51 protein-coding genes, 1 pseudogene and 1 other annotated feature (2 of these 53 cut by a window edge) are annotated in these 57,671 nt (G+C 42.8%); of the genes and pseudogenes, 28 read left to right on the forward strand and 24 right to left on the reverse strand.

Annotation, left to right across the window (positions count from 1 at the left end; translation table 11 throughout):
• Positions 1-991, reverse strand: the 5' portion of a protein-coding gene (locus tag LDO51_RS15905; RefSeq protein WP_225575354.1) for an ATP-dependent nuclease. 968 nt of this gene lie to the left of the window's left edge; 991 of the gene's 1,959 nt are visible here — the first part of the coding sequence; it begins with the start codon at positions 989-991; the stop codon falls past the left edge of the window.
• 640 nt (positions 992-1,631) lie between these two features.
• Between LDO51_RS15905 and LDO51_RS15910 the strand changes: the two genes are divergently transcribed.
• The 4 genes from LDO51_RS15910 (at position 1,632) to LDO51_RS15925 (ending at position 5,951) form a co-directional block, all read left to right on the forward strand.
• A complete protein-coding gene (locus LDO51_RS15910) occupies positions 1,632-2,753 on the forward strand; it encodes a cupin domain-containing protein (RefSeq protein WP_225575355.1) in 1,122 nt (373 codons plus the stop codon).
• Positions 2,754-2,991: 238 nt separating this feature from the next.
• A complete protein-coding gene (locus LDO51_RS15915) occupies positions 2,992-4,623 on the forward strand; it encodes a DUF4139 domain-containing protein (protein WP_225575356.1) in 1,632 nt (543 codons plus the stop codon).
• Positions 4,624-4,742: 119 nt separating this feature from the next.
• The gene (gene ydfG, locus LDO51_RS15920) at positions 4,743-5,489 is read left to right on the forward strand and encodes a bifunctional NADP-dependent 3-hydroxy acid dehydrogenase/3-hydroxypropionate dehydrogenase YdfG (RefSeq protein ID WP_225575357.1); all 747 of its coding nucleotides are present in this window, start codon (positions 4,743-4,745) and stop codon (positions 5,487-5,489) included.
• 90 nt (positions 5,490-5,579) lie between these two features.
• A complete protein-coding gene (locus LDO51_RS15925) occupies positions 5,580-5,951 on the forward strand; it encodes a DUF1283 family protein (RefSeq protein WP_006659792.1) in 372 nt (123 codons plus the stop codon).
• 82 nt (positions 5,952-6,033) lie between these two features.
• Here LDO51_RS15925 and bioD read toward each other — a convergent pair whose 3' ends face one another.
• The 3 genes from bioD to LDO51_RS15940 form a co-directional block, all read right to left on the reverse strand.
• The gene (gene bioD, locus LDO51_RS15930) at positions 6,034-6,711 is read right to left on the reverse strand and encodes a dethiobiotin synthase (protein WP_225575358.1); all 678 of its coding nucleotides are present in this window, start codon (positions 6,709-6,711) and stop codon (positions 6,034-6,036) included.
• A gap of 141 nt (positions 6,712-6,852) precedes the next feature.
• Complete coding sequence (locus LDO51_RS15935) at positions 6,853-8,064, reverse strand: ROK family protein (protein WP_225575359.1); 1,212 nt, start codon at positions 8,062-8,064, stop codon at positions 6,853-6,855.
• A 136-nt stretch (positions 8,065-8,200) separates the two neighbouring features.
• Positions 8,201-9,106 (reverse strand): LysR family transcriptional regulator, encoded by a 906-nt coding sequence (locus LDO51_RS15940; RefSeq protein ID WP_225575360.1) that lies wholly within the window; start codon positions 9,104-9,106, stop codon positions 8,201-8,203.
• A gap of 111 nt (positions 9,107-9,217) precedes the next feature.
• Here LDO51_RS15940 and LDO51_RS15945 point away from each other — a divergent pair, with 111 nt between their 5' ends.
• The 3 genes from LDO51_RS15945 to tus all read left to right on the forward strand — a co-directional run bounded on the left by LDO51_RS15945 (position 9,218) and on the right by tus (position 12,226).
• On the forward strand, positions 9,218-10,480 hold the full coding sequence (locus tag LDO51_RS15945) for an MFS transporter (RefSeq protein ID WP_225575361.1): 1,263 nt from the start codon (positions 9,218-9,220) through the stop codon (positions 10,478-10,480).
• Positions 10,481-10,594: 114 nt separating this feature from the next.
• Positions 10,595-11,167, forward strand: a complete 573-nt coding sequence (locus tag LDO51_RS15950) for a lytic polysaccharide monooxygenase (RefSeq protein ID WP_225575362.1) — start codon at positions 10,595-10,597, stop codon at positions 11,165-11,167.
• A 153-nt stretch (positions 11,168-11,320) separates the two neighbouring features.
• Complete coding sequence (gene tus, locus LDO51_RS15955) at positions 11,321-12,226, forward strand: DNA replication terminus site-binding protein (RefSeq protein WP_225575363.1); 906 nt, start codon at positions 11,321-11,323, stop codon at positions 12,224-12,226.
• A gap of 59 nt (positions 12,227-12,285) precedes the next feature.
• On the opposite strand, the gene fumC is transcribed toward tus, so the two are convergent.
• A complete protein-coding gene (gene fumC, locus LDO51_RS15960; RefSeq protein WP_036947899.1) occupies positions 12,286-13,683 on the reverse strand; it encodes a class II fumarate hydratase in 1,398 nt (465 codons plus the stop codon).
• 178 nt (positions 13,684-13,861) lie between these two features.
• Between fumC and manA the strand changes: the two genes are divergently transcribed.
• The 3 genes from manA to add all read left to right on the forward strand — a co-directional run bounded on the left by manA (position 13,862) and on the right by add (position 17,938).
• Complete coding sequence (gene manA, locus LDO51_RS15965) at positions 13,862-15,037, forward strand: mannose-6-phosphate isomerase (protein WP_225577292.1); 1,176 nt, start codon at positions 13,862-13,864, stop codon at positions 15,035-15,037.
• Positions 15,038-15,146: 109 nt separating this feature from the next.
• Positions 15,147-16,787: a YdgA family protein gene (locus LDO51_RS15970; protein WP_225575364.1), complete on the forward strand. Its 1,641-nt coding sequence runs from the start codon at positions 15,147-15,149 to the stop codon at positions 16,785-16,787.
• A 149-nt stretch (positions 16,788-16,936) separates the two neighbouring features.
• Complete coding sequence (gene add / locus LDO51_RS15975; protein ID WP_225575365.1) at positions 16,937-17,938, forward strand: adenosine deaminase; 1,002 nt, start codon at positions 16,937-16,939, stop codon at positions 17,936-17,938.
• Positions 17,939-18,122: 184 nt separating this feature from the next.
• Here the strand turns inward: add and LDO51_RS15980 are convergent, their stop codons facing one another.
• Both LDO51_RS15980 and LDO51_RS15985 read right to left on the reverse strand, forming a co-directional pair.
• The gene (locus LDO51_RS15980) at positions 18,123-19,100 is read right to left on the reverse strand and encodes a bile acid:sodium symporter family protein (RefSeq protein ID WP_225575366.1); all 978 of its coding nucleotides are present in this window, start codon (positions 19,098-19,100) and stop codon (positions 18,123-18,125) included.
• Positions 19,101-19,320: 220 nt separating this feature from the next.
• Positions 19,321-20,364: an oxidoreductase gene (locus tag LDO51_RS15985; protein ID WP_225575367.1), complete on the reverse strand. Its 1,044-nt coding sequence runs from the start codon at positions 20,362-20,364 to the stop codon at positions 19,321-19,323.
• Between the two features lie 129 nt (positions 20,365-20,493).
• Here LDO51_RS15985 and LDO51_RS15990 point away from each other — a divergent pair, with 129 nt between their 5' ends.
• The 10 genes from LDO51_RS15990 to osmB all read left to right on the forward strand — a co-directional run bounded on the left by LDO51_RS15990 (position 20,494) and on the right by osmB (position 30,349).
• Positions 20,494-20,934, forward strand: a complete 441-nt coding sequence (locus LDO51_RS15990) for a DUF2569 domain-containing protein (RefSeq protein ID WP_225575368.1) — start codon at positions 20,494-20,496, stop codon at positions 20,932-20,934.
• An 87-nt stretch (positions 20,935-21,021) separates the two neighbouring features.
• On the forward strand, positions 21,022-21,603 hold the full coding sequence (rsxA, locus tag LDO51_RS15995) for an electron transport complex subunit RsxA (RefSeq protein WP_036952315.1): 582 nt from the start codon (positions 21,022-21,024) through the stop codon (positions 21,601-21,603).
• Complete coding sequence (rsxB, locus tag LDO51_RS16000) at positions 21,603-22,205, forward strand: electron transport complex subunit RsxB (RefSeq protein WP_225575369.1); 603 nt, start codon at positions 21,603-21,605, stop codon at positions 22,203-22,205. The genes rsxA and rsxB overlap by 1 nt, the downstream gene beginning before the upstream one ends.
• Complete coding sequence (gene rsxC, locus LDO51_RS16005) at positions 22,198-24,741, forward strand: electron transport complex subunit RsxC (protein WP_225575370.1); 2,544 nt, start codon at positions 22,198-22,200, stop codon at positions 24,739-24,741. The genes rsxB and rsxC overlap by 8 nt, the downstream gene beginning before the upstream one ends.
• 11 nt (positions 24,742-24,752) lie before the next feature.
• Positions 24,753-25,832 (forward strand): electron transport complex subunit RsxD, encoded by a 1,080-nt coding sequence (rsxD, locus tag LDO51_RS16010; protein WP_225575371.1) that lies wholly within the window; start codon positions 24,753-24,755, stop codon positions 25,830-25,832.
• 9 nt (positions 25,833-25,841) lie between these two features.
• A complete protein-coding gene (gene rsxG / locus LDO51_RS16015; protein ID WP_225575372.1) occupies positions 25,842-26,471 on the forward strand; it encodes an electron transport complex subunit RsxG in 630 nt (209 codons plus the stop codon).
• The gene (locus LDO51_RS16020) at positions 26,471-27,187 is read left to right on the forward strand and encodes an electron transport complex subunit E (protein ID WP_225575373.1); all 717 of its coding nucleotides are present in this window, start codon (positions 26,471-26,473) and stop codon (positions 27,185-27,187) included. The genes rsxG and LDO51_RS16020 overlap by 1 nt, the downstream gene beginning before the upstream one ends.
• A 19-nt stretch (positions 27,188-27,206) precedes the next feature.
• Entirely contained in the window at positions 27,207-27,848 is a 642-nt protein-coding gene (gene nth / locus LDO51_RS16025) for an endonuclease III (RefSeq protein ID WP_225575374.1), read from the forward strand.
• 121 nt (positions 27,849-27,969) lie between these two features.
• Positions 27,970-29,913 (forward strand): exoribonuclease II, encoded by a 1,944-nt coding sequence (locus LDO51_RS16030; protein ID WP_225575375.1) that lies wholly within the window; start codon positions 27,970-27,972, stop codon positions 29,911-29,913.
• A 229-nt stretch (positions 29,914-30,142) separates the two neighbouring features.
• Positions 30,143-30,349, forward strand: a complete 207-nt coding sequence (gene osmB / locus LDO51_RS16035) for an osmotically-inducible lipoprotein OsmB (protein WP_006659769.1) — start codon at positions 30,143-30,145, stop codon at positions 30,347-30,349.
• Between the two features lie 80 nt (positions 30,350-30,429).
• Here osmB and yciH read toward each other — a convergent pair whose 3' ends face one another.
• From yciH to LDO51_RS16060, 5 genes are all read right to left on the reverse strand, one after another.
• Positions 30,430-30,756, reverse strand: coding sequence for a stress response translation initiation inhibitor YciH (gene yciH / locus LDO51_RS16040; protein ID WP_225575376.1), 327 nt, complete (start codon positions 30,754-30,756; stop codon positions 30,430-30,432).
• Positions 30,753-31,490: an orotidine-5'-phosphate decarboxylase gene (pyrF, locus tag LDO51_RS16045; protein WP_225575377.1), complete on the reverse strand. Its 738-nt coding sequence runs from the start codon at positions 31,488-31,490 to the stop codon at positions 30,753-30,755. The genes yciH and pyrF overlap by 4 nt, the downstream gene beginning before the upstream one ends.
• 45 nt (positions 31,491-31,535) lie before the next feature.
• Complete coding sequence (gene lapB / locus LDO51_RS16050; RefSeq protein WP_225575378.1) at positions 31,536-32,708, reverse strand: lipopolysaccharide assembly protein LapB; 1,173 nt, start codon at positions 32,706-32,708, stop codon at positions 31,536-31,538.
• A 6-nt stretch (positions 32,709-32,714) separates the two neighbouring features.
• Positions 32,715-33,032, reverse strand: coding sequence for a LapA family protein (locus tag LDO51_RS16055; RefSeq protein ID WP_224057645.1), 318 nt, complete (start codon positions 33,030-33,032; stop codon positions 32,715-32,717).
• A 154-nt stretch (positions 33,033-33,186) separates the two neighbouring features.
• Positions 33,187-33,897: a phosphatase PAP2 family protein gene (locus LDO51_RS16060; RefSeq protein WP_225575379.1), complete on the reverse strand. Its 711-nt coding sequence runs from the start codon at positions 33,895-33,897 to the stop codon at positions 33,187-33,189.
• Positions 33,898-34,110: 213 nt separating this feature from the next.
• Between LDO51_RS16060 and ribA the strand changes: the two genes are divergently transcribed.
• On the forward strand, positions 34,111-34,707 hold the full coding sequence (ribA, locus tag LDO51_RS16065) for a GTP cyclohydrolase II (RefSeq protein WP_225577293.1): 597 nt from the start codon (positions 34,111-34,113) through the stop codon (positions 34,705-34,707).
• 248 nt (positions 34,708-34,955) lie between these two features.
• Positions 34,956-35,933, forward strand: coding sequence for a porphobilinogen synthase (hemB, locus tag LDO51_RS16070; protein ID WP_225575380.1), 978 nt, complete (start codon positions 34,956-34,958; stop codon positions 35,931-35,933).
• Between the two features lie 94 nt (positions 35,934-36,027).
• Here the strand turns inward: hemB and LDO51_RS16075 are convergent, their stop codons facing one another.
• The 3 genes from LDO51_RS16075 to cysB all read right to left on the reverse strand — a co-directional run bounded on the left by LDO51_RS16075 (position 36,028) and on the right by cysB (position 40,429).
• Entirely contained in the window at positions 36,028-36,477 is a 450-nt protein-coding gene (locus LDO51_RS16075; RefSeq protein WP_225575381.1) for a hypothetical protein, read from the reverse strand.
• Between the two features lie 186 nt (positions 36,478-36,663).
• Complete coding sequence (acnA, locus tag LDO51_RS16080) at positions 36,664-39,336, reverse strand: aconitate hydratase AcnA (protein WP_225575382.1); 2,673 nt, start codon at positions 39,334-39,336, stop codon at positions 36,664-36,666.
• 118 nt (positions 39,337-39,454) lie between these two features.
• Positions 39,455-40,429, reverse strand: a complete 975-nt coding sequence (cysB, locus tag LDO51_RS16085; protein WP_225575383.1) for an HTH-type transcriptional regulator CysB — start codon at positions 40,427-40,429, stop codon at positions 39,455-39,457.
• A 289-nt stretch (positions 40,430-40,718) separates the two neighbouring features.
• Here cysB and LDO51_RS16090 point away from each other — a divergent pair, with 289 nt between their 5' ends.
• Entirely contained in the window at positions 40,719-42,752 is a 2,034-nt protein-coding gene (locus tag LDO51_RS16090) for a M13 family metallopeptidase (RefSeq protein ID WP_225575384.1), read from the forward strand.
• 69 nt (positions 42,753-42,821) lie between these two features.
• Here the strand turns inward: LDO51_RS16090 and LDO51_RS19805 are convergent, their stop codons facing one another.
• The 4 genes from LDO51_RS19805 to topA all read right to left on the reverse strand — a co-directional run bounded on the left by LDO51_RS19805 (position 42,822) and on the right by topA (position 47,527).
• Positions 42,822-42,968: a hypothetical protein gene (locus LDO51_RS19805; protein WP_225575385.1), complete on the reverse strand. Its 147-nt coding sequence runs from the start codon at positions 42,966-42,968 to the stop codon at positions 42,822-42,824.
• The gene (locus LDO51_RS16100; RefSeq protein ID WP_225575386.1) at positions 42,946-43,434 is read right to left on the reverse strand and encodes a hypothetical protein; all 489 of its coding nucleotides are present in this window, start codon (positions 43,432-43,434) and stop codon (positions 42,946-42,948) included. Before LDO51_RS16100 ends, LDO51_RS19805 begins: the two co-directional genes overlap by 23 nt.
• Before the next feature lie 531 nt (positions 43,435-43,965).
• Complete coding sequence (gene sodC / locus LDO51_RS16105) at positions 43,966-44,499, reverse strand: superoxide dismutase family protein (protein WP_225575387.1); 534 nt, start codon at positions 44,497-44,499, stop codon at positions 43,966-43,968.
• 409 nt (positions 44,500-44,908) lie between these two features.
• A complete protein-coding gene (topA, locus tag LDO51_RS16110; protein WP_225575388.1) occupies positions 44,909-47,527 on the reverse strand; it encodes a type I DNA topoisomerase in 2,619 nt (872 codons plus the stop codon).
• A 287-nt stretch (positions 47,528-47,814) separates the two neighbouring features.
• Here topA and LDO51_RS16115 point away from each other — a divergent pair, with 287 nt between their 5' ends.
• Positions 47,815-48,072, forward strand: coding sequence for a DUF2498 family protein (locus LDO51_RS16115; RefSeq protein WP_036956549.1), 258 nt, complete (start codon positions 47,815-47,817; stop codon positions 48,070-48,072).
• A 95-nt stretch (positions 48,073-48,167) separates the two neighbouring features.
• Here the strand turns inward: LDO51_RS16115 and sohB are convergent, their stop codons facing one another.
• Positions 48,168-49,214 carry a protease SohB gene (gene sohB, locus LDO51_RS16120; protein WP_225575389.1) on the reverse strand — a complete coding sequence of 349 codons (1,047 nt, stop codon included), beginning with the start codon at positions 49,212-49,214 and terminating at the stop codon, positions 48,168-48,170.
• Positions 49,215-49,392: 178 nt separating this feature from the next.
• Between sohB and LDO51_RS16125 the strand changes: the two genes are divergently transcribed.
• Complete coding sequence (locus LDO51_RS16125) at positions 49,393-50,154, forward strand: YciK family oxidoreductase (protein ID WP_225575390.1); 762 nt, start codon at positions 49,393-49,395, stop codon at positions 50,152-50,154.
• 23 nt (positions 50,155-50,177) lie between these two features.
• Positions 50,178-50,768, forward strand: coding sequence for a cob(I)yrinic acid a,c-diamide adenosyltransferase (gene cobO, locus LDO51_RS16130; protein ID WP_225575391.1), 591 nt, complete (start codon positions 50,178-50,180; stop codon positions 50,766-50,768).
• A gap of 32 nt (positions 50,769-50,800) precedes the next feature.
• Here the strand turns inward: cobO and LDO51_RS16135 are convergent, their stop codons facing one another.
• The 4 genes from LDO51_RS16135 to rnm form a co-directional block, all read right to left on the reverse strand.
• The gene (locus tag LDO51_RS16135; protein ID WP_225575392.1) at positions 50,801-51,715 is read right to left on the reverse strand and encodes a hypothetical protein; all 915 of its coding nucleotides are present in this window, start codon (positions 51,713-51,715) and stop codon (positions 50,801-50,803) included.
• A 459-nt stretch (positions 51,716-52,174) separates the two neighbouring features.
• On the reverse strand, positions 52,175-53,092 hold the full coding sequence (rluB, locus tag LDO51_RS16140; protein ID WP_036956541.1) for a 23S rRNA pseudouridine(2605) synthase RluB: 918 nt from the start codon (positions 53,090-53,092) through the stop codon (positions 52,175-52,177).
• Between the two features lie 196 nt (positions 53,093-53,288).
• Entirely contained in the window at positions 53,289-53,909 is a 621-nt protein-coding gene (locus LDO51_RS16145) for an L-threonylcarbamoyladenylate synthase (RefSeq protein ID WP_225575393.1), read from the reverse strand.
• A gap of 279 nt (positions 53,910-54,188) precedes the next feature.
• Complete coding sequence (gene rnm, locus LDO51_RS16150; protein ID WP_225575394.1) at positions 54,189-55,055, reverse strand: RNase RNM; 867 nt, start codon at positions 55,053-55,055, stop codon at positions 54,189-54,191.
• A gap of 223 nt (positions 55,056-55,278) precedes the next feature.
• Positions 55,279-55,380: a sequence feature (Trp leader region), on the forward strand.
• Between the two features lie 26 nt (positions 55,381-55,406).
• Between rnm and LDO51_RS16155 the strand changes: the two genes are divergently transcribed.
• Together LDO51_RS16155 and trpD are read left to right on the forward strand one after the other, a co-directional pair.
• The gene (locus LDO51_RS16155; protein ID WP_225575395.1) at positions 55,407-56,981 is read left to right on the forward strand and encodes an anthranilate synthase component 1; all 1,575 of its coding nucleotides are present in this window, start codon (positions 55,407-55,409) and stop codon (positions 56,979-56,981) included.
• A pseudogene (gene trpD / locus LDO51_RS16160) lies at positions 56,981-57,671 on the forward strand (bifunctional anthranilate synthase glutamate amidotransferase component TrpG/anthranilate phosphoribosyltransferase TrpD); it runs 940 nt beyond the window's last position. The gene LDO51_RS16155 and the pseudogene trpD overlap by 1 nt, the downstream one beginning before the upstream one ends.

The following is a 57,671-nucleotide window of genomic DNA, read 5'->3' on the forward strand; positions in this document are numbered from 1 at the left end:
ACTCTTTGAAAAGTGCCATTACGCGTTCTTGTAACTGTGGATGAAGGTGGGCTTCTGGCTCTTCAACAAGAAGTAAACCGAGCTCTTCACCATCTCGCAACAAGACAAGTTCCGTAGCCATAAACAATGCATTATTATATCCAAGACCTCGAGCGCAACGCGCATCAGGATTAATATGTGTATCTGGTAACAATGATAACTCAAATTTTTCTAAAATAGGTGTTAGTGCAAGATCTGGGGCAATACGAATACGTGACTGAATGGTACTTCCTGAAAATGCGAATTGGCTCAGATAGTTATCGTTAATATCTTTTTCTACACTCTTTATAACAGGATGTTGACCTAAATGGTGTTGAGTAAATGCCATTAATCCAACCAAACAAGAAGGTATGTTACTTGGTAATGTAGGGTCGAAGTCATTTACTTCTTGGCCTGTAATATTGTTATGAGCTCCAAGAATTTGAGATAGGCGAGATTGACGCCCTGAACTGAGTTCTGCTTCCGCATCACGTAAAGGTCTTAAGTAGGTTGTTCGTACTAATTCTCTTACAGCATAACCTATTTCTGGTCCGCTACCGTTAACTCCTGTTCGAATGATAGTTTCAACCCGTGATCGCTTGGTCGCGAGTGGTGGGTGAAAACGTGCTTCAAGGTGTAGTATAAGTGAGCAAGTTCCATCTTCATTAAGAGTAAGCCATTCAAGAACAGAGGCCTCTTGGTCTTCGTTTAGTCCACATAAAGTAGCTTCTATACAAAGAGAATTAGAGCGACTTGAGCCGTGGATGTGAAAATCGTGTTCAAAAAGGCGGATATTTTCATAACTGGTTGTCAGTAATATCTGGCGGATTGCATCAACGATGCAGGTTTTTCCTGCATCGTTCTCTCCTACAAGGATATTTAGCCCAGGATTTAGCTCCCAGTCGAGCTCACAAGCTGATGAATTATCACCAAAAGCACGATAATTACGTGCGCGGATGTGCTTAAGATACATATTCTCTCCGTTGTTAAATCTCCATTTCGTATTCAAATAATGTAGTGGAATTACGGCAGAGTATCTACTGCGTTGGTGCACAGTTGGTATTATTTGCCCTGTATAACTATTCCCCATTGAATGCCAGTTATGTCACTAAAATACAACCAAGTCAGACAATTTACGCTTATTTTTTTGAATCAGCTTTCTTTTCATATCGTTATATGCCCCTTTTTTCTCATTTTATTATTGTGACCTTGTCATATATTTCACGCTGTTTTATATGCTCATATGTATCTGAGTATTCGAGTTTTCTGGTGTTATCGTTGATGCAATCACTTTAACTTGTTGTATTAAGCCTTCCAGTTGCTTGATATTCAGTGTTTCAGGCGTAGAATCCCGCAATAATTTAAATTGAAGTTCAGCATTCTTAACCAACGTCAATTGTGTGATTTCGGGCAAATGAAGCATGAGCAAAATGGCAGCAAGTTGAAGATTATACTGACGACTTTGTACCTATGCGAACCAAAGTATGAAATAAAGAAATCCAGCATTCTGTATTCCCTCAAAAGTTATCGACCCGCACTTGACGCCAAACAAAAATATAACGGTACATTACTTCTATAATGACTGGCTTACTTACTCATATAGATGTGGTCACATGGCTAACAAACTGAACCTTAACTGGCCTGAATTTTTAGAAAAATACTGGCAGAAAAAACCCGTTGTATTGAAAAATGCATTTCCTGATTTTGTCGACCCTATCACTCCGGATGAACTGGCCGGTTTGGCGATGGAGCCGGAAGTTGATAGCCGCCTAGTCAGTTTTATTGATAACAAATGGGAAGCGAGCCATGGCCCGTTTGAGGACTACAGCGAATTAGGCGAAAAAGGATGGTCGCTGCTAGTGCAAGCCGTCAACCATTGGCATATGCCCGCCGCTGAACTGGTGAAACCGTTCCGTGTACTGCCCGAATGGCGTCTTGATGACTTGATGATCTCCTATTCGGTGCCTGGCGGTGGTGTCGGGCCACATATTGATAACTATGATGTTTTTATCATCCAAGGAATGGGGCGCCGCCGCTGGCGAGTAGGAGACGCCCTTCCCATGCGTCAGTTTTGCGCACATCCGGCATTATTACATGTTGACCCATTTGAGCCGATTATTGACGTGGAAATGGCGCCGGGCGATATTCTGTATATTCCGCCGGGATTCCCTCACGATGGTTTCACCTTCGAAGATACCATGAACTATTCTGTCGGCTTTCGTGGCCCGACCGGACGTGATTTGCTGAGCAGTTTTGCAGACTATGCACTGGAACAGGATTTGGGCGGAGTAAATTATGGTGATCCTGACCTGAAAGTCAGTAAAAATGCGGGAACTATGGAACCTCATGAGGTTGAACGCCTACGAGCCATGATGATTGAAATGGTCAACAAGCCCGGTGATTTTGAACAATGGTTAGGCCGTTTTGCAACCACCCCTCGCCATGAGCTGGATATTGCCCCGACAGAACCGCCGTATCAGCCGGAAGAAGTACTGAGTGCGCTAAATGCCGGTGAAAAACTGATACGGCTAAGTGGACTGCGTGTTATGCGCATCGGAGATCATTTCTTTGTTAATTCAGAAGGTTGGAATACCACAGAAATAAAAGGTGCCGACGCATTGTGCCAGTTAATTGAAGTTGGAATAAATGAACTCGATGAAGCACTAGAAAACCCAGTTTTTGTCGCGGAGTTGACCGAATTTATTAATCAAGGATATTGGTATTTCGAAGAATAAATGACATCAGCCTAACAAGATAAAACACCTGCTGACGGGTGTTTTATCTCAACATTCCCTTTGCACTTCAAACTATCCATCATTATTTAAAGATAATAAAAGCATCAGCCAACCATTCTGATTACTCTTTATGAATAGAATTTCACTTTAAGCTTATTCTGTTATCTCAACTGATTAAAATCCAATATGATTAAAAACTATCAAAAAAACTAATTTATCCAGCTAATGGGGTATCAATATGTTTGTCACTCGCAAATTCACCAAAGGAATTTTATTTGTATCGGCGTTAGCGTCATGGCAAGCATTTGCTGAATCAGCGCCGCTTCTACACCCTCTTAAACTCAATCAAGCCACGATCTTTTTACGTGGTGCCGAGTTAACGAATAGCGCCACTGTTAATTTACCGCAAGGCGAAAGTAAACTGGTTTTTACCAATGTTGCTGACCACCTTGATCAAAAAAGCCTTTCTATTAGCTTAGATAATGAAGATGTTTTGATCCGCTCAATTGACGTGCAAACTGTGGCGGTAGACCCCGTTTACACGGGTGAAGTGGCAAATTTAAAAACGCAAATAGACGCGATAACCAAGCAAATTTCAGAGCTTAATATCAAAATAAAAGTGGGTGATGACCAACTCGCTTTACTGAAAGATCAGCGTTTTTTTGGTGAAACAACGACATTATCCCTTGAGCAGTCTGCATCCAAATTGGAGTTTATTCGTAAACAAATGTCTGCGATATTGAGCGAAAACTTAACGTATCAGCATCAGATTGATGAATTAACAGAGAAACACGCGTTATTGCAGGCAAAATTTGAAGGAATTCTTCCCGATAATATTGGTGAGCAAACGCAAATTGTGTTGACGGTTGATACGCCCCAAAATTTGAGCACTAACATGCAAATTTCGTATGTCACTCCCGATGCAGGTTGGTCCCCAAGTTATGATATTCGCGCTAAAGATATTGATAAACCAGTCAATATTACCTATAAAGCTGACGTTATTCAAAATACTGGCATGGACTGGGACAAAGTTAAACTCACCCTTTCCTCTGCTAATCCAACGCGCAATATCACCCCGCCATTTTTAACGCCATGGTTATTGTCCGTTTACGATCAATATAATCAAGGTGATATGAATAGAAAAATGTCCGCGTCGATGGATATAGAGATGGCAGCGCCTGCTGCGCCTGTAGCAGAACTCTCTGCAGTAAAAAAACGCAGCCCGGGAATGGCAAACTATGTGTCCACCAACACCAATGGTGTGAATCTCAGTTATAACATCGACTTGCCTTTTAGCTTAGCTTCTACCCCTAAATCAAAATCCATTACCATTAAGCAAGCGGATGTTGATGCTAAATATCGTTATACATCAACACCAAAAATGTCGGAAGAAGTCTATTTGCAAGCACAAATTGATGACTGGGATACACTGAACTTACTGAATGGCCCTGCAAATATTTACTTCATGAACAGCTATGTGGGTGATTTTTATGTAAATTCGGGGCAATTGACTGAGACTCTCGATATTCCATTCGGGGTGGATGATAACATTCAAATTTCTCGCGTGAATAATGCAGGTATGCGTAAAAAGCCGACCTTTATGGGCTCCACGGTTGAGCAAAAAGAAAGTTTCTTAATTAAGGTACGTAATACGCGGAGAAATGATATTAAACTGTCTGTTTATGACCAACTCCCGACGAGCAGAGATACCGATATTAAAGTGATCAACCCTGAATATAAAGGCGGAAAACTGGATGAAACAGAGAATAAAATTGAATGGGATTTAACGCTCAAACCGCAAGAAACCGCAGAGTTACCATTAAGTTATACGCTGAAATACCCTAAAAATAAGCAGATTAATGGATTATAACTGACTAAATAAGTTAATTATTTCATCAATGTAAAAGAACTAAATAGGGGCTTGGAAGCCCCTTAATAATAAGGTTAGAATGATTCAAAATAAACAACGATAACAACCTGAGGTACCTAATGATTATTCTAGTAACCGGCGCAACATCAGGATTTGGTGAAGCTATTGCTCGCAAATTTATTCAGCATAACTTCACTGTGATTGGGACAGGACGCAGAACTGAAAGATTAGATGCATTACATCAAGAATTGGGTGATAAGTTTTATCCATTAACTTTGGATGTGCAAGACCGAAAAGCCATTCAACACGCTGTAGCCAATTTGCCTGCCCACTTAAAAAATATCGATCTTTTAGTCAATAATGCGGGGCTTGCTTTAGGATTAGAGCCTGCATTTGATGCAAATCCGGATGACTGGGAAACCATGATCAACACAAATACCAAAGGCTTAGTCAATATGACTTATGAAGTGCTGCAAGGTATGGTGGAAAAAAATCACGGGCACATTATCAATATTGGCTCTACTGCTGCATCTTGGCCATATAAAGGTGGTAACGTTTACGGTGCAACCAAGGCGTTTGTAAAACAATTTTCTTTAGGATTACGTGCAGATTTAGTAGGTAAAAAAATCCGTGTGACCGATATTGAGCCAGGGTTAGTCGGTGGAACTGAGTTTTCAAATGTCCGCTTTAAAGGCGATGATGAAAAAGTCACAAACACCTATAAGGGCGCGGATGCCCTTACTGCTGAAGATATTGCGGAAACAGTTTATTGGGTGGCAACACTTCCGGCTCATATGAACGTTAATACACTAGAATTAATGCCAGTATGCCAAACATTTGCTGGCTTAACCGTACATAAACAATAATAAATTTTCGTACTATTCTTTAAAGACGGCATTATTGTTTATTAGCTATACTCTGGTTATAGAGCGAGTATTGAAACGAAAGGAAATTACATGAGCACGTCACAAAAATTTATCAAAAATGGCCTAGCTGCAATCTGCTTCTGCCTCCCTTTGATGTGGGTTAATGCGGCGCAAGCAGCTAATACATCATGCGCTGCGGGTAGCACTTGTGTTTCTGTCGGTAATGGCAGTAATGACCCATTGAATAAGGAACAGGCGCGACAAGATAAAGAGCAGTGGGATGAAACTAAAATGCTACGTTCTAAAGTTAACCGCCGTACCGAAAAAGAGTTTGATAAAATTGACGCGGCATTTGATGCTAAAGATAAATGTGAGAAAAGTTTGAATCTTAATGCTTATTGGGAGCCAAATACTCAACGTTGTCTTGATGTTAATTCAGGTCGCCCAATCATCAATCCTTAGTTCAAAATAGAATATATCGATAAAATAAAGGGCGCTATTTGCGCCCTTTTGCTTAGATAATAAATTAAAATCTATATAAAGATTAAAATGCAGGAACTGAAACAAATTCTTGCAGTTTTTCACCATCTAAATAATGTCCCAACTCTTTTTCTTCAGGCCGCAATAAATAAGGAATTTCACCCAATAATGGCGCATCAATATGTTGTTGCATACGCTGGATAATTTGAGCGTAATGTGCCAAGCCTGGGTTGATTCTATTGGCTAACCAACCGACTAACGGTAAACCATCAGCTCGAATAGCTTCAGCTGTCAATAATGCATGATTGACACACCCATGCTGAATGCCGACGACTAAGATCACGCCAACAGATTGTTTTTTCAACCAGTCGGCATAAAAAGTATTATCATCAAGAAGATAACGCCATCCACCATTACCTTCGATAACGACTATGTCGCTTTGCTCGTGAAGGTGATCTAACCCTTTATTGATTTTATTAAAATCAATACTGTTTTCATGGCTGTAATTATCACCAAGTCTGACAGGGTTAACTTCATCATACGAGACGAGATCTTGCGAAACACGATGAATAAGAAGTGCATCCTTATTGCGCTTCCCTTCCGGTGTATCGATACATTGATCTGCAATAGGTTTGTACCCTACTGCTTTAATACCTTGATTATTAAGTGCTTGTAATATTGCTAGTGTCGATACCGTCTTCCCGACATCTGTATCTGTCCCGGTAATAAATAGATTGTTCATGGTTGTTCTATCCTGAAGTGACAGACTAAGGTCAGCAAAATGCTATAAAAATGATATGAATTCAGTTTATGGGAATGGAGAAATGATAAGTTTGCGTTAGCTCAATTTTGTGTAAGATAATGAGAAGTTTATCAAATTGTATTAGCCTTGCAGTAATTGCAACAACAGCGAGCCATCATAAAGTGCATTTTGGATTAATGCCGTTTCACTCTCTTTAATTAAACTTATTGATTTATCAAGTATTAATTTATTACTGTAAAGTGGATTCCCATATAATGAGATAAAATATTGTAGGCGAGTAAGCCAGTAATTTTTCTCATCAGTTAAAGGAGAATTAACTAAAATCAATTCGGTTCCAAATAAATTAATCATCATTGCTAATGGGTAAGCGAGTCGTTTGGCTACTATATCGAGTAATAAAATACATAATGGGTCATTTTCTATTGCACCTCGACTAATTGTATTAATATCGACACTTTCTTTATGCAAAATAGATGTAGGATAATCTGCAAGTAATTCCTTTGCTTGCTGAATAATCGCCGGAATAGATATCTTAGTTTCTAAGCAGTCTGTTCCACCACAATAGCAAGATTGTGGTTGTTCTGAATCAGTTAGAGTATGTGCAAATAATATAGGCTGACGAGTTATTGAATCCAGTGAATAGCCGTGATTCAGCACCGCGATATTAACCACATCTTGAATCTGTAGATAAATAATATTTTTTTGTGGTCGAGATTCTGAATGTTTGAGGTGGTCGCCGATAGCCAAAGCATTAACTGGCGGATGAAGATAGACAGGCAGGCCTGTTTTTTCTGTCAGCATTTTGCCGATTGCCAATTGGTGAATATGATAGTCAGGCAACCTATAAATAATTCCAGAGTAAGAGTCTAAGAGACCATCTAATAAGATGCTGATCGCCGTGACTCTTTCTAAGTGAGAGGCGTTTTCTTCGAAAAACAGACCAATCAGTTCCGATAACCGATCACTAAATTGTTGATTACCTTTTACATCAAAAGGATAGCACTGTTCTGTGAGAGTTTTAGCATTAATTTCTTTTAACGAAATAATGGCATGTTGTTGTTCAATTCGAATGGCTAAAAATTGCCAACCTTCACTTTCAATGACTAACCCTACGGCTGGTCGCCCTCTTAGCCCTAATACTGGAAATTCACGTTCCTGTATTAAGTGAGCATCCATCAGTTCACGGGTAATTTTGGTGATACTCGCAGGGGCCAATTGAGACTGTTTTGATAACGCAATACGGGAAATTGGACCATGTTGTGCAATAATTCGGTACACAAGCCCAGTATTTAATTGCTTGATTTGGTCGGTATTCCCCGTTTGGTTTATCATCTTAACACTCAGAAATCGTTATAAATTATGATTGATTATGCCTGATATAAATGAAAACTCGGCTACATTTACATATAAAACGTGATGTAAATCTCGTTAATCATTTCAAATTCTACGACTTATACGCCCACAATACTTATATACCCACAATATTGTGCAGCAGTAACTCAGTCAGTTTTTTAGCCGCAGCAGGCGGCGTTCGTCGCGTATTGTAGACTAACCAGACCTCTGAAGTAGCTTGAATATTCGCGAGTTTTAGATATCTCACACCATCAATCTTCATTCGCGTAAAAGATTCAGTGATGATGGAAATCCCCATCCCAGCAGATACTAAGCCTAAAATGGTCATGGCTTCCCCCGCTTCTTGGGAAATCGTAGGAACCACCCCTTCGGAGGATAATAATTGGTTTATCTCATCATACAGTGCCGTTCCCACTTCCCGTTCAAAGAAAACTAACGGGTAAGCCGCAAGCTGCTTAATATCAACACCACTTTCTTCAAAAGCCAGTAAGGGATGCCCTTCATAAACCGCAACCATAAAAGGCTCTTTAAACAATAATTGATAGTCCAATTGTTCAGGTAATATTGTATTGCGCATGATGCCAATGTCTATGCGCCCGGTCACTAAAGGTGGGATTTGCTGCTTCGTATTCATTTGATGCATATGAATAGAAACATCAGGGTACGCTTCACGGTATTGGCGCAGGCTCATGGTCACTTTGTGCATAAATGGCGTTGTTGACGTAAAGCCAATCGACAATTCGCCAAGTTCCCCTTTTTCCATACGAGCCGCTTTGGTCGCTGCAGCATCGACCTGCCCTAAAATTTGGTGTGCTTCTTTGAGAAACATCGCACCGGCTGGCGTTAAGGCGACATTGCGGTTATTGCGCTCTAACAATTTCGCATTCACCATTTCTTCAAGTGCCTGTATTTGTTGACTTAGTGGCGGTTGAGACATGTGCAAGCGCTCAGCCGCACGCCCAAAATGTAGCTCTTCAGCAACAGCAATAAAATAACGTAGGTGGCGTAATTCTATGTTCATTTGATTGATATCTTAAAAGTATCATTGTGTATTATTAATATATTAGACAAAAAAATAGAAAGTTTCTATTCTTTGATCGAAATCAAGTCCGTTAGTCGTCAAGGAATTTACATGGAACAGCAGTCAAACAGCCTCTCAACGAGCCAACCTCTACAAGGAAAACAAGCCAAAACCTTGACCAATGCAGACCCGAAAAAACACTACATTCAACGGGACGATGCGCTGTATCTGCGTGTCACTCTGTCATTTTTTACTGTGGGCTTTGCAACATTTGCGTTGCTGTACTTTGTACAACCTATTCTGCCGATGCTATCAGCGGACTTTAATATTTCCCCGGCGACTGCCAGTTTATCACTCTCTTTAAGTACGGGATTAATGGCCTTGGGGTTACTGATCACCGGCCCTATTTCCGATGCTATTGGTCGTAAAAATGTGATGGTCATTTCCCTGACTTGTGCGGCACTTTTTACACTAATGAGCTCCATAATGGAAAGTTGGCAAGGGATTTTGATCGCCCGTGCATTAGTGGGATTATCTCTTAGTGGTGTAGCGGCCGTCGCGATGACCTATTTGAGTGAAGAAATTCATCCGAGCTATGTTGCACTGTCGATGGGCTTATATATCAGTGGTAACTCTATTGGGGGAATGAGTGGACGTTTAATGACCGGAGTGATTGCCGATTTTTATTCATGGCGAGTCGCAGTTGTTATTTTAGGCTCATTAGCATTGTTAGCGGCGATTGGATTCTGGCGCTTATTACCGCCTTCTCAACACTTTCGCGCAAGCTCACTGAAACCTAAAAATCTTTGGGTTAACTTACACTTACATCTACGCGATACGGGGCTGCCCTGGTTATTTATTGAGGGCTTTATCTTGATGGGTGGCTTCGTCACCATGTATAACTACATTGGATACCGCTTACTTGAATCACCTTATAATTTTAGTCAGTCTGTCGTAGGATTTTTATCTGTTATTTATTTAACAGGAACTTACAGTGCGACAAAAACAGGGAGTTTGACCCAGAAACATGGATTTGGACAAATTTTAATTGCTGCCATTGCGATGATGTTAATCGGCGTAATTTTGACGTTACACGGTAATATTTGGATCATTTTATTAGGCATGACAGTATTGACCACCGGATTCTTCGCCGCACATTCCGTTGCAAGTAGCTGGGTGGGACGTCGAGCTAAACGGGCAAGAGGACAAGCATCTTCGCTCTATTTGTTTAGCTACTATGCGGGTTCCAGTATTGCCGGTACATTAGGCGGCTTTTTCTGGTCGGCATATGGTTGGAATGGCGTCGCGTTATTTATTGCGGCTCTTCTACTGGCCGGTGTAGGTATCGCTTATAAGTTAAAAACAAAATGTTAGTGGCTTATAAATTACCGAATAATCCAATAAGTTAACTGCTACCAAAGGTTAGAATTCACATCCTCATCATAGTTAATAGAAAATATATAAATTAATCAATGATGAGGAGCTTCAATGAAAAAATTATTATTATTTCCTTTATTACTTTGCTATAGCTACTTTGCCCTGCCTCATGGCTATATCGAGTACCCCGCAAGTCGAGCCTACTTGTGTAAATTGCAAACCAATAAAAACTGTGGTGCTATTCAGTACGAACCTCAATCTGTTGAAGGATTGAAAGGTTTTCCTCAAAAAGGACCTGTTGATGGTAAAATTGCCAGTGCGGGTATTGCGGCTTTTTCGTCCATCGATGTTCAGAATCCTTTTCGCTGGACGCGCATGTTAATAGAAACGCCTGATTTTGATTTTTTCTGGCGCTTAACGGCGATCCACAAAACGACGAAATGGGAATATTTTATTACGCGAGAAGATTGGAATCCCAGTGAGCCATTAACCCGAGCGCAATTTGAATTAACGCCATTTTGTAAATACGAAAAAGTGGAGACGCCAGCGAGTTTAGTGCAACACAGTTGCAGGCTCCCAAAAAATTATCAAGGCTACCATATTATTTTGGGTGTCTGGACCATAAATGATACGGCTAATGCATTTTATCAAGTGATTGATATTGAAATAGATTATAAGCAATAACAGCAAGATAAATCCATGATGGGATAGTATAATACCCTGCCTCGCTATCCCGTAATTTCCTGATTAAGCAAGTTGATAAACACAGTTGTTAATGTTAGTTTTATTTATCTGGCAATAGAATGTTGTAACTAAACATAAGGTTGTATATCTCAAATGTCCAAACAACAATTAATTAGCTCATTCAATCTATTAGAGTCGAATATTAATCTGCTATGCCAATTGCTTCAGGCTCAAAAAGATGTCAATGCGGCCGTATTTAGTTTACCGGAAACCCTTAAAGGGGACGAAAACAATGAAGTCAATTCTATCTTTGTGGATAAACATGTGGGGCACGATGCAATTACCCAAACAATAGAGCTGTTTAAGCTTTTGTTTATTCATAAAAAATCAGAATCGGTTAGTAATAAAACCGCGATACGTTTACCTGGAGCAATTTGTTTAGCCCCCTCTTATGCTGAATATAAACAATTTCAACAGCTAATCGCCGATATCAACCAATTAAAAATAGACATTAAGCAAATCGTAACCAATGTTGATGAAGCTCATCGGTTTGAATTTATAAGAGAAAGCTTGCATGGACTACTTACGCTGAATACCTATCGAACCCTCACCTCTGTTGTCGACCCCGATACCATTCGTTTTGGGTGGGCAAATAAGAAAGTGATCAATAAAGTGACTCCAGAAGAGATGCTCAACCGCTTACAAGCCAGTTTAGAAAGCGGAAGAACACCAGCTCATTTACAGCGCGAACATTGGCAGTTGCAGTTAGAAACTGAGATCCAGTTAATTCGCTCCCTTCCCCATGATTGCATTCTAAAAACACAGCGTCCGGTAAAAGTTCAACCTATCGCCCGAGTTTGGGACAAAGAAACTCAGAAGCAAACGCAATATCCTTGTGCGACGCCGATATTGGTTTTTGCTGTCGATAAAACATTAGGTGATATAAAACTGGGTGAGCTGGCGGATTATCATCAAGACAATATCGCACTGCGTAATCGTCCAAAAGCAAAACCTGTTGAATTACTGATACCGCGCTTAAATCTGTATATAGAGCGATAAAAAAGCCCCTGTGCTATTTCTAGTACAGGGGCTGAAAATCTTATCTTAGATAAAGATAATTACGATTTCATGCTACCAACCATATCTTCTGGACGAACCCATTCATCAAATTGAGCTTCAGTTAAGTAGTTCAATTTCAGTGCAGATTCTTTCAGAGTCAGGCCTTCTTTGTGCGCTTTCTTCGCAATTTCAGCAGCTTTGTCGTAACCGATATGGGTATTTAGCGCAGTCACCAGCATCAGAGATTCGTGCAGTAATTTCTCAATACGCTCACGGTTTGGTTCGATACCTTCCGCACAGTGTTCGTTGAAGCTACGCATACCATCTGCTAATAAACGAATAGATTGTAAGAAATTATCGATAACCATTGGACGGAATACGTTCAATTCAAAGTTACCAGAAGCCCCACCAATGTTAACTGCCACATCGTTACCCATTACTTGAGCACACAGCATGGTTAATGCTTCGCACTGAGTTGGGTTAACTTTGCCTGGCATGATTGAGCTGCCTGGTTCGTTTTCAGGAATCGAGATTTCGCCGATACCACAACGAGGACCTGATGCTAACCATCTAACATCGTTAGCAATCTTCATTAAAGAAGCCGCTAAGCCTTTTAATGCACCGTGTGCGTGAACTAATGCGTCACACGTTGCTAATGCTTCAAATTTATTCGGTGAAGTCACAAACGGTTGACCCGTTAATTCTGCAATTTTCTTCGCAACACGAACCGCGTATTCAGGGTGAGTATTTAACCCTGTACCGACTGCAGTACCACCTAATGCAAGCTCGCAAACATGCGGCACTGCATTTTCAATATGTTTTTCATTGTGGGCTAACATAGCAGCCCAGCCTGAAATTTCCTGACCTAATGTTAATGGCGTTGCATCTTGTAAATGCGTACGACCGATCTTAACAATATCTTTGAATTCTTTTGCTTTCGCATCGAGGGTTTTATGCAGAACTTTCAGTTCTGGTAGCAAATGTTCACGCATCGCGACAACGGCCGCCACGTGCATTGCTGTTGGGAAGACGTCGTTAGAGCTTTGGCTCTTGTTCACATCGTCATTTGGGTGGATCAGACGGTCGTTACCGCGCTGTCCGCCGAGGATTTCGCTACCGCGGTTAGCAAGTACCTCATTCATGTTCATGTTACTTTGAGTACCAGAACCGGTTTGCCAGATAGCGAGAGGGAATTCTGTTGGATGCTTGCCAGCAAGGACTTCGTCTGCCGCAGCGATAATCGCATCACCGCGATCTTTTGGCAGTAAACCTAAATCCATGTTCACGCTTGCGGCCGCTTTTTTAGTGACAGCTAAAGCGTGGATCAGAGCAACAGGCATTTTCTCTACAGAGATACGGAAATGTTCTAAAGAACGCTGCGTTTGCGCGCCCCACAAGTGGTCAGCAGGTACTTCAATTGGTCCCATTGAGTCTTTTTCAATGCGAGTGGCTGCCATTACTAGCTCCTTAGGTACATATTCAGAATAATTAATTTTAGAATCATCTGCTTGCAGGTAAGCAAATAACCGAGCAGTATAATGCCACAAATTGAATTTCAATTATGAGACTTGGTCGAGCTTATTGTGCTGTAGTAAAAAGGAAATTAGTTGATTTTTGCAAAAAGAGAGTTTTGATATGCTAAAAATGATAAACCAAATCCAACACTATGATTGGGGAAGTAAAACAGCCCTCAATGAACTGTATGGTTATCCTAATCCGGATAATTTACCTATGGCTGAACTTTGGATGGGTGCTCACCCCAAAGCCAGTTCTGAGGTCATATCCCCCTTAACACATCAGAAAATCTCGTTAAATGCCTTCATTAAAGAAAACCCAGAGAAAATACTGAGTAAACATATTGCCGAGCATTTTGGTCGCCTGCCTTATTTATTTAAAGTGCTGTGTGCTGCACAGCCTCTATCTGTTCAGGTTCATCCAAATAAGCATGATGCAGAAATAGGATTTGCTAAAGAAAATGCGCAAGGGATCCCTTTAGATTCTCCTATACGTAATTATAAAGATGATAATCATAAACCCGAGTTGATTTATGCATTAACCCCTTTTAAAGCAATGAATGCATTTCGTCCTATAGATGAAATTGCCGAATTATTTAGCTTTATTGCAGCCGCGCACCCTGAAATTCAACTTTTCGTTCAAACACCAAGCGAAGAACGACTTAAAAAATTATTTGCACAGATTCTTAATCTGACTGGCGAACAAAAAAATCTTGCTATAGGGGTATTAAAAGCTGCATTAAATAGCAAACAAGGTGAGCCTTGGAATTCAATTAAACAAATGGTGAACTTATATCCAGACGATAGTGGTTTATTTACACCTTTAATGCTAAATATCGTTGAATTACAGCCAGGTGACGCCATGTTTTTAGCAGCTAGAACGCCTCACGCCTATTTAGAAGGTGTCGGGTTAGAAGTGATGGCTAATTCAGATAACGTCTTACGAGCGGGATTAACCAGTAAACATATCGATGTTCAAGAACTGATTGATAATATTGATTTTAAATCAATTAACGCTGAGGATTTGTTCAATATCCCCGAAAAATCTGGAAATGTCTGGAAATATAAGATCCCAGTAGAAGATTTTTCATTTAATATATATTCTATTGACTGCTCTGGCTTATCCATAACTAATCATGTTGCTTCAATTTTGTTTTGTATTGAAGGCAAGTTAGTATTGCGATCAGGTAATCAAGAAATAAACATGAATTCTGGTGAATCTGTTTTCTTACCTGCTTATGAGGATAACATTTCTATTAAAGGAAATGGTCAATTAGCCCGAGTATTTAATTTTTAGGTCGTATTCTGTATTTAGCCGTTGGTACACACAGCCAAACGGGTAATAAAAACTTATATTATTTTTACATAAGTACGTTTTGTACGTACTGAAAGGATGGATGTTGATAATGAAAAAGTCATTAGTTGCGGTAGGTGTTATCGTTGCTCTGGGCGCAGTATGGACTGGTGCATCATGGTACACAGGTTCAAAAGTTGAAGCTGAACTGAATAAAGTGATTACGAATTCCAATGCGTTTATCACCGCTAACAATCCAAGTGCTGATGTTGTCTTTAAATTAGAGAACTACAAACGTGGTGTTTTCTCTTCTCAAGCTGACATCGTCATTACTTCAACCACTTCTGCTGACGAAAACATCGTCTTTAACGCGGATATTTCACACGGTCCACTGCCATTATCTCAAGTGGCTAAATTCAACCTGATGCCAAAACTGGGCGCAGTGAATGTTGAATTAGCGAACACTAATGCAACTAAAGAGCTGTTTGAAGCGACTAAAGGCAAGCCATTCATGCATGGTTCTGCGGTTATCGGCTACAGCAAAAACGTAGATTCTAGCATTGAGCTGATCCCACTTGAGTACACAAAAGATGACGGTAAGTTCTCTTTCAGTGGCGCTAAGTTTGATATCGCAACAGGTTCTGATTTAAGCACCATTGATGCAACTTTAGTAACTGATAGCTTAGTTATTAGCAGCACCAAGGAAGAAGGCTCTATCACTATGAAAGGCCTGAAGCTGGTTTCTAACGTAACGAAATCTCAGCACGGCTTTTATACTGGTACTCAATCTTTCGTGATCGCAGATACCGATGTTAACATCCCTGAAACTAAGTTTTCGTTCAAAAACCTAGACGTTTCAAGTGATACTTCTATCAACGGTGATGATGTTAAAGGTAACATTTCTTACAAAATCAGCGATGTAAAAGCTTTAGAGCAAAACTTAGGTTCTGGTGAGCTGACTGTTGCTATCGAAAAATTAGATGCAAAAGCATTAGGTAAATTTGTTGAGCAATACAACCAAGCACTGGCTGATGGCTTAGCAACAGGCAACCCAGGTGAAGTTAGCGAAAAAATCGCAATGCAGATGATGACCACGACTCTGCCAGAGCTGATGAAAAGCAAGCCGGTGCTCACTATGAGCCCGTTCTACTGGAAAAACGATGCAGGTCAAAGTTCTATCGACCTGAGCATCACATTCAACAAGTGGAATCAAGACGAAATCACAGCGTTGGCAATGCAAAACAAAGTGGATGAAGCGTTCAAACAACTGATCACTTCTTTTGACTTCAGCATGAAACTGAACAAGCCAATGGTCATTGAGTCAATGACTCAAGCGATGATCTTAGATGGCGGCGTTGCAGCATCAGCAGAAGACAAGAAAGCGGTTCAAGAGCAAGTTTCTGAAGAGTTCGCAGGCGTTCAACAAATGCTGACTGCAGATATGTTCTCTAACCCGTTTGAAGAAATGTTCATGACTGATGAACAACGCGCAGAAAAAGCGAAAGAGAAAAAACACCCTTGGATGATCGACAGCGAAAACGATTTAACCATGACTGTTAAATTCTCTGGTAATGACCTGACCTTCAACGACGACAAATATACCTTAGCTGAATTCTTAATTAAGATGAAAATGATGCCGGGCGCAGAAGATGAAATGGGTTACGAAGAAGAAGCACAACCTGCTGATGGTGCAGAAATTGCAGAACCTGCAATTGAAGCAGAACAACCAGCAGAAGCGCCAGCTGCACAGTAATTGATTATTAAGATAATTTTTTCTTAAGATAAATTACGTAAACGCCAGTCACTCCGACTGGCGTTTTTCTTTTTATCACCCTCTTTTTCATTGATTTTTACTCAATTACAGACAAAATGGATGCAATATATCTATAAGGATCATTTATCGTGATAAACAAACAACTCCCACTCACGGATTTACATCGCCACCTTGATGGCAATATTCGCCCTGAAACCATCCTTTCCCTTGCACAACAACATCATATTCAGCTTCCCGCAGATGAAATTGAAGCATTACGCCCTCACGTTCAAATTATGGGACAAGAAGCCGATTTAGTAGGTTTTCTGACTAAACTGGATTGGGGAGTTGCTGTTCTTGCGGATTTAGATGCTTGTAAGCGCGTTGCATTTGAAAACGTGGAAGATGCATTCAACGCAGGCATCGATTATGCAGAGTTGCGTTTCTCCCCTTACTATATGGCCATGAAGCACCAACTTCCTGTTGAAGGTGTTGTTGGCGCAGTTATTGATGGCATTGCCGCTGGCTGCCGCCAATATGATATCCAAGTCAATTTGATTGGTATTTTAAGCCGTACATTTGGACAGCAAGCTTGCGCCATAGAATTAGACGGTCTTCTCGCTCATCGAGATAAACTGTGTGCTCTCGATTTAGCCGGCGATGAGTTAGGATTCCCTGGCGCCCTATTTGAAGAGCATTTTACCAAAGCACGTAATACAGGGCTCAATATCACTGTTCATGCAGGTGAAGCCGCTGGCGCAGCCAGTATTTGGCATGCGATCAAGCATTTAGGTGCTCAGCGTATTGGTCATGGCGTAAAAGCCATTGAAGACCCAGAATTGATTGAGTTTTTAGCAAAAAATAACATTGGTATTGAAAGCTGCTTAACTTCAAACATTCAAACCAGCACCGTTCCTTCACTGGTTCAGCACCCATTGAAAACATTTTTATCCCACGGCGTATTGGCATCAATTAATACCGATGACCCTGCTGTTCAAGGTATCGAGCTACCCTACGAATATAATGTTGCTGCACCGCAAGCGGGCCTAACACCGGCGGAAATTGAGCAAGCCCAACGTAATGGTTTAACCATGGCATTCCTCTCAGATAGCGAAAAAGCCGCATTGACGCGTAAAGCTGCGAATCGATAACTCCCGTTATAACCTACCCTGCGTTATAACCACTCTTAGGGCAGAGATCCTTTCTGCCCTATTGAGCCCTTCAATATTTCCAATGTTCTCTATTGCTAATGCGGTTAGAGTATTAAACCTATTTGTATGTTGTAACTAAATTGGCATATTGATAAAGGCAGCCACCGCTGCCTCATCGTGTTCATTACTGTTTTTCTAATCGTTTGGCATATTTCTGGGCTATCACTGCACACACCATTAATTGGATTTGATGAAAAATCATTAATGGTAGCAAAATAATCCCTACCGTTGCCGCGGGGAATAAAACGTTCGCCATGGGGACGCCGTTTGCTAAACTCTTTTTAGAGCCACAGAACAGAATGGTAATTTCATCTTCTTTACTGAATCCAAGAAGGCGCGCTGACATCACGTTAATCACCATCACCATCACTAACACGACGCAAGAAACTAATGTAATGATAAACAATGAATAAGCATCGATAGTTTGCCAGATCCCCTCCACAACCGCTTCACTGAACGCCACGTAAACCACAAGAAGAATCGATGAGCGGTCAGTGGTATTAACCAATCTTTTATGTCGATTGATCCAGTTGGCGATTAACGGGCGACATAGATGCCCGACAATAAACGGCACCATTAATTGCAACATAATTGAGCCAATCGCGTTCAAAGTGTCCATGGCTTGGCTGCCGTCGGTATCCATTAATACCCCCACCAAAACGGGTGAGAGGAAAACCCCTAGAATGCTGGATGCCGAAGCGCTGCAAATCGCAGCGGCAACGTTGCCCCCTGCAACCGAGGTAAATGCAATCGCTGATTGTACGGTTGCCGGCAATGCACATAAATAGAGAAACCCCATATACACCGTCGGTGACATCCAATGAGGCACCATAAAGCGTAACGCGATACCAATAATGGGAAAGAGAATAAAAGTACTGGCAAATACCAGTAAATGAAGCCGCCAGTGCCCCATCCCTGCGACGATAGATTCTCGGGATAACTTAGCACCATGCATAAAAAACAGTAGCGCGATTGCCGCTGTGGTTAGATGCTGAAAAACGGTTTTGACTTCCCCTTCACATGGGAAAATACTGGCGATGACAACCACGCCAATCATGATCAACAAAAAAGAGTCTATTTTAAGTTTTGCTAATAAATTCATTCGATTTTCCACAAATAAAAAGCCAGTATGAACTGGCAATATGTTGCTGACAAAGAGGGATAAAAGCGTGGTTTTTCCCTCTTTGTGTTATCAGGTGAAAATCAATGAATTGATTTTCCTCGTTGATTATTGCAACTAAAAATAGCCATTCTCAAACCAATTAGGTTTGAAAATTGTCTAAAGCCAGGTTTCACACTGGCTTTATCTTCAACGTTGAACCTTAGAAAATATTTTCGATGGTACGTTTTTCTTTCGCTGATTGCATACCGGCTTCAATCAATTTCATAATATCGATGGCTTCACTTGGCGTCACTGGATTTGGTTTACCGAGACGGATAGCGCCATGAATGGCTTCATAATAGCCGCCATAGTTGCCTTTCTCATTGTTCCACGGCTTCGTTATCATCTCATCATCTTGTGACAGGGTCACAACACCATGGTTCGGATCTTCCCCCCAATGCTCTCCTTGCGGAATAGCACCGCTTTTTAACGCATCTTCTTGAGTATCCAGACCATATTTCACGTAACTGCCCTTCATTCCATGAATGGTATAGATTGGCATTGGCGCAGCGGCAAGCGTTGTTGAGTGTAGAACCACTTTTTTATCTGCGTAATCCAGCATTGCATGGAAATAATCCACCGCTTGCGCACCTGGGCGAATAATACCAAGATCCACCGTAATCCCTTTTGGCTTGCCAAAATATTGCAGTACTTGGTCAATAACGTGCGGTCCTAAATCGTACCAAATCCCTGCACCTGGAATATTGGCTTCACGCCAGCGTTGTCTAACCACAGGACGAAAACGGTCAAAATGAGATTCATAATATTTAATCTCACCTAAACAGCCATCTTGCAGGATTTTTTTCACGGTCCGATAACCAGAATCCCAGCGGCGATTATGATAAACCGATAGCAATTTACCTGATTTTTCAGCTCGTTGCTGTAGGTCTTCGGCTTCTTTAACATCGAGTGTAAAGGGTTTATCGACAACCACATGCTTACCCGCCGCTAGCGCTTTACAGGCTAATGGGTAGTGAGTGTCATTTGGGGTTGGGATCACCACCAGTTCAATTTCATCATCCGCGAACAGTTCTTCCGGTGTTCCAACCACCTTAACATTAGGATGGTCGGCATGAACTTTGCTGGCATCGCTACTGGAGATTGTAGTTAGTTCAAACTCTTCTAACATGGCTAAAAATGGGGCATGGAAAGTTTTGCTGGCATAACCGTACCCGACAATCCCAACTTTAATTGGTTTGGACATGTTGACCTCACATTAGTGGCATATTTTGCTATTTTAAAAAAGTACCATCAGAATGAATCAATTAGCAAATAAATCTATGATAGGATTATTATTTATCTGTACTATTTAGTGATAATGGATCCCTTATTTATGACTTCTGTTTATAACGCAGGCCGCATTACTGGCTGGCTATTAGTCCCTGCTAGCTATTTACTGCTGACATTATTTGCTGCTTGCAGCATGACCGTGATGTACTGCATTAAGTTTTATGAAATTGTGACCACCGTTGAAAATTGGAGTAGTTTCATTACTCCTCAGTGGTATTTATCATTCGCTATTAGCCTCGCTATGTCACTGTTTAGCGTGCATGTAGCGCAATTGATGTTTAAACGCTCTCGCCACTTCCCCCGTCGTTTTACTATCTGGCTATTAGCATTAATGTTAATCGGGCTAAAAACCTTCGCCTTTTCCCCGATTGATGACCAAGCAGCCTTGCAAATCCTTGCATGGCCACTCTTAGGGGCTGCTTTTTTCGTCCCATATATGAAAATTTCTAAACGTGTGAAAATGACTTTCACACAAGATCGATAAGCATCACAAAAATAGCTTTGATATCATAGCCTCCGTTAAACTGACTGCGGTCAGTTTTTGGGCTTTTTTCTCTCTTCAGGCTATGACATGACCGACTATCTTCTACTTTTTATTGGGACAGTGTTAGTCAACAACTTTGTCCTCGTTAAATTCTTGGGATTATGCCCATTTATGGGCGTATCAAAAAAACTAGAAACTGCCATTGGGATGGGGTTTGCGACAACGTTCGTTATGACTCTCGCCTCTATCTCTTCGTGGCTAATCGATACGTTGATCTTAATCCCACTGGATCTAGTCTATCTGCGCACACTGAGCTTTATCCTTGTGATTGCTGTCGTTGTGCAATTTACCGAAATGGTTGTGAGAAAAACCAGCCCAACGTTATACCGCTTATTGGGGATCTTTTTACCGCTGATCACCACTAACTGCGCGGTTCTTGGGGTGGCTTTATTGAATATCAACCAATCCCATAATTTCTTGCAATCTGCGGTTTATGGCTTTAGTGCCGCCGTCGGATTCTCTTTTGTGATGGTGCTTTTCGCCGCTATTCGCGAGCGTTTGGCCGTCGCAAATGTCCCAGCGCCTTTTAAAGGTTCGTCAATTGGCCTGATCACGGCAGGGTTAATGTCCCTCGCATTTATGGGCTTTAGTGGTTTGGTGAAATTCTAATGATGTCTTTGTGGATTGCGATTGGCATATTAGCCGTTTTCGGGCTGATCTTTGGTCTGATCTTAGGCTATGCCTCACTACGTTTTAAAGTTGAAGAAGACCCGATTGTTGAAAAACTGGATGCGATTTTACCGCAAAGCCAGTGTGGCCAGTGCAGTTATCCGGGGTGTCGTCCCTATGCTGAAGCCGTCGCCAATAACGGTGAGATGATTAACAAATGCGCCCCTGGCGGCGAGCAAGTGATGCTCAAAATAGCTGAATTGATGAACGTAGATCCTCAGCCTATTGATGGCGATGAAGAGGCACAAAACCCTGTTCGTAAAGTGGCGGTCATCGATGAAGAAAACTGTATTGGTTGCACCAAATGTATTCAAGCTTGCCCTGTGGATGCCATTGTCGGCGCCACTCGTGCTATGCATACTGTGATTGAAGATTTGTGTACAGGCTGTGACCTGTGTGTAGCCCCTTGCCCTACGGATTGTATTGAGATGGTACCGGTTAAAACCACAACCGCTAACTGGAAATGGGATTTAAACACCATCCCAGTTAAAAACATTACGGATACACCTCTTTCTTCAGTTAAAGAGGGCTCCCATGTTTAATTTATTTAAGTGGTTGAAAAAAGATAATGTTTGGGACTTCGATGGTGGTATTCACCCGCCAGAGATGAAACTACAATCCAGCCAAACGCCTATGCGAGTCGCCTCCGTCCCTGACGAATTGATTATTCCGTTGCAACAGCATTTAGGACCTGAGGGTGAACTGATTGTTAAGGTTGGTGACACTGTCCTTAAAGGGCAACCGCTCACCAAAGGTACTGGCCGCACAGTACCCGTCCACGCCTCAACATCAGGAACCATTATTGCCATTGAGCCTATGGTTACCGCTCACCCTTCAGGGTTAAAAGAGCTGTGTGTCAAAATTAAATCTGATGGTTTAGATACTTGGGTCCCCTTACAGCCTGAGCCTAATTTCCAGCAACTTTCACGTGCCGATTTGCTCAATAAGATTGAGCAATCAGGGATCGCAGGTTTAGGGGGCGCAGGTTTCCCAACAGCCTCTAAACTCGCAGGCGGTAAAGATGCCATTAAAACGTTGATCATCAATGCTGCCGAGTGCGAGCCATACATCACCGCAGATGACCGTTTAATGCAAGAACACGCCCAAGAAGTCATCGAAGGTTGTCGCGTTTTACAACATTTACTCAATCCAGACCAAGTACTGATTGGCATTGAAGATAATAAACCCGAAGCCATCAATGCGTTAAAGCGTGCTCTTACACCAATGGATACACAGATTTTTGTGCGGGTGATCCCAACCAAATACCCATCGGGTGGTGCGAAACAACTCACAAAAATCTTAACTGGAAAAGAAGTCCCTTCTGGCGCACGTTCTTCCCAAATTGGCGTACTAATGCAGAACGTTGGTACCGTCGTTGCCATTAAACGTGCGGTGATTGATGGTCAGCCACTGATTGAACGTGTCGTGACAGTGACGGGTGAAGCTATTAAGCAGCCTGGTAATTTCTGGGCGCGTCTAGGCACTCCAGTTAAGCACCTGCTTCAACAATCCGGTTTTGAACCTGAAAATGAACAAATGGTGATTATGGGTGGCCCATTGATGGGCTTTACGCTGCCGGATCTGAATGTACCTGTGGTGAAAATATGTAACTGTTTATTGGTGCCTACCCAAGAAGAAATGGGTAAAAAACCAACCGAAGAAGCCTGCATTCGTTGCGGTTTATGTGTTGATGCCTGCCCTGCTGGATTACTGCCCCAGCAATTATATTGGTTCAGTAAAGGCGACGAACACGAAAAAGCGCAGAAACATAACCTGTTTGATTGCATTGAGTGTGGCGCTTGCGCTTATGTTTGCCCAAGTAATATTCCATTGGTGCAATATTATCGCCAAGAAAAAGCCGAAATTCGCGAGATAGACCAAGAGGAACGTCGTTCCGCAGAAGCAAAATTGCGCTTTGAAGCTAAACAACAACGAATGGAACGCGAAAAACTTGCCCGTGAAGAGCGCCATAAAAAAGCGGCTGTTCAAGTGGATACCGCAGATAAAGATGCGGTTAATGCGGCGCTGGCTCGAGTTAAAGCGAAGAAAGCATCAACCTCTGAGCCAATAAAAATTATTTCGGGTGAATTGCCGGATAATAGCGCCGTTATTGCAGCAAGAGAAGCGCGCAAAGCCCAAGCTCGTGCTAAACAAGCGCAAAAAGTCGCAGAACAAACCCAATCTGGCAACCCAGAAATTACAGACGGCGCTGAGGGAGATGACCCACGCAAAGCTGCCGTCGCCGCTGCCATTGCTCGTGCAAAAGCCAAGAAAGCCGCTGCGCAACAAACTTCAGAGCCTGTCGTTGAAGCACCTGTTGAAACCGCTGAGGAAATCGACCCGCGTAAAGCTGCCGTTGCTGCTGCCATTGCCCGTGCTAAAGCTAAAAAAGCGGCTGCGCAACAGACTTCAGAGCCTGTTATTGAAGCTTCAGTTGAAGCCGCTGAGGAAATCGACCCGCGCAAAGCTGCCGTCGCTGCTGCCATTGCCCGTGCTAAAGCTAAAAAAGCGGCTGCGCAACAAGCTACAGAACAACAATCCGCTGAGCCTGTTATTGAAGCGACAGTTGAAGCCGCTGAGGAAATCGACCCGCGTAAAGCTGCCGTTGCTGCTGCCATTGCCCGTGCAAAAGCTAAAAAAGCGGCTGCGCAACAAGCGACAGAACAACAATCCGCTGAGCCTGTTATTGAAGCGACAGTTGAAGCCGCTGAGGAAATCGACCCGCGCAAAGCTGCCGTTGCTGCTGCCATTGCCCGTGCAAAAGCCAAGAAAGCGGCCGCACAACAAGCTTCAGAGCCTGTTGTTGAAGCACCTGTTGAAACCGCTGAAGAAGTCGACCCACGCAAAGCTGCCGTTGCCGCTGCGATTGCTCGCGCAAAAGCCAAAAAAGCCGCGGCACAGCAAGCGACAGAACAACAATCCGCTGAGCCTGTTATTGAAGCGACAGTTGAAACTGCTGAAGAAGTCGACCCACGTAAAGCTGCCGTTGCTGCTGCGATTGCCCGAGTTAAGGCAAAGAAAGCGGCTGCTCAGCGATCTACAGAACCTCAATCAAACGAACAAACCACCACAGAGTAAGTGATAAACAGATGAAATTTAGACCGCTTGATAACAAAGCACGCCGTTTAAAAATTGCTAGCGCCCCATTTACTCATGATAACCAAAGTACCAGTCAGGTCATGTTTTGGGTTCTGCTTGCCGCTATCCCCGGCATTGCGGTACAAACCTATTTTTTTGGTGTTGGAACCTTATACCAAATTGCCATTGCGATGGCCACGGCCGCAGTAACGGAAGCTATCTCCATCCGCTTACGCCAGCAGCCTGTACTGCCTGTTTTGAAAGATAATTCTGCAATTGTGACGGCATTATTACTCGGTGTAAGTTTACCGCCATTATCTCCTTGGTGGCTGATTGTATTGGGCACTGTATTTGCCATTATTATTGCTAAGCAATGTTACGGGGGCTTGGGGCAGAATCCATTTAACCCTGCCATGGTCGGTTATGTGGTATTGCTGATTTCGTTCCCAGTACAAATGACCAACTGGTTGCCACCTCAAGAATTGCAACAGCTGCACATTTCAGGTTTTGATAGCTTGATGGTGATCTTTAGCGGGCATACCTCGACGGGAATAACACTGGATCAATTACGTACCGGTATTGATGGTATGAGCCAAGCGACCCCGTTGGATAGCTTTAAAACGGGCTTACTCACGCATTCCATTTCCGATGTACTACAGCAACCTATTTTACAAGGCTCTTTAGCCGGTATCGGCTGGCAGTGGGTGAACCTTGCCTATCTGGCAGGCGGATTAATTATGTTAAGCCGCCGCATTATTAGCTGGCATATTCCCGTCGCATTTATTGGGACACTTGCCCTTCTTGCTGTGGTTAGCTGGTTAATTGACGATAGCCGCTATTCTCCACCATTAGTCCAATTATTGTCGGGTGCGACTATGTTGGGTGCATTCTTTATTGCCACCGACCCAGTGACTGCCTCAACCACACCAAAAGGGCGAATTATTTTTGGTGTATTAATTGGCTTTTTAGTGTGGGTGATCCGCGTTTATGGTGGGTATCCTGATGCCGTCGCCTTTGCTGTCTTACTTGCCAACATCACCGTACCGTTAATCGACCACTATACGCAGCCTCGCGCGTATGGGCATAAGTAAGGAGCCTGCATGTTAAATACAATGCGCCGTCATGGCACAATATTGGCTCTGTTCGCTGCGGGTACAACTGCACTGAGTGCCGCGGTATATACGCTGACGAAAGATACTATCGCAGAGCAAGCCGCCATTGTGCAGAAAAAATTGCTCGACCAAGTCGTGCCTGAATCGTTATATGATAATGAACTCGCCAAAGAGTGCTATCTGGTCACCAATGAAGCTATACTAGGAAATAAACTCCCTCGACATCTGTATATTGCCCGCAAAGATGGTCAGCCTGTTGCTGCCGCTTTAGAAAGCACAGCTCCCGATGGTTATTCCGGCGCAATCCATTTGTTAGTCGGTGCAGATTTTAACGGCAATGTTTTGGGCGTACGAGTCACAGAACATCATGAAACACCGGGACTTGGAGATAAAATCGAAACCCGTATTTCTGATTGGATCACCCATTTTACGGGCAAAAAAATCGAATCTGCGCAAGACCCTCATTGGGCAGTGAAAAAAGATGGCGGTGATTTTGACCAATTTACGGGGGCCACCATTACCCCTCGAGCTGTCGTCAATGCCACAAAACGTACCGCTGCATTTATCCAAACGGTACCTGAAGAATTAGCAAATTACCCAATTTGTGGGGATGAATAATGAGTAGCGAAACGAAAGAATTATTTGCACAAGGGTTATGGAAAAATAACTCTGCATTAGTACAACTACTGGGTTTATGCCCATTATTGGCGGTATCATCTACAGCGACTAACGCATTAGGTCTTGGGCTAGCAACAACCCTCGTTCTCGTCTGCACTAACGTCGCGGTATCCGCATTTCGTCGCTGGGTTCCTGCTGAAATCCGCATTCCCATCTACGTGATGATAATCGCCTCCGTGGTAAGCGCCGTACAAATGTTGATCAACGCCTATGCGTTTGGTTTGTATGAATCGCTGGGGATCTTTATTCCGCTTATTGTGACAAACTGTATCGTGATTGGCCGCGCAGAAGCTTATGCTTCTCGCAATCCCGTTCCTTTATCTGCCGTCGATGGTTTGGCGATGGGGTTAGGTGCAACGGCCGCATTGTTTGTACTGGGTGCTATGCGTGAAATTCTCGGTAACGGCACTTTGTTCGATGGCGCTGACCTACTGTTAGGTTCATGGGCGAAATCGTTACGGGTGGAAGTCTTACACCTTGACTCCCCCTTTTTACTCGCTATGCTGCCACCGGGCGCGTTTATTGGCTTAGCATTGATGCTAGCCGGTAAATACCTTATTGATGAAAAAATGAAAAAGCGCGCAGCGCTAAAATCAGGTCAACAACCTGCTCGTGACTACCAAAAAGAACAAGGTTGTGGCACTCATATTTCTTAAATTTGAAGCTTTGTGAGCAATGAATAAAACTAAACGAATCGAAATTCTCACTCGCCTGCGCGATAACAATCCTCATCCGACAACGGAGCTAGCATTTAGCTCCCCTTTTGAATTACTGATTTCGGTGCTGCTGTCTGCGCAAGCCACCGATGTCAGCGTCAACAAAGCGACGGCAAAACTTTATCCGGTCGCCAATACGCCAGAGCAAATGGTCGCACTCGGCGTTGATGGCATCAAAGAGTATATTAAAACCATTGGGTTATTTAATACTAAAGCCGAAAGCGTCTATAAAACCTGCCAGATCCTGATTGAAAAGCATCATAGCCAAGTCCCTGAAAACCGCGAGGCATTGGAAGCCTTACCGGGTGTTGGGCGTAAAACGGCAAATGTTGTGCTCAATACCGCCTTTGGCTGGCCGACCATTGCCGTCGATACCCATATCTTCCGCGTGTGTAATCGCACTAAGTTTGCTCCCGGTAAAGATGTTGTGGAAGTCGAGGAAAAACTATTAAAAGTGGTTCCTGCTGAATTTAAAGTCGACTGCCACCACTGGTTTATTCTCCATGGCCGTTATACATGCATCGCCCGCAAACCGCGCTGTGGATCTTGCATCATTGAAGATCTTTGCGAGTTTAAAGATAAAATTTACCCTGAAAATTAATCAACTTAGCCCAAGATGCGAATTTCCATACAGTTCTAAAGTCATTCGCATTTTTTTCTTGCTCTAAGACTTTGTCTTACGCAACAATAGAGCCAAACTCAACATCAAATAAACGGTAAGTATGTTTCAAGACAACCCATTATTAGCGCAACTCAAACAAACGTTGCATGCCAAAACACCTCGCGTCGAAGGTCTGGTGAAAAGCACTGAAAAAGGCTTTGGTTTTTTAGAAGTCGATGGACAAAAAAGCTATTTCATTCCACCGCCGCAAATGAAGAAAGTGATGCACGGGGATAGAATTTCTGCCGCTGTTCATACGGATAAAGACCGTGAATTTGCCGAGCCTGAAGAGCTTATCGAGCCATTCCTTAACCGTTTTGTGGGTAAAATTCAGAAGAAAGATAACGACAATCGCCTGTTCGTTATTCCCGATCACCCACTGCTAAAAGATGCTATCTCTTGTCGCCCAATCAATGGTATCACTCATGAATTTAAGCAAGGCGATTGGGTTGTTGCAGAAATGCGTCGTCATCCATTAAAAGGCGACAAAGGTTTCTACGCAGAAATTACAGAATATATTACCTTCGGTGATGACCATTTCGCGCCGTGGTGGGTAACGTTACGCCGTCACCAATTAGATCGCGCTGAGCCTGTCATGGTTGAGAGTGAACGTGATGATGAAGGCTTAGAACGTCTTGATTTAACTGACCTTCACTTTGTCACCATCGACAGTGCAAGCACTGAGGATATGGATGACGCGCTGTATATCGAGAAAACGGCGGAAGGTAACCTGAAGCTATATATCGCGATTGCCGACCCAACCAGTTATATCAAAGAAGGCAGTGAGTTGGATAAACTGGCATTAGCCCGTTCATTCACTAACTACCTGCCAGGCTTCAACATTCCAATGCTGCCTCGCCAACTGTCTGATGATTTATGTTCCCTGCGTCCAAATGCTCGTCGCCCTGCTCTGGTTTGTGTTACGCAGATCCTGCAAGACGGTACCATTGATAGCAATATTGAGTTTTTCAGTGCGTGGGTTGAATCTAAAACTAAGTTAGTTTATGACGAAGTTTCTGATTGGTTAGAAGAAACAGGTTCTTGGAAACCACAATCTGACGCTGATACTCAGCAAATCCTACTATTAAAAGAGATGGCCGACAAACGCTTACAATGGCGCCATGATAATGCCTTAGTCTTCAAAGATAGACCGGATTACCGTTTCGTTTTAGACGAAAATGGCAACGTGGTGGATATCGTCTCAGAAAGCCGTCGTACCGCAAACCGCATTGTTGAAGAAGCGATGATCACAGCCAACTTATGTGCGGCTAACGTGCTGAAAAACAAATTAGGTTTCGGTGTGTTTAACGTCCATATGGGCTTTGAGCCTCTGCAAATCGAGCAAGTGGTTCAGACCTTGAAAGATAATGGCATCGAAGCAAAAGGCGAAGAGTTATTAACCCTTGAAGGTTTCCGTCAATTACGCCGCCTCTTGGATTCACAGCCGACTCAATTCTTAGACAGCCGTATTCGTCGCTTCCAAACCTTTGCGGAAGTAAAAGCGGATCCGGGTCCTCACTTTGGTCTAGGCTTTGACGCGTATGCCACATGGACATCGCCAATTCGTAAATACACCGATATCGTCAACCACCGTTTGCTAAAATCGATTATTGCGGGCGCACCAACACCGGAAAAACCAACTGAAGAGTTATCTCTTAAGCTGGCAGAACGTCGCCGTGCTAACCGTATGGCTGAGCGTGATGTGGGTGATTGGTTATATTCCCGCTATCTGAAACCGTTTGAAGGTACTGATACTAAGTTCCCTGCGGAAATTATCGATATTACTCGCGGTGGTGTGCGTGTGCGTTTAGTGGATAACGGCGCCGTTGCCTTTATTCCTGCGCCATTCCTGCACAGTGTTCGTGATGAAATTCAGTGCAGCCAAGAGACCGGTAGCGTGCTGATCAAAGGCGAAAAAGCCTATCAATTAAACGATATTATTGATGTCAATATCGCTGAAGTGCGTATGGAAACCCGTAATATCGTGGCTCGCCCAGCCGCGTAATCATTCTCCATTTCGTATCAAAAAGGCCATTACTTAAGAGTAATGGCCTTTTTTATCTGGTCAAAATACATTCAAAATAAACAGGTTAGCATTTAATGTTAAACATCTAACGTTTCTTGACATATCTTTCTGATTATTCCGATCCGCCTATCCTTTTTTCATGATATTTTAATTCAGCTATATGCTGATACGTAATTATCATTATAAAAAATAAGTTGGAGTAAACATCATGAAACGCATCCTCTCTTTTGTCATTATCGCAACGGTGGCTCTGGGCCTAAGTGCTTGTTCAAATATGTCAAAACAGAATAAAAACACAGCGATTGGAGCAACTGTCGGTGCTGTTGGAGGCGCAATATTAACGGATGGAAGCGCTCTGGGCACAGTAGGTGGCGCGGCTATCGGCGGGATTATTGGACATCAAGTGAAGAAGTAAATTTAACACACACTTTAATGACAAATGGGGGAATGATTTCCCCCATTTTTATTAGACTCGTTATTTTTGAATATTGCTAATCAACCACCGGCCAATTTAACTTGGTAACCTTTGACTTCCAGTAATTGTTTCAGTAAGTCACGCTTATCGCCTTGGATCTCGATATCACCGTCTTTCACAGCCCCGCCGCAACCGCATTTTTTCTTTAATTCAGCAGCCAGTTTTGTCAATTCTGCATCATCTAAGTCTAATCCCGTCACAACGCAAACACCCTTACCCTTACGGCCGGATGTTTCACGGCGAATACGCACGATACCATCACCTTTTGGGCGTTCGGTTTTCGGTTTCTCTTCCTCAATGCGCCCTATATCCGTGCTATAGACGAGGCGGCTGTTAGCGTCACTCATGCGATATCCTTAATGGACTGGTTAATTTGTTCTAAGGCCAGCGTTGGATCTTCACTACGGGTGATCGGACGCCCGATCACCATATAATCGACGCCTGCTTCAATCGCTTGTTGTGGAGTCATTATACGACGTTGATCGCCCACTTCACTGCCTACAGGACGAATACCTGGAGTGACTAACTTAAACGCTTGCCCACATACCGCTTTCAACGCTTTCGCTTCATGAGCTGAACATACGACACCATCAAGACCACACTGCTTAGTTAACAGCGCTAAACGCTCGGCATGCTCTGCCGGAGTTAGATTAATGCCAACGCCCGCTAAATCCGAGGCATCCATACTGGTTAACACAGTGACAGCCGTTAATAAAGGTGCGTCTTTACCATAGCTTTCAAGGGCTTGGCGTGCCGCTTCCATCATTCGCGCTCCACCGCTAGCATGAACGTTGACCATCCAAATGCCCATTTCTGCCGCTGCACAAACAGCACGAGCAACCGTATTCGGAATATCATGGAATTTGAGATCCAGAAAAACATCAAAACCACGGTCATGGAGTGACTTAACAAATTGAGGACCATTAAATGTGAACATCTCTTTGCCCACTTTTAATCGGCAGTCGCGCGGGTCAATTCTATCAACAAATGCGAGGGCGGCATCCGCAGTTTCATAGTCTAGAGCAACAATGATAGGCGAGTCAGTGTTTACGCGAACGAGGTTCTCAGTTGAGGAGATCATTTCATAGCCTTTATTGAGTATTATCAGAAATTAAAAGTGACGCTGTCACTGACCATCTAGCCCGCGAATTGGCTTGATGGTGTCCCAAGAGCGACAAGATGGGCAGTGCCAATAGAGCGAACGGGAGGTAAAACCACATTTGTGGCAACGGTAATCCGGTTTAGTACGAATTTGCTCACCCACCATTTTACGCAGCAAAATCAAGCTCTCTTTGGCTCGACCCTCTTCTGCTTCCGCCAGATGGTAATCCATCAAACGGTAGAATAAACGCATGGTTGGATGACGCTGAATTTGGTCATTGATATAGCTAGCAGCCGCTTCATGATTCTGCTTTTCAACGATAATATCGGCAAGATAAAGCTCAGCAATTGCGCCTGTATTTCCATCAACACATTGACGTAAATAGGTTTCCCAGCCTTCCGTCAGCCCGGTGTGTCGATAGCATTCGTACAGCATTGGCAATGTTTCAGAAACCAGTTCTCTATCTTGATGATAAACCTGCACTAAGGCAGAAATCGCTTTATCATAATTGCCTTGTTCGATAAAAATACGCCCTTTCATAATCGAAACGCGTGCACAGTTTTTATCCGCTTGTTCGCCTTTGTTTAATAGGCTTAAGGCTTCGTCGATATCATCACTCGCCAATTCTTGAGTCGCTAACTCACAGTAGAAATGTGCGATTTGTTCCCGTAACTCTTCAGAGCCTAATTTCACCAGCTTGGTTGCCGTTTCAATGGCTTTGCCCCAGTCACTGGTTAACTGATAAATCGATAACAACGATTGCAGCGCACTGTGTTTAAAATCCACTTCATCGGTTAACTGCTGGAACATATTTTCAGCGCGGTCATACACACCCGCGGTCATATAATCACGACCGAGTTGTTGAGTCGCTAATAAACGTTGTTCAAAAGAAAGCGCCGCACTTTCCACCAGCGACTGGTGAATTCGAATCGCGCGTTCAACTTCACCACGAGAACGGAATAAGTTCCCAAGAGTTAGGTGAGCTTCAAAGGCGGAGCTGTCTTCCGTTTTAAGCATTTCGAGGAATAAATCAACGGCTTTATCTTGTTGATTAGATAATAGAAAGTTCACGCCTGTCACGTAGTCACGGGACAAGCGATTTGCATGCTGCTGCTTATCTTGCTGAGCACTTCTGCGCCCCATGTACCAGCCGTATGCAGCGGCAACAGGTAGCAACAGAAAAAGCAACTCGAACATTGAGGATTATTCCTTGTTCTGAGCTGTCACTAATTCGGTTGAGTTAGAAATAGTTTTCTCTCCAGCACCCAATTGTGATTCTAAACGTCTAATTTTACGACGTGCATTCTTAAGGCTAACAATGGTACGCAGATAGAACACCGCACACACTAGCCACCCCAGCACAAAACCGACACCAAACAAGGTTGCAAGTAAGGAAGATAAAGAAAAATCCCCTTTTGCAATCAGGTAGTTAAATGTAATAACCTGATCATTGCTTGAACCTAGCGTAATCGACACAATAAAAACAGCGACCGCTAGTAATAAAATCAGAAAGTATTTCACATTTTTTCCCGTTATCAGTTCTTATCGTTACAAAACATATCGCTGATAAGGTAGCATTTTCAGCGCATTCAGACAAAGTAAATTATTCGCCCGCCAAGTGTATTCGCGCTAAAAACTGTCCTTTTTCATCATGATAATCTGATTGGCGTTAAATTCATTTCATTAATAATCGAGATTGATATATCCAGTAACCTAACAGTGCGAAAAGCGCACTAATTAACGTGGAGGCAATAATATCAATTGGCCAATGCATACCCAGCAGCATACGACTTAGGCCGATTCCCTGTGCCCAGCATAATATGACGAGACTTAATGTATATTGACGTTGTTGCCAAAACAGCACCATCAACAGCAATGCCCATCCCGCCGCAAATAACATGTGACCCGATGGAAATGAATAGCCCGTTTCTGCCTGCCAATGTTTACGCTGCCATTTAGGAATCAGCGAGTTCGACTTCACAGTATTTTTAATTAAATCCGCTCGTTCCCCGCGTTTTAAATCATAAAATTCCTGATGGGGAATTTGATACGTTTTTTCCAGCCATACCACATAAGGACGCGGTTCTTGGAAAGTGCTTTTCATTAAAGACTTCACCCCTTGCGCACCGAGAATACATAGTGCGATAACCACCAGCAACTTCAGCCATTGATTCCGTTTATGACGAAAGATAATTAACGTTAAGAGAGTTAAAAATACAAACGTCACATAACTATAGGGCAATCCTGCGCTATCCGTCAGCCAAAGTAACCATTTCATCGATGGCTGATGCTCAGGAGACCACTGCCAGCCTATGGCTATCATAACTATCGGCGGTAACAGCAAAAAAATGACACTTATTGCGATAAGGTAGGCACTCTTTCTCATCTAGAATATTCCTTACGTGTTAATTATTTCTTAATTAACAATTTTTACATAGCCTGCAAATATCTCTGTTATAGTAGTATAGCGTCGGCTGTGTGCAAAGAATGCCGGACTCTATATGCAAACGTCATATAGCATCGATATATTTAATTTTAGTAACTATATCGATTTACGTGTTTAATTCAGCAAGAGTTACTTTAACTAATGAAAGAAAATATGCAGCTAAAACGTATTGCCGAAGCCAAACTTCCTACCCCTTTCGGTGAATTCCTAATGGTAGGCTTTGAAGAAATCGCAACAGGTCGTGACCATCTCGCGCTGATTTTTGGTGATATTTCAGGCGCAACGCCCGTACTCAGTCGAATTCATTCCGAATGTTTAACTGGCGATGCATTATTTAGTTTACGTTGTGACTGTGGTTTTCAATTAGAAGCTGCGCTCAAGCAAATTAGTGAAGAAGGCAGAGGAGTACTTCTGTATCACCGCCAAGAAGGTCGTAATATTGGATTACTGAACAAAATCCGTGCTTATGCATTGCAAGACCAAGGATTAGATACCGTTGAAGCTAACCTAAAATTAGGTTTTAAAGCCGACGAACGTGATTTCACCCTGTGCTCTGATATGTATAAATTATTAGGGATCAACGAAGTTCGCTTACTGACTAATAACCCGAAAAAAATTGATATTATGCGTGAAGCGGGTATCAACGTCGTTGAACGAGTGCCATTAATTGTTGGACGAAATCCTAGTAATGAACATTATTTAGATGTGAAAGCACAAAAAATGGGTCATATGTTATTTAAGCACCAATAATTACCCCTTCTTAATCAGGAAGAGTGTTCCTCGCTCTTCCTATTATTCTTGCCTTAATTCCCATTTTCATCATAACAGTCGAATCCATAACATTTGACGAGTGCTATATTCACATTCTTTTTATAAGGTTTATACTGTTCGCAACTTAATACCATTCATTATTAAATACATCGAAAAATAAGAGTGAAACATTCCCACATAATAATCCGAATGGGAAATGTCTATTTTTCGTCTACCAAGGAGATAGTGTGAATAACCAGCATTCCATCCAGCGCATGAGAAGACTGCGTAAAAGTGAACAATTCCGCGACCTATTCCAAGAAACCCACCTCTCCATCAATGATTTATGCTTACCGATTTTCGTCGAAGAAGGCTTAGATGATTATGCTCCGATTGCGAGTATGCCTGGCGTTGTGCGTATTCCAGAAAAACGCTTAGCGTATGAAATTGAGCGTATTGCAAAAGCAGGCATTAAGTCTGTTATGACCTTTGGTGTGTCTCATCACTTAGATGAAAATGGCAGCGATGCATGGCAAGACAATGGCCTAGTTGCGCGTATGTCTCGTATCTGTAAAGAGACCGTCCCAGAAATGATTGTGATGTCAGATACTTGTTTTTGCGAATATACGTCTCACGGTCACTGCGGTGTGATGCACGGTGATGTGGTTGATAACGACCAAACTATCCATAATTTAGGTTTGCAGGCCGTTGCAGCTGCGCGTGCAGGTGCTGATTTTATCGCCCCTTCTGCTGCAATGGATGGGCAAGTTGCCGCAATCCGCCATGCACTTGATGACGCAGGATTTACCGATACAGCGATTATGTCTTACTCCACGAAGTTCGCCTCCGCGCTGTATGGCCCATTCCGTGATGCAGCAGGTTCATGTTTAAAAGGTGACCGTAAAACATACCAAATGAACCCAATGAATCGTCGTGAAGCACTGCACGAGTCACTGATTGATATGCAAGAAGGCGCAGATGCGCTGATGGTAAAACCAGCGGGTGCTTATTTAGATATTATCCGTGACCTGCGTGAGTGTACTCAATTGCCTATTGGTGCGTATCAAGTCAGTGGTGAATACGCCATGATCAAATTTGCCGCGCAAGCAGGTGCCATTGATGAAACTCGCGTCACGTTAGAAAGCTTAGGAGCCATTAAACGCGCTGGAGCTGATTTAATCTTTACTTATTTCGCACTGCAATTAGCTGAAAATAAGATCCTGTAGTCTCTCTTTAAGATAACAAAACGCCGATACTGGATATAAATACAGTATCGGCGTTTTTGTTTATTTATTGCTTATTTATTCAACTATATGGGCATTAACTCGCCTTTTTTTGTTGAAATTCTAGCTGCTCAGATAAACGGTCTGCATACATTTGAGCTGTTTCTGGGGTTAGTAATCCTGCAATTAGAAGATCTTTTTTACCATTTGCAAGGTCAGCAACGACGCCCCACGTTTCGATATCCATGGCTTCACAATCAAGTTCATGATCGGTGACAGGTAAAATATCAAAGAAATCTTTGAGTGGTGCAATAGAAATTGCGGTGTACTCGGCATTCAATCCTAATGGGAATTCTTTATCTGCATATAATCTTAAATCATGGACTTCTGTTTCTGGGGTTCTCATTACAATCGAATAGAGATTCGGAATATGTTCTAAAATGTCACGAACTTCATCATTCGCACCTGCACAATGTGAAGTGCTTAATAGAATGTCTGCCGCCCATAATGCACCCTTGAAAAAATCAGTTTCATTGATATTTGCCATATTGATTTCCTTTACGCTATTTTCGATAAATGCGGTCACTTCATTCCATCAAACTACTGAGCTTTTTCTGAATACTGACTATCACAATAACTGAGAAACTGGCTAAAAAACTTGAGAAATAACAATATTAAGCGTTAATAAAGAAAAAACGCCCACGATAAATCTCGTAGGCGCGATAAACGGAGATTAGTTGAGCATTTGTCGGATCACATAATGCAAGATCCCACCATGTCGGTAATATTCCATTTCAGTGGCAGTATCGATGCGACAACGAGTATTCACCTCTTTCACTTTACCATCACCATAGGTAATTTTTACGGTGATATTTTGGCTTGGCGCCAGAGACTGTAAACCCGTAACATCAATACGCTCATCCCCCTTCAAACCAAGGGTTTTACGAGTCTCGCCATCAGTAAATTCTAATGGAATAACCCCCATTCCAATTAAGTTAGAACGATGAATACGTTCATAGGATTCGGCGATCACCACACGAACACCCAGTAAATTAGTGCCTTTTGCCGCCCAGTCACGGCTAGAACCGGAACCATATTCTTTACCTGCAATAATGGCTAACGGACGTTTTTGTTGTTGATACAGCATCGCTGCATCAAAGATAGCCATCTGTTTGCCCGTTGGAATATGTAAGGTATAGCCGCCTTCTACGCCCGGTACCATTTCATTACGAATACGAATATTGGCAAACGTACCGCGCATCATGACTTCATGGTTACCACGGCGCGAACCGTAAGAGTTAAAATCTGCCACTGCCACACCGTGTTCTTGGAGATAACGCCCCGCTGGGCTCTCTTTCTTAATATTCCCCGCCGGAGAAATATGGTCAGTGGTTACCGAATCCCCGAGAATAGCGAGGATGTTAGCTCCGTGAATATCCGCCACGGGCTTAGGTTGCGCAGGCATATTTTCAAAGAATGGCGGATGGCGAATATAGGTTGAATCCCCTTGCCAAGAGTAAGTTGAAGAGCTTTCAACATCCAGTGCACGCCAGGCTTCATCCCCTTCAAAGACCGCGTTATATTCTTTATGGAACATGTCGGTTTTGACTTTCTCTACAGCGCTGGCAATTTCCGCACTCGATGGCCAGATATCTTTCAAATAGACAGGCTGCCCCTGGTGATCCACGCCTAATGGGTCGGTTTTCAAATTAACGTGCATATTGCCTGCCAGTGCATAAGCAACGACGAGTGGCGGTGATGCCAGCCAGTTGGTTTTTACCAACGGATGAATACGCCCTTCGAAGTTACGGTTACCTGAAAGCACCGCTCCAACAGTCAGATCCGATTGCTTAATGGCCTCTTCAATCGGTGCAGGTAACGGACCTGAATTACCAATACAGGTCGTACAGCCATAACCCACAAGGTTAAAGCCCAGTTGATCAAGATAAGGGGTTAATCCCGCTAACGTGAGATAATCAGTCACAACCTTCGAACCCGGCGCGAGAGAAGACTTAACCCATGGCTGACGAGAAAGCCCTTTTTCTATCGCTTTTTTCGCCAGTAACCCTGCCGCCATTAATACACTAGGGTTAGAAGTGTTGGTACAAGATGTGATAGCGGCGATCACTACCGCGCCATCGGTAAGGTCGAATTCCTGCCCTTGAAAGTTCACGCGAGGATGCGCGTGTTTATCTTGCTTATTCAGTTCTAAATCCACTGCGCCTTGGAATGCTTTCGGAACTTGGCTCAGTTCAACGCGGTCTTGTGGGCGTTTAGGTCCTGCAAGGCTGGATTCTACCGTGCCCATATCCAGCGCTAAGGTACTGGTGAAAATCGGTTCATCACCTTGGTGACGCCATAAACCTTGTTGTTTGCTGTACGCTTCCACCAGCGCGATTTCATCGTCTTCACGCCCTGTCAGTTTCATATACGCAAGGGTAATTTCGTCTATTGGGAAGAAGCCACAGGTTGCCCCATATTCCGGTGACATATTGGCAATGGTCGCGCGATCGGCTAATGGCAAGTCGGCCAAGCCATCCCCATAGAACTCAACAAATTTACCTACCACTCCATGTTTACGTAGCATCTGGGTGACGGTTAACACCAAATCCGTTGCGGTGATCCCTTCTGCTAATTTACCGGTTAGTTTGAAGCCCACCACATCGGGGATCAGCATGGAAACAGGTTGCCCCAACATCGCCGCTTCCGCTTCAATGCCACCAACCCCCCAGCCTAATACCCCCAGACCGTTGATCATGGTGGTGTGGGAGTCAGTTCCAACCAACGTATCGGGGTAAGCAACTAATTTTCCGTCGACCTCTTCATGCCAAATCGCTTTACCGAGGTATTCAAGGTTAACTTGGTGGCAGATCCCCGTTCCCGGCGGTACTACCCTAAAGCGGTTAAATGCTTTTTGTCCCCAACGTAAAAATAGGTAGCGTTCATGATTACGCTTCATTTCGATTTCGACGTTGTCATCAAATGCTTGGGAATGACCAAACTCATCGACCATCACTGAGTGGTCAATGACTAAGTCGACGGGAGATAACGGGTTAACTTGGTTGACGTTACCACCCAGAGATTTGACGGCTTCACGCATAGCGGCGAGGTCGACAACCGCAGGAACACCGGTAAAGTCTTGCATCAGCACCCGCGCGGGGCGATAAGCAATTTCTCTGTCCGCATGAGCGTTTTTTTGCCAATCGATGATGGCTTGGAGATCGGCGTCAACGACGGATTTACCGTCGACATGACGTAGTAGGTTTTCGAGTAGAACTTTGAGGGATTTAGGAAGTCTCGCCCCGCTGCCTAATTGTTTCTCTGCAAGGGCAAGACTGAAGTAATTATACTGTTTGTTACCGACATTCAGTGTTGCTGCACTGTTTGTTTTTAAACTCAACGACATAACTCCTCCTTGGCGTTTTTATCACCTTATTTTTTTACGCAGTATTATTAATCATAGTCCTCATAATCATTTCCTCTATAGATTTTGTGCCAATTTAAAGGCCAATTTAAAGACCAATTTAAAGAATAGGAAGCTCAATTTCTTTGAAAAATTCTTCGATATCTTCGTTGTTACGTAAGGCAATGGCTTTATCCACCACATCACGCGTGAGATGCGGGGCAAAACGCCAAATAAAATCATACATATAGCTGCGCAGGAAACTGGTACGTTTAAAACCGATTTTCGTGGTGCTATAACTAAACTTATCGCGCATGTCGATAACGACGAGATCTTTATCCACCTCAGGATCCACCGCCATGCTGGCGATAATGCCAATCCCTAAACCGAGCTTCACATAGGTCTTGATCACATCCGCATCCGTGGCAGTAAAAATAATTTTGGGTTCTAAGCCCACATTCTGGAATGCGACATCCAGCTCTGAACGCCCAGTAAACCCATGGGTGTAAGTTACAATTTGGTATTCTGCAATATCTTCAATCGTAACGCTCTTTTTCTCTGTCAGTGGATGTCCTTTAGGTACCACCACACAACGGTTCCAGTGGTAGCACGGCAACATGATAAGGTCGCTGTACAGATGAAGCGCTTCTGTCGCGATAGCAAAATCACTATTCCCTTTGCAAACTTCTTCTGCGATTTGAGTTGGCGAGCCTTGCTGCATATGCAAGGAAACATGAGGATAACGCTCAATAAAGGTTTTAATCACTGGCGGTAAGGCATAGCGTGCTTGGGTATGCGTCGTGGCGATCTTTAAGCTACCGCGATCAGGAATGGTATGCTCACCGGCAACAGAGCGAATAGCCTCAATTTTGGAGAGCACTTCACGGGAAATACGCACGACTTCCTCACCAGCTGGGGTCACGTGAGTCAGATGCTTACCACTACGCGCAAAAATTTGAATGCCTAGCTCATCTTCCAACATTCTGACTTGTTTACTGATCCCCGGTTGGGAAGTAAATAACCCTTCCGCCGTCGATGAAACATTCAGGTCATGATTAACCACTTCAACAATATATCGCAGTTGCTGTAACTTCATTCTCGCTCCACCTCTTACAGGAAATCATTTCTGCTATAGCTAAAAAACATTACATATAACAAAAAGTAATATTGTTTAATTTATATATAACCAATATAACATCAAACTAATGAGAATAAACAGTATGATGATATTATTTCATCTTGCTGTGAAAAAAAGACGGTGCCCAAGTAAGGTATTGCAAAGTCAGATTATTTTTTTCTTCGACTATGCTTGAATAATTAGCATGCGAATTTTATTTCCATTTTTGCGGTGAGCATCCTATTTAGACTACAGAGAGGTTATCTAGATGCGTATAAAAGTTTTAGCCATGATGGTCGGTTTATCAACCCTATCCTTTGCGCCTCACTTAGTAGCGAAAGAGCTATCTTACGGTCAGCAAAAAATCGTGTTATCTGACACCATCGTACCGGGCAATGATTTTTACCAGTACGTTAACCATGATTGGATTAATAACGCGAAAATCCCAACGGGTATGCCACGAATTAACTCTTTTGTGGACTTGTATTTAAGTACCGAAAAACAGACTCAATCTATTATCGATGAATTAAAGCAAGCCCCTGAGAGCAGCTTGGATCATAATCAGAAAAATATTCGTAACTTATATTTGAGCTATTTAGATGAAGCCAGCATTGAAAAAGCGGGTTTAACGCCAATCAAATCCGACTTAGCGGCCATTGCAAAAGCCAAAGATCATAATGATATTAGCCGTCTGATGACACTGCCGGGTTATACCTCCGTGCTCTCTTATTGGGTAGATTTAGATGCCAAAGCCCCAGATACTTATATTCTGTATCTTGGTCAAGGTGGGCTTGGATTACCTAATCGAAATTACTACCTTGACGACACCCCGCAAATGAAAGATATCCGCAAAAACTACATTGCATATATTGCGACTATCTTAAAATTAGCGGGCGAAAAAGACGTTAAGAAAAAAGCACAACAGATCTTCGACCTTGAAAAATCCATTGCTGAAGTTCATTGGAGCCCAGAAGCTCGCCGTGACACCATCAAAAATTATCATCCTATGACCCTCGCTGAAATGAAGAAATTTACCGATGGTTTTGCGTGGGATAGTTTTATTCAGCACTGGAAATTAACGGATCAGCAACTGGCGAAAGTGGTGGTTGAGAATGACACGGCGGTAGAAAAAACGGCACAGATTTTTGCCAAAACCCCGGTTTCTGTCTTAAAAGATTACCTCACGTTCCAGTACGTGAACGACCATGCGAGTTATCTGAACAAAACCTTATCGGATGCACGCTTTGATTTTTACTCGAAAAAACTCAATGGCGTTGAAAAACAGCGGACTCGTCAAGAACGGGCACTTCAAACAGTCAATTCACTGCAAGGTGAGCCTCTCGGACAGATTTATGTGGAGAAATATTTCAATCCACAATCTAAAGAGAAAATCCAAGATTTAGTCAGTTATGTGCGCGGTACCTTTAATGCACGCCTGAAAGATAATGATTGGATGGATGAGCAAACTCGCCAAGAAGCACTGAAAAAGCTAGAGCAGTTTACGGTCAAAGTGGGCTACCCTGATAAATGGAATGATTTTAGTAGCGTTAATTTGAAGTCAAATACATTGATGGATAACTATAAGCAAATGGAAGCATGGTCATATAACGATGCCATGAGCAAAATTGGTCAGCCCGTTCGCAAATGGGAATGGGGTATGACGCCACAAACCATCAATGCGTATTTCAATCCAGTACAAAATGAGATTGTATTCCCTGCGGCTATTTTGCAAGCACCATTCTTCGACCCAAATGTGGACCCGGCTTATAACTACGGCGCCATCGGGGCAGTAATCGGTCATGAAATGGGGCACGGTTTTGATGACCAAGGCAGTTTATATGATGGTACTGGTCAGCTACGCAATTGGTGGAGCGATAGTGCCAAAGCCCATTTTAAAGAGAAAACTGCCAAGTTGGTGGATCAATATAATGGCTTTGCCGTTGATGGTCAGAAAGTCAATGGTGAGTTAACTCTCGGCGAGAATATTGGTGATTTAGGCGGTTTAAATATCGCACTAAGCGCCTATAAGCAATTTGCTAAAGAGAACTACCCAAATGGCGAGCCACCGATTATCGATGGCATGACCGGCTTGCAGCGTTTCTTTATTTCATGGGCCAGAACCTGGCAAGAGCTGTCGAATAAGGAATCCGAGCGCAATAAGATCCTCACCGATCCACACAGTCCAAATCAGTTCCGCGCTAATGGCGTCGTCCGTAATATCGATGATTGGTACACCACCTTCGGTGTCGATAAGGATAATGCCCTTTACCTCGAGCCGGAGAAACGGATTAAGATTTGGTGATTGGGTTGAATCGGTAAGATAATGTTGAAAAGCCTCTTGTGTAAGAGGCTTTTTTATCGATGAAGAAGGTTAGATAGATTTTGCAACAACTTGTCCAGCTTGTTCCGCTTTCTTTTTAGCCTGCAAAAAACGTTGAATCATTTCATTTTTTTCAGCTTTAATTGCATCATAGTCAATATTTACATTCATATTTTTAATCTTCCATTCGTATAACATAACAAGCTCCTTTGGTATGAGTTGTTAAGTTCATCGCTTTGCTATATCGCTTTACTAATCTGTCATAAACCTTTTTCAGTTCTTCACTATAAGCCTGAAAAGTTAATATTTTTATGTTTTCAGTTTCAGCTATTTTAAAAATGATGTCAACCAGGGTTGTGTAGAAGTAACGAGCCTCAACCATGGTCAAAGCCGCTGCATCTGGCGGTCTATCGAATACAGAGTCACATTTTTCGTTATCTTCCGCATCAATATTATAAAAACTCACCACGCTAACAACGAGCGCGGTTAGCCCATCACCATAGAGGTCAACCAAAAGTTGATTACTCTCTTCTTTATAAAAGACTAACCTAAACGTAACCTGCCTAGTTGTATCTTCGGAAAAGGTATATTCAACATCAATATACCTATATATATCAAAACCTTGTAATTTTTCGTGCACCATCCTATGTGAACTACATGCCATCCAAATATCTCATCATTAAATACTACAAGATTACTTATATAATCATTGAATTAAAAATAAACCCATCCAATCAATATCAACAAAAAATTATAAATATCAATTGATTAATGGTATTTCACATTCAATGATTACAGCCCGCCTAGTTGTACCATGGGAGAGAGTGATGAATATATGGATTTATAAAATTTGACTAGAACTTTCAGACAATCTTTAATTTGAATTAAGATTATAAGCAGTAAATATTTGATGAAGGCGCCAAATGCGCCTTTTTATAACCTATTACATAGCCATTCCTTCTAAATAATTCGTGCTGTAGCAAGGCGGCTAACGCGGATATCTCGGGGAGCATACAAAAGTATGTGACCCGAGTAGCCAAGTGACGCCAACGCAGCTACGGTGCGAATTATGCTCCAGAAACTTCCTCCTAAATAATTCGCGTTAGAACAAGGCGGCTAACGCGGATATCTCGGGGAGCATACAAAAGTATGTGACCCGAGTAGCCAAGTGACGCCAACGCAGTTATCACGCGAATTATGACGAAGGAATGATGCCGCAAGCCATCCTTGCCCCACCACCGCCCAACGCTTCTGGATGATCGGAATAATTATCCCCACCCGCATGCACCATTAGCGCACGGTTTTGAACATCTTTCAGGGTTTTTAATTTTGGCGCTAGCACGCTGTAGGTGGCATTACCTTGGCTATCAACCACTAAGCCTGGTAAATCTCCGAGGTGGCCTGTTTTGTCATATGGGCCTTTGTGAACCCCTGTTTTGGCTGGGTCTAAATGTCCACCCGCTTTTAATGCCGGTACGGTTTTACCGTCTTTTTCACCTGGTTCGCAACTTGGGTTTTCATGTACATGGAAACCATGCACGCCACCCGCTTGCAGACCAGATAGTTTAGGCGTGAAGAGTAATCCGTATTCAGTTTCAGAAATTACCACTTCGCCAATAGATTTACCCTCACCGTTGGCTGTCGCTTCTTTCAGCTCTACCGTGGTTTGTGCCGCATACGCTGTGCCAGTTGTGAATAGTGCCGCTAACAAACATAATTTAAACTTCATACTGCCTCCAGTCATTCACTGTGTTTATTATCCTTAAGCTAAACGTTAGCATAATAAATGAATGAAAATGGGCGATTACTGCTTTTGTTATGTGAGAGCTATCGAATTATGAACAAAAAAAAGAGCCCATAGGGCTCTTTTATATGATTTCAAATTTAGCTTTGGCTTTGGCTTTTATTTTGAATTTCGTTACAGAATTCCAAACTGTTATTCTAAATAGTTCGCGTTAGAACAAGGCGGCGGTTAGCACCAGAGTCATCCAGAATATAATCAATAGCTTTATTCAAAATAATTTGTGCTGTAGCAAGGCGGCAATCGAGCTAATCCCTAGGAGCATACACAAGTATGTGACTAGGGTTAGCGAGTGCAGCCAACGCCGCTACGGTGCAAAGTATGAAGAATAAAAAAATTATTCTTTGGCTTTCCAGACACCATCAACATAAAAAGCGCTCCACCCCGTCGCCTTGCCATCTTTCTCGGACGAAACATATTGCTGTTTTGTCTTGCGGCTAAAGCGTACCACTGTTGGGTTGCCTTCTTCGTCTTGTGCTGGTGCTTCCGCTAAGTACGCCAGTTTTTCTGGTAATCTGTCTTTAAATCGTTGCAGTTCTGCCACTAATGGCGCACGTGTTTCCCTTGATTTCGGGAAGGTGTTTGCGGCGAGGAATACGCCAGCTGCACCATCACGTAGTACAAAATAAGCATCCGATTTTTCACATGGTAATTCTGGTAACGGTACTGGGTCTTCTTTCGGTGGTGCAATTTCACCGCTTTTTAAGATCTTGCGGGTATTTTTACACTCTTCATTGGTGCAACCCATGTATTTCCCAAAACGTCCCATTTTCAGGTGCATTTCAGAACCACATTTATCGCACTCAATCACCGGGCCATCGTAACCTTTGATGCGGAACTCGCCTTCTTCGATTTCATAGCCTTCACATGCTGGGTTGTTACCACACACATGTAATTTACGACCATTATCAATCAGGTAGCTGTCCATCGCAGTGCCACATTTTGGACAACGACGTTTCGCTCTTAATGCGTTAGTTTCTGCATCGTCACCTTCGAGGATGTTTAATACTTCATCTTCAGGGATCAGATTAATGGTTTTCTTACAGCGCTCTTTTGGTGGCAGTGCATAGCCCGAGCAGCCTAAGAATACCCCAGTGGATGCGGTACGAATTCCCATATGACGTTCACAGTCAGGGCAGATAATCGAGGTGATCACCATTGGGTTGGTACGCATGCCGCCTTCTTCCGGATCTTTTTCTGCGACATCCAGCTGCTTGCTGAAATCAGAGAAAAATTCATCCAACACCGCTTTCCACTCTGCTTCATGATTCGCAACGTGGTCCAGCTGGTTTTCCATGCGAGCGGTAAAGTCGTAGTTCATCAGGTCGTTGAAGTTTTCTTCTAAACGGTCTGTAACGATTTCACCCATTTTTTCCGCATAGAAACGGCGGTTTTCCACTTTTACGTAGCCACGATCTTGGATCGTTGAAATGATTGCCGCATACGTTGATGGGCGACCAATACCACGTTTTTCTAATTCTTTAACCAAAGAAGCTTCACTAAAGCGCGCTGGTGGCTTAGTAAAGTGCTGGCTTGGTAGTAATTCCAGCAGTGATAACTCAGCACCCACTTGAATGGCAGGCAATGTTTTATCTTCGTCATTTTTACGCAGTGCTGGCATGACTCTTGTCCAACCATCAAAACGTAACGTACGACCTTTGGCTTTTAATTCAAAATCTCCCGCTTTCACCGTTAATGTGGTGGAGTCATATTTTGCTGGCGTCATTTGACATGCAACAAATTGATTCCAAATTAACTGATAGAGGCGCTTAGCGTCGTTTTCCATGTCTTTCAGTGAATCAGGTAATACATCAACACTGGATGGGCGAATAGCTTCGTGCGCTTCTTGGGAGTTATCTTTACTGGTGTAAACGTTGGCGTCTTTAGGCAGATACTGCGCGCCAAAGTTATCGGAAATATACCCACGTACCATGTTCACTGCATCTTGGCTCAAGTTTGTTGAGTCCGTACGCATATAAGTGATGTAACCCGCTTCATATAAGCGCTGAGCCATCATCATGGTTTTTTTCACACCAAAGCTTAAGCGAGTGCTCGCCGCTTGTTGGAGTGTCGACGTGATAAACGGTGCGCTTGGTTTACTGGACGTGGGTTTATCTTCACGATCAATCACTTGATAGCGTGCTTTTTCCAGTAATTTAACCGCAGCTTCCGTTTGCACTTTATTAACGGGTTTAAAGGCTTTTCCTGCTTGGGACGTCACTTCTAAACGTAAGTTAACGGCGTTTTTATCCGCTAAATCCGCATGGAGTTCCCAATATTCTTCAGGAACAAACGCTTTAATTTCACGTTCACGCTCAACGATAAGTCTTACTGCTACGGACTGTACGCGTCCGGCAGACAATCCGCGCGCCACTTTTTTCCATAATAATGGAGAGACCATATAACCCACGACACGGTCCATAAAGCGACGAGCTTGCTGAGCATTAACACGGTCGATATTCAATTCGCCCGGGCTTTCAAATGCTTGCGTAATTGCATTTTTAGTGATTTCGTTAAACACCACTCGGCTAAAACGAGAGTCATCACCACCGATCACTTCGCGTAAATGCCAAGCAATAGCTTCCCCTTCGCGGTCAAGGTCCGTCGCGAGGTAAACGTGGTCAGCATCTTCGGCTAACGCTTTTAATTCAGAAACCACTTTTTCCTTACCCGGCAGAATTTGATAATTCGCCTTCCAACCATGATAAGGATCGATCCCCATGCGTTTAACTAACGCTTCTTGCGGATCCTTTTTAACTTTCTTTGTTTTGTCGGTCTTTGCTTTATCGGTAGATGAGCCTGCACTCTTTTGTGAGCCGGATTGTGAACCAGAGCCGCTTTTCGGCAGATCACGAATGTGGCCAACGCTGCTTTTTACAACGTAGCCACTGCCAAGATACTTATTGATCGTTTTGGCTTTTGCCGGGGACTCCACTATAACAAGAGCTTTACCCATATTTACCTTTACCTACTATCAACGAAGGCGCATTTTTCTATTCAAATGCGCAAAATGAGAATCTCTTTTTTATATTGCGACAGAATCACAATATATCAATATTTTTTCGTACAATAATTTGTAACGAAACGAATTTTATCCATCAGCCACATTATTTTGTAAAGCATACAAATTGCTCTAGTTGACTGATTTTAACCACATAATGCAGTTTAGCCGCATTGAAAAACACACACTGTACCTGATAAAATGCTAGAAGCAACCAATTATTTTTTCAAGAGAGGCATTCTATGAACAATGAGATTCAAACTATTTCAAAGCAAGAACTGCTTGAAAAAGCCAACGAAATCATCAAAAACCACGATGAGTACCTTGATGGCATGTTCGTGGATAATGTCGAGCAACATCGCGGTGTTTTAGTTTTCAAAGGTGAGTTTTTCCTTGATGAAAACGGGATACCATCCCTAAAAAGTCCAGCTGCTTTTAATATGTATAAGCATTTGGCGCACCTATTTTCTGATAAGTACCGACTGCAAGAATCAGAATAGTCATAAAAAAATACCGGCTTTTATAGCCGGTATTTTTAAGGGTAGTTCAACATAAATATTGTGTCATGAATATTCAGTGAACATTATGTTTTTTTTTATAAAAGTGGCTTTTGCCCACGCTGCCACCAACGTAATAATAGCTTATCCGCGCTCTCTGCCGCGCTACTGGTAAAGCGCTCGACCATTTTCTTGCTCATCACAAAACGGATGCTGATAATTTCTTTGGTTTCGATTGCGTTGATGATCAAATCATCACTCACACCAATTTGGTCAACGAGCCCTTTCTCTAAAGCTTGCGTTCCATACCAATACTCACCGGTTGCCACCGCTGCAATATCAAGGGATGGCCGATTTTGATGAACAAAATCTTTAAACAGTTCGTGAGTTGAATTCAGATCTTCAACAAATTTCTTACGCCCCTGCTCTGTATTTTCGCCGAGCATCGTCAGTGTACGTTTATATTCCCCTGCCGTGTGTAATTCCACATCCACATCGTGCTTTTTCAATAAGCGGTGAATATTTGGAACCTGAGCGACGACACCAATAGACCCTATAATAGAAAACGGTGCCGCAACGATTTTATTCGCGATACACGCCATCATATAACCGCCGCTTGCCGCGACTTTATCAACTGCAATCGTTAGCGGAATATTTTTCTCTTTCAATCGCATTAACTGAGAAGCGGCTAAGCCATAACCATGGACTAAACCACCAGGGCTTTCTAAACGTAATAAAACTTCATCTTGCTGATCAGCAACTGCAAGAATTGCACTGATTTCTTCACGTAAAGAGCTGACTTCACGGGCATCCATGCTACCTTTAAAGTCTAAGACATATAAGCAAGGCTTTTTAACGGCAGTTTGCCCCATTTTTGCCCCGGCTTTTTCATTTTTAGACTTAGCTTTTTCCTGTTTCTTAAATGCCTTTGTCCACGCTTTTTGCTCAGAATCATTCATTTTGATCTGTTGCATTTGACGCTGGCGTTCACGGTAACTTTCACCTAGGTCAGTAATTTTTAACGCGCCTTTACTTCCTTGACGTCTCATACCTACGCCAAATACAAATACAGCAACCACAACAATGGCGGCCACAATGGTAACCACTTTTGCTAAAAACAGTCCGTACAAAGAGAAATACTCCACAAGTTGATCCTTCTAATATTTAACGCTAATAAAAAAATGATCGCATGATTGTTCACAAACAACCAGTAAAAAAACTGTTATCAATAACCACAGACATGAAACAAATGTGGTAAATTGCCCTCCCGTGCAATCTACGCGATGATAACCTTCAACGCGACTCATGACGATAGGAAAAATTATGCTTCATTATCAGCCTAGACAAGATCTTTTAAAGGGTAAAACTATCTTAATTACCGGTGCTACCGACGGGATTGGTCAAGAAGCAGCATTAACGTATGCACGCTTCGGCGCATCCGTTATTTTATTAGGTCGTAACCCACAAAAATTAGACGCTGTTAAACAGCAAATTGTTGACTCTACCCGCGCTTCTGTAGAAACCTATGTAATTGATTTACTGACTGCGACGGAGGGAACCTGCCAAACTATCGCCGACGATATTGCAAAACAACACCCTTATTTAGATGGCGTATTACATAGCGCAGGCTTGCTAGGAAATATCGCCCCAATCAGTGAGCAGCCTACCCAACTCTGGCACGACGTCATGCAAGTTAACGTCAATGCGGGCTTTATGCTCACACAAGCATTACTCCCTTTATTAGAAAAAGCGCCTCGCGCATCGTTGATTTTCACCAGTTCAAGTGTTGGCAAACAAGGACGTGCTAATTGGGGCGTTTATGCGGTTTCAAAATTTGCGACTGAAGGTTTAATGCAAGTCTTAGCCGATGAGTATCAAGGCACTGGATTACGTATTAATTGCATTAACCCTGGACGCACTCGTACCGCAATGCGCGCAGGCGCAGCACCCGGTGAAGATCCAATGACGCTAAAAACACCTGCCGATATCATGCCGACTTATCTATACTTAATGGGTGATGATAGCGCCGAGCAAACAGGAACCAGCGTGGATGCTCAGCCCAATTTAAAACCGATTAAAGCTTAAAATCGACTGAAACGGAGAAAATCATGAGCCAAGACCGACACGAAGAACGCCAACAACGTTTAAAACAAAAAGTGGATGAGCGTATTGAAGCCGCCCAACTGGAGCGCGGGATCCTGATTATCTTCACTGGCAATGGAAAAGGAAAAACAACGGCGGCATTTGGCACCGCTTGTCGCACCGTCGGTCATGGCAAAAAAGTCGCGGTTGTTCAGTTTATTAAAGGCGGTTGGGACAATGGCGAACGCAATCTTTTAGAACCTCAAGGTGTCCCTTTTTATGTGATGTCCACCGGGTTTACTTGGGAAACGCAAAACAAACAGACTGATACGCAAGCTTGCCTTGAAACTTGGCAACATGCAGTGGAATTATTGCAAGACCCTCAATACGACTTGGTGATCCTCGACGAGCTGACCTACATGGTCAGTTACCATTATCTTCCTCTTGCTGAAGTAATGAATGCATTAAGTTGCCGCCCTGAAAATCAATCAGTCATTATTACGGGTAGAGGATGTCACCGTGACCTGTTGGAGTTTGCCGATACAGTGACAGAAATGCGCCCTGTTAAACATGCCTTTGATGCGGGGATCAAAGCGCAAAAAGGGATTGATTGGTAATCTTTGGCAACATGCTAATTAACTGCTACATGCTATTTCGGTGCCACATCCAGTTTTAAAACCCCAGCACTTAAAATAGCGGCAGTTTGCGACAAAAATTGCAAATATTTTTGTCGCTCCTCAAGGCAATTACCCCCAGTTTCCCATTGGCTATAGAGCCCCGCCATATTCGATACGGCTACATGGTATTGATTATAAAAATCCTGTTTTTTTTCTGGATCAGCGGAACCTCGATAAGCTTGAATCAGAGTGTTCACTTTCACCGCGTACTGCTGGATTTGCTGGTCTTCAAAAACAGGGAGCGTGACAGGATAGTCAAATGTTAAACTCACAGTATTGTTTTGTACTGGCTCATTTTGACGCACAACCAATTGCATCATTTGCTTATCATCCGAAGAAATCGCCGTAATGAGTTCCGAATAGGAAAAACACTTTGTTTTGATTTTACTGACGGTTGTCAGAGAATTTAATTGTTCAGGGATCTGCACCCCTATCGAGTAGTCACAATTGAATACATTATTATCAATAATGATATTATCACTACTTTGTACTCTACCTTTTATTCGATAATCACCAACGGTTAATTCCTGTATAGTTTGATTATGAACAGAAGGAATTCCATTATTACCGTATACAAAGCTATAGGAATAATAAAGATGCTTTTGAGGATTTAATATCCCTCCTTTATTATCTGGATAAACCATAAAATAAATGTGCTGGCCTTCTTCGGTTGTCATTGAATGTAAGCCTTGCTTTAAATATAGGCTACCCACTGACGTTTTTGGGATCACCATCAGCTTATTATCAATAAAAAAAGGATAATTTTCCGACGAGTCATTACTAAAAAAGAAGTGTCCATCTTCAGAAGTATGTGGTTGATAAACATCACAACTTGTTATTCCAAAACTCAATAATGCTGCATATTTCGCCGACTTTACACATAACATAAACATTAAAACCTTTTATTGTTTCATTATGATAAAATAGATTAGATAGATGAGTTGTACAATATAAAAGCCGCATAATGTGACAGATACCTTATAAACCCTCTATTGGTGTATTTTAAGTTTAACGATCAGAACAACAAAAAATAAAAGTAACAAATAGAATAAATTAGCCTGTCTTTACCTTATTGTTTTCTAACCAAAAAGAAGCTAACTTAATAGTAATTTAAGATTAGGGTAATATATTTATATTATTCAATAATGGTATTTTTTTATGTTAAGTCAAACTGACTATAGCAAATCGTCTGTTAGATGAATGAAACTTGAATGAATTAATAATTAAAATGTTCAAAAAGCAATGACAGATTATTTCGCTATTCTATTTAACTGAGATAAAAATAAAGGCTATGGCAAATACCATAACCTTTATTTAGCTTGAACCATTCGAATAATATTCTACGGTTAGATTCGAGTACGACGTTTAGCCGTTGGGCGTGAAGTTTGGCGCTTTGCAGCTGGGCGAGATGCCACTTGGGTGTGACGTTTCACCGCACGGCGAATTTGGTTAGCTTTGATTCGGCGCTGATCACGCTCAACAGACACTTTACTTTCTGTTTCAACATCCAGTTCAACTAACTCTCTTAAATAGTTAGTTTGCTCTAAACCTAATTCAGTCCAACCACCACGTGGTAAACCTTTTGGTAAATCGATATCTCCGTAGCGAACACGGATCAGGCGGCTCACTTGCACACCAACAGATTCCCATAAACGGCGAACTTCACGGTTACGACCTTCGGTTAAGGTGACGTTATACCATTGGTTCATCCCTTCTCCACCGCGATACGACACAGTTTTAAAGGATGCCGGACCATCTTCTAATTGCACGCCAGTGGTTAATTGACGAATTTTTGCATCCGTGATTTCACCAAACACGCGTACTGCGTATTCGCGTTCCACTTCACGGCTTGGGTGCATTAAGCGGTTAGCTAATTCACCATCGGTCGTAAATAACAATAAACCGCTGGTGTTCACATCTAGACGCCCTACAGCAATCCAACGAGCCCCAGTCAGTTTTGGTAAACGGTTAAATACCGTTGGGCGACCTTCAGGATCATGACGAGTGCACAATTCCCCTTCCGGTTTGTAGTATGCCATCACGCGGCAAATTTCTTTTTCTGGCTCTTTTATCGCTAAAACACGGCCATCAAGACGAATTTTTGTGGAGGCTTTGACTTCAACACGGTCACCCAATGTTGCCATTTTGCCATCAACACTAATGCGGCCTTCTTTCAATAGGCCTTCGATTTCTCGGCGGGAACCATGCCCTGAACGGGCAAGAATTTTTTGTAGCTTTTCAGTTTGTTGCGGTTTAGAACTCATGAGATCCTCAGCTGTCGCCTTCACAGGCGTCAAATAACTTTTGCGCTATTAAAAACAAGTCTCGCTCAATTAACAAGCCTCGCGTAATCGGCAAAAAGTGATGAATTTGAAAACCTGCGCATTATACACAGGTTTATTGTGATCCCCTATGACTAATATTCTTCCCAGAAAGAATGATTTTTCAAGGAAAATGGGGTTATTCAAATGGGGTTGGGTCACCCATTCCAACACGGACGACAACGGGTGTGTCATCAGTAAAATCAATTACCGTGGTTGGTTTTTGCCCGATGTAACCACCGTGGATCACTAAGTCCACTTGCTTATCCAGTAAATCGCGGATCTCTTCTGGGTCTGATTGGGTAAAATCATCTCCCGGTAAAATCAAACTGGTGGACATGAGTGGCTCACCCACCGCTTCCAGTAGATCACGGGCAATTGGGTTTGATGGGACGCGTAACCCAATGGTTTTACGCTTTTCATTCATCAAGCGACGGGGCACTTCTTTGGTGGCTTTTAAAATAAAGGTGTAATTACCTGGTGTATTGTTTTTGATTAAACGAAATACTGTGTTATCCACATGGGCATAATTAGAGAGTTCGGATAGATCACGGCACATCAAGGTAAAGTTATGGTTCGCATCCAATTTCCGGATACGGCAAATACGTTCTAGGGCATTTTTTTCTTCTAAACGACAACCAATGGCATAACCTGAATCTGTCGGGTAGACGACAACACCGCCTTTATTCAGGATCTCAACGCTTTGGCTAATTAGCCTTGCCTGTGGGTTGTCCGGATGGATATAAAAAAACTGGCTCATAGTGACCTCTATAGTTGAGTATCGACAGCATCATCCGGTGAACGACCTAAAAATGGCACTATCTATCTATTCTTACAAAACAAAACGGTTCTTACAAAACAAAACGGCTCTTGCAAAACACAACGGTCACAATAATATCTTTATCAAATAATATTGTGACCCAACAAAATAATTTATATACCGACTATTTTACACCCAAACCGTGATCCATCAACGAATTAGGTCATATTCTTACAAACTAGGAGGTTTTAACTGCTCGGCAATTCACCAGCACCCTCCTCAATTCACTTTATCCCACAAGGTCCAAACGGCTTGCTCATCATCAGGGAGCCATAAATTGCGCCCTAGTTCAATCCACGAACAAGGGCGATGGAAATCTGAGCCAACAGAAGTTTTTAAATCAGCCTCTTGCGCCAACTCCCCTAAAAATCGCTTCTCATTTGCCGGTTGCTGACAATGCGAAATTTCCATCGCATCCCCTTGGCAGGCTTTAAAGTGTTCGATCAGGCGCCTTAGCCATTTATTCGATAATTGATATTTTGATGGATGCGCCAGAACCGCTACACCGCCAGATTGATGAATGGCATCCACAGCTTCTTGAATGCTGCACCACTGCGCAGGGACATAACCGGTTTTTCCTTTCGCCAGATAGCGCTTAAACACATTATTGATGGTTTTCTCTTTGCCAATTTTGACAATATACTGCGCAAAATGCGCACGAGTGACCTGTCCTCCCCCCGAAATCGCTTGGGCATTTTCCCACGCATTATCAATCCCCGCCTTTTGCAAGCGACGACCTATCTCAATCCCCCGTTCTAAACGGCGTTGTGATTGCTGAGTAAGTAACGTTTCCATCGCAGGATGGCTCGGTGAAAAATTCAGCCCAACAATATGAATTTCAATATTTTCCCACAGGGTGGAAATTTCAACCCCGTTCACTAATGTTAATGGACGTGGATTGTCAGCAAGATACGCTTTGGCCGCGATTAAGCCATCACAAGTATCATGATCCGTAATTGATAAAATATTCACACCCATTGCTATCGCACGTTCGACTAACTCAGCGGGAGGCAACTCTCCATCTGATGCATTCGTATGGCTATGTAAGTCATAGCGAGTCACTATTGGCGTCGAATCTTGCGACATATTGTTACCTTCTCCCTTTTCGATTTAACGAAAATTAAAAATAAATACAAACAGCTATTGACATAAATCACGCGATCCAGTTTACTAGTACGCAAGATTAGTTGTATTTAAAAGAATTTAGTATTCAAAAACATTTAGTATTCAAAAACATTTAGTATTCAAAAACATTTAAAACTTAATTTGTTTATCCAGTGAGGCACGTATGACTATTTTCAATTTATCAAACCGTTGGTGGCGCGACTTCCCAAATTGGGCGGAAGCCGCACGCGCATAAATTGTTAATGCCTCAGTGCCGAACCCGCCCTCAACCAGCGGGTTTTTTTACGTCTAAAATTAGCTTAAGGCAGCAAAATGAACAAACAAAACACCACATTAGCACATTTTAATCATCTGGATAGCCCAATTAACTATCAACCGGACCCTACGTTGTTATTTAATCACTTGTGCCAGAATAAAGCCGCTACCATGCTGTTAGAGTCGGCTGAAGTCAATAACAAAGCCAATTTACAAAGCCTATTAATCATCGACAGCGCATTACGTCTCCGTGCATTTGGTCAACGGGTTGAAATTGAAGCGTTAACTGAAAATGGCCAGGCTCTATTACCTTTAATCAATGCACAATTAGCCGAAAAAGTGATTTCTCGCGATTTGGCCACAAACCATCTGACCGTTATTTTTGCTCAACCAGAAAGCCAATTAGATGAAGATAGCCGTTTAAAAAGCGCATCATGTTTGGATGTATTACGCGCATTGCCAGCACTTGCTCAAGCACATTTCCCGAAACCAGAAATCCTGTTTATGGGTGGGTTATTCGCCTATGACTTAGTGGCAAATTTTGAAGCATTACCAGAAGTGGCAACCACAAACCAATGCCCAGATTTCTGCTTTTTCGTCGCAGAACACTATTTAGTGATCGACCATCAGAACCAAGCCGCACGCTTAAAAAGCCTACTATTTACCGCAGACACTCACATCGTCGCGCAAGTACAGCAGCGCCACAGCGAAATTATCGTTGCGTGCCGCCCTTACTTACCAGCATTACCTATGGGTGAACAAGACAACTTCAGCGTCACTATCAATAAAAACGATGAAGAGTATGGGCACGTCGTCAATACCTTAAAAAAAGCTATCTACCGCGGTGATATTTTCCAAGTCGTCCCATCACGCAAATTCAGTATGCCATGTGCTCAACCGTTGATTGCCTATCAAAAACTTAAGGCACAAAACCCAAGCCCGTACATGTTCTATATGCAAGACAATGATTTCACCCTGTTTGGCGCTTCACCAGAGAGCGCATTGAAATACAGCAAACAAACTCGCGTGGTGGAAATCTACCCAATTGCAGGTACCCGTCCTCGTGGACGTAATGCGCAAGGAAACATCGACTTAGATTTAGACAGCCGCATTGAATTGGCTATGCGTACCGATGAAAAAGAGCTGGCCGAACACATTATGTTAGTGGACTTAGCCCGTAATGATTTAGCGCGAATTTGCGAAGCAGGCAGCCGCTATGTTGCCAACCTGACCAAAGTTGACCGCTACTCTTTTGTGATGCACTTAGTTTCCCACGTTGTGGGCACTTTACGTAGCGACTTAGATGTTTTTCATGCTTATCAAGCGTGTATGAATATGGGGACATTAACAGGCGCACCGAAAGTCAAAGCCATGCAACTGATCGCAGAATGTGAAAAAGAGCGCAGAGGCTCCTACGGCGGTGCCGTGGGTTACTTTAATGGTAAAGGCGATTTTGATACCTGCATCGTTATTCGTTCCGCGTATGTCGAAAACGGGATTGCTACCGTTCAAGCTGGCGGCGGCGTTGTTCTCGACTCTTCTCCACAAGGTGAAGCCGACGAAACTCGTAATAAAGCCCGCGCAGTGATCCGCGCCATTGCCCAAGCCCACCAAGTTGAGGAGTTATTTTAATGGCTAACATCTTGCTACTCGATAACGTCGACTCCTTCACTTACAACCTGGTCGACCAATTACGCGCCAGTGGTCATCACGTGGTGATCTACCGTAACACCGTTAATGCGGCACATGTTTTATCTGTATTGAATCAGCTTGATGATGCGATTTTAGTCCTTTCACCGGGCCCTGGAAAACCCAGTGAGGCGGGCTGTATGCCAGAAGTACTTAAGTCAGTAATAGGCTCCATTCCTGTGATTGGTATCTGCTTAGGGCACCAAGCCATCGTTGAAGCCTATGGTGGAACAGTTTCCCCTGCGGGTGAAATTTTACACGGCAAAGCATCCATGGCGACCCACGACGAGCAAGCCATGTTTGCAGGCTTAGAAAACCCTATTTCAGTGGCACGTTATCACTCTTTAGTGGGTAGCCAAATCCCTGAATCATTAACGATTTGTGCACAATCCAATGGCATGGTCATGGCGGTACGTAATGATGAACAGCGAGTGTGTGGATTCCAGTTTCACCCTGAATCCATCTTAACTACCCAAGGGAAATTGTTGTTAGAAAATACCGTGGCATGGGCGCTTTCTTCCCCCAACAAAACAACATCATATTCGCACTAATGGGACACAGAGAGCCAATCATGCAAAATATTTACGATAAATTATTTAAGGCACAAGCGTTAACTCAACAAGAGAGCCAATA

The sequence above is a fragment of the Providencia alcalifaciens genome (assembly GCF_020271745.1).
GTDB lineage: Bacteria > Pseudomonadota > Gammaproteobacteria > Enterobacterales > Enterobacteriaceae > Providencia > Providencia alcalifaciens_B.

Excerpts from the sequence above, each read along its gene's own strand:
- LDO51_RS15910 (WP_225575355.1), top strand. The coding sequence starts at position 1,632 with ATGGCTAACAAACTGAACCTTAACTGGCCTGAATTTTTAGAAAAATAC.
- LDO51_RS15915 (WP_225575356.1), top strand. The coding sequence starts at position 2,992 with ATGTTTGTCACTCGCAAATTCACCAAAGGAATTTTATTTGTATCGGCG.
- ydfG (WP_225575357.1), top strand. The coding sequence starts at position 4,743 with ATGATTATTCTAGTAACCGGCGCAACATCAGGATTTGGTGAAGCTATT.
- LDO51_RS15925 (WP_006659792.1), top strand. The coding sequence starts at position 5,580 with ATGAGCACGTCACAAAAATTTATCAAAAATGGCCTAGCTGCAATCTGC.
- bioD (WP_225575358.1), bottom strand. The coding sequence starts at position 6,711 with ATGAACAATCTATTTATTACCGGGACAGATACAGATGTCGGGAAGACG.
- LDO51_RS15935 (WP_225575359.1), bottom strand. The coding sequence starts at position 8,064 with ATGATAAACCAAACGGGGAATACCGACCAAATCAAGCAATTAAATACT.
- LDO51_RS15940 (WP_225575360.1), bottom strand. The coding sequence starts at position 9,106 with ATGAACATAGAATTACGCCACCTACGTTATTTTATTGCTGTTGCTGAA.
- LDO51_RS15945 (WP_225575361.1), top strand. The coding sequence starts at position 9,218 with ATGGAACAGCAGTCAAACAGCCTCTCAACGAGCCAACCTCTACAAGGA.
- LDO51_RS15950 (WP_225575362.1), top strand. The coding sequence starts at position 10,595 with ATGAAAAAATTATTATTATTTCCTTTATTACTTTGCTATAGCTACTTT.
- tus (WP_225575363.1), top strand. The coding sequence starts at position 11,321 with ATGTCCAAACAACAATTAATTAGCTCATTCAATCTATTAGAGTCGAAT.
- fumC (WP_036947899.1), bottom strand. The coding sequence starts at position 13,683 with ATGGCAGCCACTCGCATTGAAAAAGACTCAATGGGACCAATTGAAGTA.
- manA (WP_225577292.1), top strand. The coding sequence starts at position 13,862 with ATGCTAAAAATGATAAACCAAATCCAACACTATGATTGGGGAAGTAAA.
- LDO51_RS15970 (WP_225575364.1), top strand. The coding sequence starts at position 15,147 with ATGAAAAAGTCATTAGTTGCGGTAGGTGTTATCGTTGCTCTGGGCGCA.
- LDO51_RS15980 (WP_225575366.1), bottom strand. The coding sequence starts at position 19,100 with ATGAATTTATTAGCAAAACTTAAAATAGACTCTTTTTTGTTGATCATG.
- LDO51_RS15985 (WP_225575367.1), bottom strand. The coding sequence starts at position 20,364 with ATGTCCAAACCAATTAAAGTTGGGATTGTCGGGTACGGTTATGCCAGC.
- LDO51_RS15990 (WP_225575368.1), top strand. The coding sequence starts at position 20,494 with ATGACTTCTGTTTATAACGCAGGCCGCATTACTGGCTGGCTATTAGTC.
- rsxA (WP_036952315.1), top strand. The coding sequence starts at position 21,022 with ATGACCGACTATCTTCTACTTTTTATTGGGACAGTGTTAGTCAACAAC.
- rsxB (WP_225575369.1), top strand. The coding sequence starts at position 21,603 with ATGATGTCTTTGTGGATTGCGATTGGCATATTAGCCGTTTTCGGGCTG.
- rsxC (WP_225575370.1), top strand. The coding sequence starts at position 22,198 with ATGTTTAATTTATTTAAGTGGTTGAAAAAAGATAATGTTTGGGACTTC.
- rsxD (WP_225575371.1), top strand. The coding sequence starts at position 24,753 with ATGAAATTTAGACCGCTTGATAACAAAGCACGCCGTTTAAAAATTGCT.
- rsxG (WP_225575372.1), top strand. The coding sequence starts at position 25,842 with ATGTTAAATACAATGCGCCGTCATGGCACAATATTGGCTCTGTTCGCT.
- LDO51_RS16020 (WP_225575373.1), top strand. The coding sequence starts at position 26,471 with ATGAGTAGCGAAACGAAAGAATTATTTGCACAAGGGTTATGGAAAAAT.
- nth (WP_225575374.1), top strand. The coding sequence starts at position 27,207 with ATGAATAAAACTAAACGAATCGAAATTCTCACTCGCCTGCGCGATAAC.
- LDO51_RS16030 (WP_225575375.1), top strand. The coding sequence starts at position 27,970 with ATGTTTCAAGACAACCCATTATTAGCGCAACTCAAACAAACGTTGCAT.
- osmB (WP_006659769.1), top strand. The coding sequence starts at position 30,143 with ATGAAACGCATCCTCTCTTTTGTCATTATCGCAACGGTGGCTCTGGGC.
- yciH (WP_225575376.1), bottom strand. The coding sequence starts at position 30,756 with ATGAGTGACGCTAACAGCCGCCTCGTCTATAGCACGGATATAGGGCGC.
- pyrF (WP_225575377.1), bottom strand. The coding sequence starts at position 31,490 with ATGATCTCCTCAACTGAGAACCTCGTTCGCGTAAACACTGACTCGCCT.
- lapB (WP_225575378.1), bottom strand. The coding sequence starts at position 32,708 with ATGTTCGAGTTGCTTTTTCTGTTGCTACCTGTTGCCGCTGCATACGGC.
- LDO51_RS16060 (WP_225575379.1), bottom strand. The coding sequence starts at position 33,897 with ATGAGAAAGAGTGCCTACCTTATCGCAATAAGTGTCATTTTTTTGCTG.
- ribA (WP_225577293.1), top strand. The coding sequence starts at position 34,111 with ATGCAGCTAAAACGTATTGCCGAAGCCAAACTTCCTACCCCTTTCGGT.
- LDO51_RS16075 (WP_225575381.1), bottom strand. The coding sequence starts at position 36,477 with ATGGCAAATATCAATGAAACTGATTTTTTCAAGGGTGCATTATGGGCG.
- acnA (WP_225575382.1), bottom strand. The coding sequence starts at position 39,336 with ATGTCGTTGAGTTTAAAAACAAACAGTGCAGCAACACTGAATGTCGGT.
- cysB (WP_225575383.1), bottom strand. The coding sequence starts at position 40,429 with ATGAAGTTACAGCAACTGCGATATATTGTTGAAGTGGTTAATCATGAC.
- LDO51_RS16090 (WP_225575384.1), top strand. The coding sequence starts at position 40,719 with ATGCGTATAAAAGTTTTAGCCATGATGGTCGGTTTATCAACCCTATCC.
- LDO51_RS19805 (WP_225575385.1), bottom strand. The coding sequence starts at position 42,968 with ATGTTATACGAATGGAAGATTAAAAATATGAATGTAAATATTGACTAT.
- LDO51_RS16100 (WP_225575386.1), bottom strand. The coding sequence starts at position 43,434 with ATGGCATGTAGTTCACATAGGATGGTGCACGAAAAATTACAAGGTTTT.
- sodC (WP_225575387.1), bottom strand. The coding sequence starts at position 44,499 with ATGAAGTTTAAATTATGTTTGTTAGCGGCACTATTCACAACTGGCACA.
- topA (WP_225575388.1), bottom strand. The coding sequence starts at position 47,527 with ATGGGTAAAGCTCTTGTTATAGTGGAGTCCCCGGCAAAAGCCAAAACG.
- LDO51_RS16115 (WP_036956549.1), top strand. The coding sequence starts at position 47,815 with ATGAACAATGAGATTCAAACTATTTCAAAGCAAGAACTGCTTGAAAAA.
- LDO51_RS16125 (WP_225575390.1), top strand. The coding sequence starts at position 49,393 with ATGCTTCATTATCAGCCTAGACAAGATCTTTTAAAGGGTAAAACTATC.
- cobO (WP_225575391.1), top strand. The coding sequence starts at position 50,178 with ATGAGCCAAGACCGACACGAAGAACGCCAACAACGTTTAAAACAAAAA.
- LDO51_RS16135 (WP_225575392.1), bottom strand. The coding sequence starts at position 51,715 with ATGTTATGTGTAAAGTCGGCGAAATATGCAGCATTATTGAGTTTTGGA.
- rluB (WP_036956541.1), bottom strand. The coding sequence starts at position 53,092 with ATGAGTTCTAAACCGCAACAAACTGAAAAGCTACAAAAAATTCTTGCC.
- LDO51_RS16145 (WP_225575393.1), bottom strand. The coding sequence starts at position 53,909 with ATGAGCCAGTTTTTTTATATCCATCCGGACAACCCACAGGCAAGGCTA.
- rnm (WP_225575394.1), bottom strand. The coding sequence starts at position 55,055 with ATGTCGCAAGATTCGACGCCAATAGTGACTCGCTATGACTTACATAGC.
- LDO51_RS16155 (WP_225575395.1), top strand. The coding sequence starts at position 55,407 with ATGAACAAACAAAACACCACATTAGCACATTTTAATCATCTGGATAGC.